The following is a 56,675-nucleotide window of genomic DNA, read 5'->3' on the forward strand; positions in this document are numbered from 1 at the left end:
CTTGAACCAGTGGTGCTGGTCCGAGGTGTGATTGACGACGAGGTCGATGATGACGCGGATGCCGCGCTGCTTGCAGCCATGGGCGAACTCGACGAAGTCGCCCAGCGTGCCGTAACGGGCGTCGACGCTGTAATAATCGGCGATGTCGTAGCCGTCGTCGCGGCCGGGCGAGGTCTGGAACGGCATCAGCCAGATCGCGGTGATGCCGAGCCCGTGCAGATAATCGAGCCGGCGGAGCAGGCCCTTGAAGTCGCCGACACCGTCGCCATTGGCGTCCATATAGGAGCCGACGGAGAGGCAATAGATCACGCCATTCTTGTACCAGAGATCGTCGATCATGCGCGCAGCCTGGGTGGTTCCGCCCGGGTGCGGCGGCTGCGTAATAAGTGTTAAGGGCGAGTGCGGTTCCGCACTCGCCGTCGGGGCGCGCGCAGCGCGAGCCCGGGACCCATAACCACAGGCAGCAGTTTTGCGAAGAGTCGGAGTTACCTGCTTTGCCCGACACGTCTCCCTGTGGTTATGGATTCCGGGCTCGCGCTGTGCGCGCCCCGGAATGACGGGTGGGGGAGACAGTGTCCGCGCTTCATGGAATCGGCTATCTTGCCCCCATGGACAACACCGCCCGCATCGCCCTCGTGCCGCCGCCCGATCGCCGCCAGTCGGAGACGGCGCTCGCCATCGCGCGCGGCACGGCGCGGCTTTTGCGCTCGCTCGGCTTCTCCTGCATCAGCGAATTGCCGCTGCCGTCGGGCCGGCGCGCCGATCTCGTGGCGCTGAACGAGCGCGGCGAGATCTGGATCGTCGAGATCAAGTCGTCGGTGGAGGATCTGCGCGCCGACCAGAAATGGCACGAATACCGCGCCCATTGCGACCGGCTGTTCTTCGCCTTCACGCAGGATCTGCCCTGCGAGATCTTTCCTGAAGACACCGGCCTGATCATCGCCGACGCCTATGGCGCGCACCTGCATTGCGAGGCGCCCGAGCACAAGCTGGCTGCCGCCACGCGCAAGCAGATGACGGTGCGATTTGGAATGGCAGCGGCGCTTCGGATCAACCGCCTGGTCGATCCTCAGGGTCACGTCGACTTTTGGGAGTAGGATGGTTCCGGTGCATTGCTGCGCAGAGCCGGGACCCAGCAGACAGTGGTTCAAGCCGAGGCATGGGCCCCGGCTCAGCAGCGCATTACTTCGCGCTGCGCTGCGTCCGGGGCACGACTACGGCTGAAACTCACCGCGGCGCGCGCTTCGCCAGAATCCGCTGCAGCGTGCGCCGGTGCATGTTCAGTCGGCGCGCCGTTTCCGAGACGTTGCGGTTGCACATCTCGTAAATGCGCTGAATGTGCTCCCAGCGGACGCGGTCGGCCGACATCGGATTGGTCGGCAGCTCGGACTTTTCCGCATTGGTCGAGAGCAGTGCGGCGACGACGTCGTCGGCATCCGCGGGCTTGGAGAGATAATCGATCGCGCCCATCTTCACCGCGGTGACGGCGGTGGCGATGTTGCCATAACCGGTCAGCACGATCGCGCGTGCGTCCGGGCGCTTCTTCTTCAACGCCGAGACCACGTCGAGGCCATTGCCGTCACCGAGCCGCAAATCCACCACCGCGAAGGCCGGGGCCGACTTGCCGATCTGCGCAAGTCCGTCGGAGACAGTGTCGCATGATGTCACGGCAAAGCCCCGTGTCTCCATGGCGCGCGACAGCCGCTCCAGGAACGGTTTGTCGTCCTCAACGATGAGCAGCGAGCGGTCGGTCTGTTCGTTCAGTTCGGCGATGGCGTTCAAGGTTGTGTCCTCTCTCCAGCGCATTGACATATGGCGTCGCAATCGCGCGGTGCCAAGGCGGCAAATCGTCGATCCGCCCCGTTGTGCGACGCAAGGTCGCGGCTATCCTATTGTTTGTTCGAGCGTCTCGATAGCCTCAAAACGCTGTCTCGGCCATGTGATCTGAACCACGGCGCCGTGTTCCGGAAAGATCCGGTTGGTAAACGAGACCTTGGCTCCGGTGCGTTCGAGCAGGGTTCGCGCGATGAACACGCCGAGGCCGAGGCCACGCCGTTCGCCGCCGCCGTCATCCTGGGTGCGCCGCCGCGACAGATAGGGCTCGCCGATCCGATTGAGGATATCGGGCGGAATGCCGGGGCCATCGTCGGAGATCACGAGCTCGATATTGTCCTTGTTCCACCAGGCGTTCACCTCGACGGTGGTGCGAGCGAAATCGACTGCGTTCTCGACGATGTTGCCGATACCGTAGAGGATTGCCGGATTGCGCGAGCCGACCGGCTCGGACGCCGCCGCCACCGCGATCCGAACCTTGATCTCGACGCCGAAATCGCGGTGTGGCGCCACCACCTCCTCGATCAGCTCCGACAGCTTCATGCGGTCGAACGGTGCTCCGGTGGAGGAGAGCTGGGTGATCTTGCTCAAGATGTCGCGGCAGCGCTGGGTCTGCTCGCGCAAGGTCTTCAGGTCGGCGGCGATGCTCGCGTCCTTCACCGTCTTCTCCAATTCGCGCGAGATCAGGAAGATGGTTGCGAGCGGCGTGCCGAGCTCGTGCGCGGCCGCGGCAGCAAGGCCATCGAGCTGGGTCAGATGCTGCTCGCGCGTCAGCACCAGCTCGGTCGCGGCCAACGCGTCGGCAAGCTTGCGCGCTTCCTCGGTCACCTGGAAGGAGTAGAGGCTGGTCACGCCGATCGCGAGCGCGATCGAGAGCCAGACGCCGACGAGATAGATCGGCGGCAGCACCAAGGGATCTTCGGAATCCCACGGCAGTGGAAAATGGAAGAAGAACAGCGCCGACGCGCAGGCAACCGCGAGCAGGCCGAGGCCGAAGGTGAAGCGGGCCGGCAGCGCGGTCGCCGAGATCAGCACGGGCGCGAGGAACAGGAACGAGAACGGGTTCTGCAGTCCGCCGGTGAAGAACAGCAGACCTGCCAGCTCCACGATGTTCAGCGCGAGGAGGCCAGCCGCCTGCATCGGCTCCAGCCGCCGCATCGGATTGGCCGCGGTCTGGAGCGCCAGATTGAGCGTCGCCGACAGCGCAATGATGCTGACACAGGGGACGATCTCGACGTTGAACTCCAGCCCCTGGGCCACGATGAAGATCGCGGCGAGCTGGCCCAGCACCGCCAGCCAACGCAGCCGCAGGATGGTGTCGAGGCGGATATGCCGCTGCGCGTGGCGGAAGTCGGAATCGGCAATTTCGGTCATATCGGCCAATGTGGCGGTGCCTTCCAAGGTCACAAACGCGCGGCTCACGGAACCTGCCGGGAATTACAAGCCTTGCGCTCTTCGCTGCAATAGCAGAAGAACGGCCAGCATGACCGAGAATGACAAGGCTTCAAGTCGGCCGACTGTCGCGGATCGCATTTCGCCCGCGGCAATCGCGGTCGATCACCTCGTCAAGGTCTACAAGCAGACCCGCGCCGTCGACGACATCTCCTTTTCGCTTGCGCGCGGCAGCATTACCGGGCTCCTCGGCGGCAACGGCGCCGGCAAGACCACGACCATCGCGATGATCATGGGTCTGGTACTGCCGACCTCCGGCCGCGTCCAGGTGCTCGGTCACAGGATGCCCGAGGACAGCGCGGCCGTGCTGGGGCGGATGAATTTCGAGAGCCCTTACGTCGACATGCCGATGCGGCTCACGGTGCGGCAGAATCTCACCGTGTTCGGCAAGCTCTATGCAGTGAAGAATCTCGCCGACCGCATCGCTGAGCTCGCCGAGGATCTCGACCTCGGCGATTTCATCGACCGCGCCAACGGCAAGCTCTCCGCCGGGCAGAAGACCCGCGTTGCGCTGGCGAAAGCGCTGATCAACCAGCCCGAGCTGCTGCTCCTGGACGAGCCGACCGCCTCGCTCGATCCTGATACCGCCGACTGGGTGCGCGCGCATCTGGAGCGGTACCGCCGGAACAAAAACGCCACCATCCTCCTGGCCTCGCACAACATGCTCGAGGTCGAGCGGCTCTGCGACCGCGTCATCATCATGAAACGCGGTCGCATCGAGGACGACGACGCACCGGAGGCGATCATGGCCCGCTACAACCGCACCACGCTGGAGGAGGTGTTTCTGGACGTCGCGCGCGGCCGGGTGAACGGCGCAAAGGAGGCGGCGAGGTGAGCTGCAATCGTAGATGGGGTAACGGGTCTCATCCGAGCTGCGCGGTGCACCCATGACCGAACTCTCCCTCCACCGCGGCATATCCGTCCATCGCATCGGCGCGATGATCCTGCGCTATTGGTACCTCCTCATGTCGTCCTGGCCGCGGCTGCTCGAGCTGTTGTACTGGCCGGCACTGCAGGTCATCACCTGGGGCTTCCTCCAGCTCTACATCGCCGAGAACGCCAATTTCTTCGCGCGCGCCGGCGGCACGCTGATCGGCGCCGTCATCCTCTGGGACATCCTGTTCCGCGGCCAGCTCGGCTTCTCCATCTCGTTCCTGGAGGAGATGTGGGCGCGCAACATCGGCAACCTCATGATGAGTCCGCTGAAGCCGATCGAGTTTCTGCTGTCGCTGATGGTCATGAGCCTGATCCGGCTCGCGATCGGGATCATCCCCATGACCCTGCTCGCGCTGGTCCTGTTTCACTTCAACGTCTATGCCCTCGGCCTGCCGCTGATCGCGTTCTTCTGCAATCTGATCTTCACGAGCTGGTCGGTCGGCATCTTCGTCTCGGGCCTGGTGCTGCGCAACGGCCTCGGCGCCGAGAGCATCGTCTGGACCCTGATGTTCGCCATCCTGCCGCTGGCCTGCGTCTATTATCCCGTCAGCGTGCTCCCTGCCTGGCTGCAATACGTCGCCTGGGCGTTGCCGCCGACCTACGCCTTCGAGGGAATGCGCGCGCTGCTGATCGAGCACGCCTTTAGGACCGATCTGATGCTGGAGGCGTTGGCCATCAATGCGGTGCTGCTGGTTGCTTCTTTTGGGGCATTCCTTGCCCTATTGCGCAGCGCCAGAAGGCACGGCTCGCTGCTCTCGAGCGGCGAATAACGTCACTTTCCCGTGGATTCAGGCTGATTTACTCGTTTCGGCTACGTAGATGTACGGAACCATGCATTGACGCAATATTGCGCATCCGGCAGTATGTTGCGATGCGAAGAGGAATATAACGATGCCCATTGGTGAGTTCGGCGGCGCGCCGCCCCTGGCTGCAGAAGGCAGTCCGGTCCTGACGACGCCGATGTACTGGATGTACGAGATGGCTCAAGCCTCTCTCAATCCGGCACGAGCGGTCACCGACGCAACCAAGTTGCTGTTTCAGAATCCCCTCAATCCCTGGGCTCGCACCGAGGTCGGCAAGTCGGTCGCCGCGGCCTGCGAATTGTTCGAGCGCACCACGCGCCGCTATGGCAAGCCGGAATGGGGTATCGACGACACCGAGGTCAACGGCATCCGCGTTCCCGTCGAAATCCGCTCGGTCTGGGAAAAGCCGTTCTGCAAGCTGCTCTACTTCGACCGCAAGTTCGCTCGCCCGCTGCGCAGCCCTCAGCCGCGCGTACTGATCGTGGCCCCGATGTCCGGCCATTACGCGACGCTTCTGCGCGGCACGGTCGAGGCCTTCCTGCCGGCGCATGAGGTCTACATCACCGACTGGGCCGATGCCCGCATGGTGCCGCTGAGCGAAGGCCGCTTCGATCTCGACGACTACATCGACTATGTCATCGAGATGCTGCACATTCTCGGCGGCAACACCCATGTGATGGCGGTGTGCCAGCCCTCCGTGCCGGTCGTCGCGGCCGTCTCGATCATGGAAGCACGGCGCGATCCGTTCGTGCCGACCTCGATGACGCTGATGGGCGGACCCATCGATACCCGCCGCAATCCGACCGCGGTGAACAACCTCGCCCAGGAGCGCGGTATCGAGTGGTTCCGCAACCACGTCATCACCAAGGTGCCGTTCCCGCATCCGGGCATGATGCGCGACGTCTATCCGGGATTCCTGCAGCTCAACGGCTTCATCAGCATGAATCTCGACCGGCACATGGATGCCCACAAGCAGCTGTTCGCGAATCTGGTGAAGGGCGACGGCGACCTCGTCGACAAGCATCGCGACTTCTATGACGAATATCTCGCGGTGATGGATCTCTCGGCCGAGTATTACCTGCAGACGGTCGACACCGTCTTCGTGAAGCACTCGCTGCCGAAGGGCGAGATGACCCATCGCGGAACCCGCGTCGATCCTTCCAAGATCAAGCGCGTCGCGTTGATGACGGTCGAAGGCGAGAACGACGACATCTCCGGTCTCGGTCAGACCGAAGCTACGCACACATTGTGTAGCGCGATTCCCGATCATCGCCGCGTTCATTACGTCCAGAAGGGCGTCGGACATTACGGCGTGTTCAACGGATCGCGTTTCAAGTCGGAGATCGTGCCGCGGATTCACGATTTCATGGTTTCGGCTTCGAATCCGAGCTCGTTGCAGGCTCTTGCGGCCGAATAACCTCCAGATTTCGGCTTTCCCGTCGAAATCTCAGCCCCTGGCGGAGCTTCCAGCGGGGGCAAGTTCCTTCCAGATTCGCGGTATTTAGGTAGCCTCGTAGGAGTGAGTCTCTACTCACCCCTTGGGGGTGTCGCATGCATCCAGCGGGGGCGAAAATTGATGGTTCCAACCCCAGTCTGTAGGGCCTCCCGGACGCCTGACCGCTGTATATTGGGCAAATGATTTGTTTTTGCGCCGAGCGCTTTCCCTGGCGGCGGTTATGGCAGAATCCGGGCGCTCTCCTGCCCCCCGGACTGTCAGACATGGCCACTCGCGCACTCCTCTATCGTCGGCCCCACGAACCGAAGACCCTCGTCATCACCCACGGATCGCAATTTTTTGCCATCCGATTGCGCCGGCACCGCCGCGCGCGCCGCTACACGCTCAGAATTCATCCGAGCGATCGCGAAGCCATCCTCACCATGCCGCCGCGCGGCACGCTCGCCGAAGCCAAGGATTTCGCGCAGCGTCACGGCGCGTGGATCGCCGCGCGCCTTGGCCGCTTGCCGAAGGCCGCACCCTTCCAGCCAGGCACGGTGATACCGCTGCGCGGCACGCCCCATCGCATCGTTCATCGCGCCGGCCAGCGCGGCACGGTGTGGACCGAGATGCGCGACAGCGGTGAGCGCATTCTCTGCGTCGCCGGCGGCCTTGAACACGTCGACCGCCGCGTCAGCGACTTCCTCAAGCGCGAGGCGCGCCGCGACTTGCAGCGCTCGGCGGAAGCCTACGCCGCCGAGCTCGGTGTCAGGGTCAAGCGGCTCTCGATCCGCGACCAGTCCAGCCGCTGGGGTTCCTGCACCTCTGCCGGCTCTCTGTCGTTCTCCTGGCGCCTGATCCTCGCGCCACCCTTCGTGCTCGACTATCTCGCCGCCCATGAGGTCGCACATCTCGTCGAGATGAACCACTCGGCGCGGTTCTGGCGCGTATGCGGCAAGGTCTGCCCGTCGATGGAGCGCGCCAAGAGGTGGCTCGACACGTACGGCAACGATCTGCACCGGTATGGGATCGAGGACTAAAGCATGATCCGGAAAAGTGCGAAGCGGTTTTCCGGAAAGATCATGCTGTTGGCATCTTGGGAGGTGTCATCGCCCGCGCAGGCCGGCGATCCAGTATCCCAGAGGCCGCAGTGATTCAAATCGAGAGGCCGCGGCGTACTGCATTCCCCGCCTTCGCGGGGAATGACAGCGGAGGGTGAGGCAACATCCAGGTCGTCTTGCTCGATTCTCGCCACACTTTGCGGCGATTGCGCCGCGTGTCCAATTAACCCCGTCGCGTCAAACGCTTCGCACGATCCGCCCGGCGTCACGCCTGATGCCGCGTTCTACTGTGCATGGGGTTGTTTTCGCAGTTTTTGTTCTGAGCTCGCCGGGACCTCAGGCAAAACCTATCGATTGCCGCCGAACAGCCGGTCCATCAGCCAGCCGTCGAGCCCGGCCGCAGCTTCCGGCCGCACATTGGCGCGCGTGGGAGGCGGCGGGCGATAGCCGCCAGCGTTCGCGAGTGGCGGTCCCGCCGGCGTGGGCGGCGACACCTGCGAGGCCGCCTGCGCGAGATTCGACAGGCCCCAGCCGCCGGGTGAGCTCGGCAAGCTCGCGACCGGCACGCCTTCGTGCGCCGCCTTCATGAAACGCGTCCAGACTTCGACCGGCAGGCCGCCGCCCGTCGCCTTCTTCGTCGGCGAGTTGTCGTCATTGCCGAGCCAGACGCCGGTGACGAGGCTCGCGGTGTAGCCGATGAACCAGGCGTCGCGGTAATCCTGGCTGGTGCCGGTCTTGCCGGCCGCCGGCCAACCCGGGATCTCCGCCTTCTTGGCGGTGCCCGATATCAGCGTCTCCCGCATCATCGTGTTCATCATGCCGACATAGCGGGGGTCGATGACCTGGTTGCGCTCGTCCGCCTGGCGCATGTAGAGCAGCCTGCCGCTGAGCGTCTTGATCCTTGTGACGACGTGCGGCGTCACCGCGAGGCCGCCATTGGCGAACGGCGCGTAGGCGCCGACCAGCTCGACCACCGAGACCTCGGAGGTGCCGAGCGCGATCGACGCATTGGGCTCGAGCTTGGAGGAGATGCCGAGCCGGTGCGCGGTGCGCACCACGTTCTTTGGCCCGACCTCGAGGCCGAGACGGATGGCGACCGTATTGAGCGACATCGCCAGCGCCTGCGTCAGCGTCACCGCGCCGAAATATTCGTGAGTGTAGTTCTCGGGTTTCCAGCCCTTGACCTCGATCGGAGCGTCCTGGCGCACGGTATCAGGCGTCAGCCCCTGTTCGAGTGCGGTGAGATACACGAACGGCTTGAACGAGGAGCCTGGCTGGCGTTTGGCGGTGACCGCGCGGTTGTACTGGCTCTCGGAATAGTTCCGCCCGCCGACCATGGCGCGGACGGCGCCGTCGGGCGTCATCGCCACCAGCGCGCCCTGGCTGACATTGAACTTCACGCTCTTGGCGGCGAGCTCGTCGATGATGGCGGCTTCCGCCACGCTCTGCAGCTTCGGATCGATCGTGGTCTCGACCTTGATGCTCTCGTCGATCTGGCCGACCAGATCGTCCAGCACTTCGCCGATCCAGTCGGCGACGTAGTTGATCGTGCCGGCGCCGACCGGCTTCACATTGTAGGAGGGATGGCCGATCGAGGCCTGCGCCTGCGCCTCGGTGATGAACTTCGCATCCGCCATCGCCGTGAGCACGACTTGCGCGCGCGCTTCGGCGCCTTCGGGGTTGCGGTTCGGCGCAAGGCGCGAGGGCGATTTGACGAGGCCGGCGAGCATCGCGGCCTCGGCGATGGTGACGCTCCTCGCCGACTTGCCGAAATATTTCTGCGCGGCAGCTTCGACGCCGTAGGCGCCGGAGCCGAAATAGACGCGGTCGAGATAGAGCTCCAGGATCTCGTCCTTGGAGTGCTTGCGCTCCAGCCAGATCGCGAGCTCGGCCTCCTGCAGCTTGCGCTGCATGGTGCGCTCCTGGGTCAGGAACAGGTTTTTGGCGAGCTGCTGCGTCAGCGTCGAACCACCCTGCGAGACGCCGCGATGGAGCACGTTGGTCACGAGGGCACGCATGATGCCGACGGGGTCGATGCCGAAATGCGAATAGAAGCGGCGGTCCTCGATGGCGATGAACGCCTTGGGCAAATACGGCGGCAAGTCCTTCAGTGCGACATTGGCGCCGGCCATCTCGCCACGCTGCGCCAGCATGCTGCCGTCGATCCCGACGATCTGGATCGTCGGCGGGCGCTTGGGAATTTCCAGCGACTGGATCGGCGGCAGATGAGCGCCGACATAGATCACGACGCCGATTATGGCGATGACGGCCCATAGGCTCAGCACTGCGCCCCAATAGACCAGGCGGCCGAGGCTGAAGCCGCCGCGTGACCTTGGGCGCCGCTTGGCGCCGCTGCGGCTGGCTGGCGGCTTGCGCTCGCGCGGCGGCTCGTCGCCGGAATCCTCGCTCTTGCGGTTGGCGGATGATTTTGCGGATTTCTTCGGCTTGTCGTCCCCGCCGGGAATGCGGTCCGCCGGGGTGAGGCGCAGATCGGCGAGCGCCGCGGGCAAGCCGAACAGCGGCTCCTTCCGCGCACCCTTCTTCTTTCCCCACGCCATACGCAATACGCCCGGTCAGCCCGCCCCGCCGAGACGCTAGCGGCCGCTGTTTAAGGCCGGGTTACCCCGGCGTTAACGCGCAATTAGGAGATGCGGCATTCGCCCGCCGCGGTTCCGGTTCCGGGGCCGCAGGGCTAGGATCGCACGCGTCAACAAAGAGGGAAACTCGCATGGGCCACATCGATCCGACCAAGGAGATCTTCGCGCAATTCCGGGAGAACGACCGCCCCGGCCCGATCCACATGCTCAATTTGGTGCGCTTGCGGAAGGAGGCGGCCTATCCTGACGGCCGCAAGGCCAGCGGCGCGGAAGCCTACGCGGCCTATGGCCGTGAGAGCGGCCCGGTGTTCGAACGTCTCGGCGGCCGCATCGTCTGGCAGGGCAAGTTCGAGCTGATGCTCATCGGCCCGCAGGAGGAACGCTGGGACCATTGCTTCATCGCCGAATATCCCAGCGTCGCCGCCTTTGTCGAGATGATCCGCGATCCCGTCTATCGCGAGGCGGTCAAGCACCGCCAGGCCGCGGTGGAGGATTCACGGCTGATCCGGCACGCGGTGCTGCCCGTGGGGAAGAATTTTGGGGAGATACCGACGTAGACGTCAGCAAGCCGCATCTCACCCCGTCATCCCGAGGCGCGAGCGGTTGGGCGAAGCCCTTCAAAAAAAATCGGCGGCCAGAAGGTCGCCGATTGCCGTTCAGAGTTTTGAACACCTACTAACCCGCCGGGCCCGCATCCTCCAGAATCGGGCCGAACAGCTCCCAGCGCTCGCCGTTGAACCTCATCATCTGAAGCTGCTTGTTGACGCGGTAGTCAGTCGGTGAAGTGTTGGCCTTGATGCCGGGCAGGGCGGTGTCGCCGGCCACGTCCTTCAGCGAGGCGGCCTGCTTCATGACGTTCTCGCGCGTCAGGTTGTCGCCGCACTGCTGCAGCACATGGGCGAGCAGCTGGGCGGTGCCGTAGCCATAGACGTTGAAGTTCGAATCCTTGTCGCCGTCCGGATAGTACTTCGCCATGAAGTCGAAATATTTCTTCATGCCGGGATCGTCCTTCCAGGTCGGGTCGAGCGGATCCTTGCCGTAGTTGACGCTGATCACGCCCTTGGCAGCGTCGAGCCCCGCCGGCTTCATCACCGCACCAACCGAGGTGGCGTTGATGTCGACGATCTGCACCGGGTGCCAGCCGAGCTCGGCGATCTTCTTGATCGCCTGCGCCGCTTGCTTCGGCGTGGTCGCGCTGAAGAACAGGTCGGCGCCGGCATCCTTGATCTTGAGGATCTGCGAATCGACGGTCGGGTCGGAGACTTCGTAGGAGGCTTCGGTCACGATCATCGTGGCGGCCTTGTCGCCGAGGCCGGCCTTGAGGCCGTTCAGATAGTCCTTGCCGAGGTCGTCATTCTGATAGAGCACGCCGATCTTGGCGTTCGGATGCTCCTTCAGAATGTACTGGCCGTAGATGCGCCCCTCGACGAAGTAGTTCGGATTGTAGCCCATGGTCCACGGGAAGTTCTTGGGATCGGTGAACTTCGAGGCACCGGTGGCCGCGAACAGCTGCGGGACCTTCTTAGCGTTGAGATATTTCTGCACGGCGGCGTTCGAGGGCGTGCCGATGATCTGGAAGGTCAAGAGAACCTCGTCGCTCTCGACGAGCTTGCGCACCTGCTCGACCGCTTTCGGCGGCGAATAGGCGTCGTCATACTGGATCAGGTTGATCTTGCGGCCGTTGATGCCGCCCTGATCGTTGATCATCTTGAAATACGCGGCCTGGGCTTTGCCGATCGTCGCATAGGCCGATGCCGGTCCCGAGAACGGCACGGTCTGGCCGACCTTGATCTCGGTGTCGCTGGCACCCGGATCATATTTTTTCTGGGCATTGGCCGCAGAGATCGACAGCGCCAGGGTCAGCGCCGTTGCCGTGGCCAAATGCAGCATTCCATTCCTCATTGGCAATTTCCTCGGTTTGTTATTGCAGATGGTCTGGCGGGCGCACTGCGCCTTCGATGCCATCGCTGAGCGCGAGTGTGGCGGAGGAGCTGTTGCGACGCAAGGCGGGGTGCGCTCGTCCTTTGTAGGGTGAGTTGAACGGGCGGATGCGCGGAGCGCATCTGCTCGGGCTAACTCACCCTACGAGATCGGTTCTCGGCCTAACCCGACGGGCCCGTGTCCTCGATGATCGGCCCGAACAGCTCCCAGCGTTCGCCGTTGAACTTCATCATCTGCATCTGCTTGTTGACGCGATAGTCGTTCGCCCCGGTGGTGATCTTGATGCCCGGCAGCGCCAGGCTCGGTACGAAGCCCTTGATGTTGGCGGCCTGCTTCATGACGTTCTCGCGCGTCAAATCGTCGCCGCATTGCTTCAAGACCTGCACCAATAGCTCCGCGACCGAATAGGCGTAGGTGTTGACGGTGTTGAGCTTGTCACCCTCCGGGAAATACTTGTCCATGAAGGCGAAGAAAGCCCTGACGCCCGGATCGTCCTTCCACTGGGGATCGCCGGGATCCTTGCCGTAGTTCGTCGAGATGATGCCCTTGGAAATGTCGAGGCCGGCCGGCTTCAGCGTCGCCGACACCGGGCTCGCGTTGATGTCGAGGATGTGCACGGGTGTCCAGCCGAGATCGGCGAGTTTCTTGATCGCCTGCGCCGCGAATTTCGGCGTCGAGGCATCATAGAACAGGTCGACGCCCATCGACCTCAGCTTGACCACCTGCGAGTCGACGGTCGGGTCGGTGACCTCGTAGGAGACCTCGCCGACGATCATGCTGGCGGCCTTGTCGCCGAGGCCGCTCTTGAGACCGGCCAGATAGTCGCGGCCCATGTCGTCGTTCTGGTAGAGCACGCCGATCTTGGCGTTGGGATGATTGGCGAGAATGTATTTTGCGTAGATGCGTCCCTCGGATACGTAGTTCGGATTATAAGCGATGGTCCATGGATAATTCTGCGGATCGTTGAAGCGCGCCGCGCCGGTCGAGGCCAGGAGCTGCGGCACCTTCTTGCCATTGAGATATTTCTGCACGGCCGCGTTCGCGGCAGTGCCGATCAGCTGGAACGTGAACAGCACCTCGTCGCCTTCGACCAGCTTGCGCACCTGCTCCACCGTCTTCGGCGGCGAATAGGCGTCGTCATACTGGATCAAATTGATCTTGCGGCCGTTGATGCCGCCCTGATCATTGATCATCTTGAAGTAAGCGGCCTGGGTCTTGCCGATATTGGCATAGACGGAATAGGGGCCGGAGAACGGCACGGTCTGGCCGATCTTGATCTCGGTGTCGCTTGCGCCGGTGTCGTATTTCTTCTGGGCGAGGGCGTGGCTGGTCGAGAGCGCGAAGGCGAGCGCCGCTGTGGCAGCTATGAAGGCTCTGCGATTGTTCATGTTGGGTTGTTCCTCCTGACGGAATTTTCGGCCGACGGTCTTTCTCCGTTGATCGCAACGGTCGCCATCGCTGCCGAAGATTGTGGAGGAAGGTTCGCCGCCGCGCAAGGATCGCGCCGCTGCGCCGTAGCGTCTCAGGCGAGAAACAGTGCAATCAGCGCGATCGCCGCCGGCAGCGCCTGAACGATCAGTATCCGCGTGCTGACGGTCGCCGCGCCATAGGCGCCGGCCACGATCACGCAGAGCAGGAAGAAAACCTTGATCTGGAACGCGAAGACCGGGTTGCCATGGAGCAGACCCCAGACCAGGCCGGCAGTGAGGAAGCCGTTATAGAGACCCTGATTGGCGGCCAGCACCTTCGTGATCGCGGCCTTGTCAGGCGTATTGCGAAACACTTTCAGGCCCAGCGGCTTGTCCCAGAGAAACATATCCAGGACCAGGAAGAAGACGTGCAGCGCCGCGACCAGCGCCACCAGGACATTGGCGATCAGGATCAAGGTGAGCTTCCCCAAAGCATCAGCTTTCGGGTGGACGTCAGCACGGCCGGCATGGCAAGTGCGATGGAAGTGTTTCGACGCAATGGTGTGGCAATGGCCGCTCGACCAACCAAGACATCTGCAAGCTTCGGTCTCGACCGCTTGACGACGCCGATCGGGATAGCGCTGCTCGTCACCGATGCTGCTGGTGTCTTGCGCGCGCTCGACTGGGAGGATTACGAGCACCGTATGCGCGGGCTGTTGCGCCTGCATTACGGCGCGGTGGATCTGAGTGATCATGCTGCGCCTGCGGGTATGCGGACGGCGTTGTCTGGATATTTCGAAGGCGAACTCGGTCAGCTCTCGAAGATCGCGTGGCGCACCGCCGGCACGCCATTCCAGCAAAAGGTCTGGACCGCGCTCGCGCAAATCCCCGCTGGCACAACGCTGAGCTACGGTGCACTCGCCGCAAAGATCGGCACGCCCAAAGCGATTCGTGCCGTCGGCCATGCCAACGGCTCCAATCCGATCAGCGTGGTGCTGCCCTGCCATCGCCTGATCGGTGCAGATGGCTCGCTGGTGAAGTATGGCGGCGGGCTGGCGCGCAAGCGCTGGCTGCTGCGGCATGAGGGGGTGGAGGCTTAGGACCCTGTCGTTCCGGAGCGCCCACCGGGGCGAATCCGGAACCTCGAGATTCTCAGGTACGCAATTGCGCACCATAGTTCGATGCTCGGCATCGCCCCGGAATGACGAGCGCTTCACGCCGCCGGCTGCACCGCCTTGTCGCCGGCCATCACATGGGTCAGCGCGCTCTTGATCGCAGCCTGCCGCGTCGGCGCGTTGATCTGCGCGCCCAGGAGGTCCGTGACGTAGAACACGTCGCGGGCGCGCTCGCCGAAGGTCGCGACATGCGCTGAGGCGATGTTGAGATTGAGCTTGGAGATCGCGGTGGTCAGCTCGTAGAGCAGGCCGGGCCGGTCGAGGCCGGAGACCTCGATCACGGTGTAGCGATCGGACCATTGGTTGTTGATCGTCACTTCCGGCTCGATCACGAAGGGCCTTGCCTTGCTGCGCACGGTGCGCCGCGCCACGGCTTCGGGCAGGCGCAGCTTGCCTTCCAGCACGTCCTCGATCATCTCGCCGATGCGCGTGGCGCGCCGTCCCTCGTCCTCGTCGCGGTCGTATTCCCTGGAGATCGAGATCGTGTCGAGCGCGCGGCCGTCAGTCGTGGTGTAGATCTGGGCGTCCACGATGTTGGCGCCGGCTGAGGCACAGGCGCCTGCGATGATCGACAGCAGCCAGGGATGGTCGGCTGCGAAGATCGTCAGTTCGGTGACGCCGCGCACCTCGTCGAAGCCGACGTTGATCGCGAGCTTGTGGCCGGCCTGCTCGCTGGAGCGGACGAACCGGGCATGGCGTATCTTGCGCGGCAGTTCGACCTTGAGCCAGTAGGCCGGATAGTGCCGGCTGATATAGGCATCGAGCTCGTCGGCGGGCCATTCGGCGAAGGCCATGCGGAACTCGGCGTAGGCGGCAGCGAGACGCTTTCCGCGATCGACCTCCGAGAAGCCGCCGGTGAGCACCGGCTCGGTTTCATAATAAAGCGAGCGCAGCAGCTGCGCCTTCCAGCCGTTCCAGACGCCGGGACCGACGCCGCGGATGTCGGCCGTGGTCAGGATGGTCAGCAGCTTCATCTGTTCGACCGACTGCACCACGGCGGCGAAATTCTCGATCGTCTTGCGGTCGGAGAGGTCGCGCGACTGCGCGACCGTGGACATCGTCAAATGCTCTTCGATCAGCCATGCCACGAGCTCGGTATCGGCTTGGCTGAAGCCGAGCCGCGGGCAGAGCCGCCGCGCCACCTTGGCGCCGGCGATGGAGTGATCCTCCGGCCGGCCCTTGGCGACGTCGTGCAGCAGCGTTGCGATGTAGATCACGGGCCGGTGCTCGGGCCGGGTCTTGCGCATGAGGTCGCTGGCGAGCGCGAACTCCTCGATGCCGCCGCGCTCGATGTCCTGCAGGAAGCCGATGCAGCGGATCAGGTGCTCGTCGACGGTGTAGTGATGATACATGTTGAACTGCATCATCGAGACGATCTTGCCGAAGGCGCGGATGAAATGCCCGAGCACGCCGGTCTCGTTCATCCGCCGCAGCACGATCTCCGCATTCTCGGAGGTCAGGATCTCCATGAACAGCCGGTTGGCCTCGGGATTTTCGCGCAAGCCCGCGTTGATCAGGCCGAGCGAGCGCGTCACGTCGCGCATCGCATCCGGGTGGAAGGCGAGGTTGTTCTTCTGCGCGAGGCGGAAGATGCGGATCAGATTGACCGGATCGTGCTTGAAGACGTCGGGTGCGGCGACGTTGATGCGGTTGTTGTCGACGATGAAGTCGTCGCTGTCAGGGACACGCCGCTTCACCGCGGTCGGTCGCAACCGCGCCATCATCCGGCTCAGCACGGGGGCGGGCTTGGCCTGCTGGTCCTCGAGCTTGGCGCAAAGGATGGCGGTGAGATTGCCGACTTCCTTGGCGACCAGGAAGTAGTGCTTCATGAATCGCTCGACGTCCTGCATGCCGGGATGCGAGGTGTAGCCGAGCCGCACCGCGATCTCTCGCTGGAGGTCGAAGGAGAGGCGCTCTTCGGCGCGGTTGCAGTAGAAATGCAGATTGCAGCGGACCGACCAGAGGAAATCGGCGCAGCGGCGGAAGCTGCGATATTCCTGCGCGTCGAACACGCCGCGCCCGACCAGCTCGTGGGTATCGCGCACGCGATAGACGTATTTGGCGATCCAGAACAGCGTGTGCAGGTCGCGCAAGGCCCCCTTGCCGTCCTTGACGTTGGGCTCGACCAGGTAGCGCGACTGGCCGCCGCGGCGGTGCCGCTCCTCGCGCTCGGCAAGCTTTGCGGTGACGAATTCCGACGCGGTGCCCTGCACCACTTCCTTGTCGAAGCGCTCGACCAGCTCGTCATAGAGCGGCTTGTCGCCGGTGAGGAAGCGCGTCTCCAGGATCGCAGTGCGGATCGTCATGTCGCCGCGCGCCTGCCGGATCGATTCGTCGACCGAACGGGTGGCGTGACCGACCTTCAACCCCATGTCCCAGAGGCAATAGAGAATGGCTTCGGCGACCTGCTCGCCCCAGGCGGTCTGCTTGTAGGGCAGGATGAAGAGCAGATCGATGTCCGATTCCGGCGCCATCAGGCCGCGGCCATAGCCGCCGGTCGCCACCACCGCCATGCGCTCGGCGCCGCTCGGGATCGGCGAGCGGTAGAGATGACGGGTCGCAGCCGAATACAGGATGCGGATGATCTCGTCCTGCACGTGGCACAGCCGTTCGGCGCAGCGGCGACCGTGACGGTCCTTCAAGAGGATCGCCTGGGCTGCGGCGCGCGCCGCAATCAGCTCGGCCTTGAGCAATTGCGCCATCGCCGTGCGGAACGCGTCCTCGCGGCCCTCATGTTTTTCGGCGAGCGCATCGACCGCGGCGGTGATCCGCGCGGTGTCGAAGCGGTCATCCGTCTCTGGCTTCTTTTCAATCGCGACGCTGTCCATGTCTCACCCGATATAAGAGGCGAGAGGCGCTGTCACCCGCCATTCTCTGGCATAGGCGTTCCATGCTGGAAAGCCGCGGGTTTGCGCAAACCTGTTCTCGGGCCGCGCGCTTGCAGGGGCGGATTTTCTCGTTGACCTCTAGCTATAACTCATTGAAAAACAATGAAGTTTTTCAGGAGGGCCGAGCATGGCTGGGATTGCACGACGTATTCTTCTGACGGGAGCTGTGGCGCTCGCATTGACCCCCGCGGCCAAGGCGGCAGACCCGATCAAGGAGATCCGCATCGACTGGGCGACCTACAATCCGGTGTCGCTGGTCCTGAAGCAGAAGGGGCTCCTGGAGAAAGAGTTCGCCAAGGACGGTATCACGGTCACCTGGGTGCAGTCGGCCGGCTCCAACAAGGCGCTTGAGTTCCTCAACGCCGGCTCGATCGACTTCGGCTCGACCGCCGGCTCGGCGGCGCTGGTCGCCCGCATCAACGGCAACCCGATCAACTCGATCTATGTCTACTCGCGTCCTGAGTGGACCGCGTTGGTGACCGGCAAGGACTCCAAGATCGCCGGCGTCGCCGACCTCAAGGGCAAGCGCGTCGCCGTGACCCGCGGCACCGATCCGCACATCTTCCTGGTGCGCGCGCTGTTAGGAGCGGGCCTCACTGAGAAGGACATTACCCCGGTGCTGCTCCAGCATGCCGACGGCAAGACCGCGCTGATCCGTGGCGACGTCGATGCCTGGGCCGGGCTCGATCCCATGATGGCGCAGGCGGAGGTCGAGGAAGGCGCAAAACTGTTCTATCGCAAGGCCGACGCCAACACCTGGGGCATCCTCAATGTGCGCGAGCAGTTCTTGAAGGACTATCCCGACATTGCACGCCGCGTCCTCGCGGTCTACGAGGAGGCGCGCAAATATTCGCTGGCGAATTACGACGAGCTGAAGAAGATCTTCATCGCGGTCACGAAACTGCCCGAGGCTGTCGTCGACAAGCAGCTCAAGGAGCGCACCGAGCTGACCCACAGCCGCATCGGCGCGCCGCAACGCGAATCGATTCTCGCCGCCGGCCTCGCTCTCCAGCAAGCCGGTGTCGTCGATGCCAAGCTCGACGTGAAGGCGACGCTGGACGCCCTGATCGACGACCAGGTCCTGCTGCCGACGAATTGATGTCGTAACCCTCCCCCTTGTGGGCCCCTTGTGGGGGAGGGTGGCTTCGCAAAGCGAAGCCGGGTGAGGGGTATCTATCCTCACGATCAGTGTTGCGAGTGGAGAGAACCCCTCATCCGGCGCGTCGCGCCACCTTCCCCACAAGGGGCCACAGAAGGAAGAGAGCAGCAGTAGCCGCGGCAATAGTAGTGTTGCATTCCCCGACCAGACGCGGTTCCTACCGGCCATGATCTCCGACGCGCCAGTTCTGCAACAAACTTCTGATAGAGCCGCGAGTGCTGCCGCGCCGTCGCTTCTGTCGCGTTGTGCGCGGCCGATGCTGGGCGTGCTGCTGCCGCTGACGCTCGCGCTCGGCTGGGAGCTCGTGGTCTGGTCCGGCTGGTCGAACGGGCGCCTGGTGCCGCCGCCCTCTCGCATCTTCACCACCATCACCGAGCTTGCCCGCTCCGGCGAGCTGGTTCACCACATCGCCGCGACGCTGTGGCGCGTCTCGCTCGGCTTCGCCTTCGGCGTGGTCGCGGGCACGCTGCTGGGCGCCATCTCCGGCTATTGGTCGCTGGCGCGGCGGCTGCTCGATCCGACCGTGCAGGCGCTGCGCGCGATCCCGTCGCTGGCCTGGGTGCCGCTGTTCATCCTCTGGCTCGGTATCTTCGAGACCTCGAAGGTCGCGCTGATCGCGATCGGCGTGTTCTTCCCGGTCTATCTCGGCGTGATGGGCGCCATCCTCTCGGTCGATCGCAAGATCGTCGAGGTCGGACGCGTCTTTCGCCTCTCCGGGTTCGCCATGATCCGCCGCATCCTGTTGCCCGCGGTGCTGCCAGCCTATGTCGTCTCGCTGCGCATCGGTCTTGGCCTCGGCTGGATGTTCGTGGTCGCGGCCGAATTGATCGGCGCCTCCGAAGGCCTCGGCTATCTCCTGCTCGACGGCCAGCAGCTCGGCAAGCCCGCGCAGATCCTGGTCGCGATCGTGATCTTCGCCATTCTCGGCAAGCTCACCGACTGGCTGATCGAGCTAGCCGCCGCGCCGTTCCTGCGCTGGCAGGACGCCTTCGGGCGGGCAAAGGGAGCTTGAGACGATGCTCGTGCTCGACCGGGTCAGCAAGACCTATCCCAACGGTGTTGAGGCGCTGGCGCGCTTCTCGGCCGAGATCAGGCTAGGCGAGATCATCGCCATCATCGGCGGCTCCGGCTGCGGCAAGTCGACATTGCTGCGCGCCATCGCCGGTCTCGATCGTGCCAGCTCGGGCGGGGTGACGCTCGATGACGAAGCGATCAGTTCACCCCATGCCAAGATCGGCATCATCTTCCAGGAGCCGCGTCTGCTGCCTTGGCTCAGCGTCGGCGACAATATCGGCTTCGGCCTTGCCGATCTGCCTGCGATCGAGCGGCGCGAGAAGGTGGCGCGCGCCCTCGAGCGCGTCGGGCTCACCGAGAAGGCGCAGGCCTGGCCGCGCGAGCTCTCCGGCGGTCAGGCGCAGCGGGTTGCGATCGCGCGGGCCCTGGTGCCGCAGCCGGAGGTGCTGCTGCTCGACGAGCCGTTCTCCGCACTCGATGCCTTCACCCGCAGGGATCTCCAGGATCATTTGCTCGACCTCTGGGCGGATACGCGGCCGACGCTCATCCTCGTCACCCATGACGTAGACGAGGCCGTGGTGCTGGCCGATCGCGTGCTGGTGATGCGGCCGCGGCCGGGCCGGCTGTTCGATCAGATCGAGATCAGTCTCGGCCGGCCACGCGATCGCAATTCTCCGCTGTTCGAGAATTTCAAGCGCAGCGTCCTGACATCACTCGACCGTTCGCTGGACCGCAACGTGCCCGACCGGGACGCAACCCAGGGTCCCGGTCAGGCCATGTGGTGGTGACAATCTCGCCCCGAGCCGGTACATCGAAAGGCGATTTTCCGGGAGAGAACAACAATGGACGCCGCCGAACTGCGCCAGATGCAGGCTCCGCTCAAGGAGCGCTACAAGGCCGATCCGAAGGCCGCGCTGATCACGTTGAAGGCCAAGGGTTCCACCGATGGCGAAGGCATCGCCTGCAAGGTCGAGACCGGCCGCGCCATCGCGATGGCTGGCCTGCACCCCGCCACCGGCGGCTCCGGCCTCGAGCTCTGCTCCGGCGACATGCTGCTGGAGGCGCTGGTTGCCTGCGCCGGCGTCACGCTGAAGTCGGTCGCGACGGCGATCGAGGTGCCGCTCAAAACAGGTAACGTCTATGCCGAGGGCGATCTCGATTTCCGCGGCACGCTCGGCGTCGACAAGGAGACCCCGGTCGGCTTCGCCGAGATCCGCCTCCGCTTCGAGGTCGACACATCAGCGCCGCAGGACAAGCTCGATCTCCTGCTCAAGCTCACCGAGCGCTATTGCGTGGTCTACCAGACCATCAAGAACGGCCCGAAGGTCTCGGCCTCGATGCAGCGGATGTGACCGCCCACCTCTCCCATAGGGAGAGGTCGCGCCCACCGGGTCGCGCCGAAGGCGCGCCCGATGGCAGGCTCCGGCGCGGGTGAGGGGCTGCGCTCCCTCGTGGGACCTGAAGCCCTCACCCGATTTGCTGCGCAAATCGACCTCTCCCTCCGGGAGAGGTGAACCGAGCCCGCGGAAAATTCCTCAACAATAATATCCCGCGCCAAATGTCCCTCGACCTCCATTTCATCCTCTTCCTGCTCCTGCGCATGGCGATTGCGGCGGCGTTCGTCGTGACGGCGTCGATTATCACGGAGCGCTCGGGACCGGTGATCGGTGCGCTGATCGCGACCCTGCCGGTCTCGGCGGGTCCCTCCTACGTCTTTCTTGCGATCGACCATGACGCCGCCTTCATCGCGCAGGGTGCACTGGCGAGCCTGCCGGTCAATGCGGCGACGATCTTCATGTGCCTCACCTATGTCGTGTTATCACAGCGGCACAATCTCGTGGTGAGTTGTGGAAGCGCCATCGCAGTGTGGATCGTGCTTGCCTCGATGATTCGCCAGTTCGACTGGTCGCTCACTGCGGGCCTCGCCGCCAATCTGATCGCATTCGGCCTCTGCATTCCGCTGCTCGCAGGCTATCGCCATGCGAAGATGCCGCTGGTGACGCGCCGCTGGTACGATATCCCGATGCGGGCTGCGCTGGTCGCGATCCTGGTCGCGATCGTGGTCTCGACCTCCGGCTGGGTCGGTCCTCGCATCAGCGGCATCATCGCGCTCTATCCGGTAGTGTTCTCCAGCATCATGCTGATCCTGCATCCGCGCATCGGCGGTCCGCCGACCGCCGCCGTGCTTGCCAACTCCGCCTGGGGTCTGCTCGGCTTCGGCATGGCGGTTGCGGTGCTGCATCTCGGCGCGGCCAATTTCGGCTCCGCGATCGGCCTCAGCCTGGGGCTTGCCACCTGCATCGTGTGGAATTTGACGCTGTGGTGGAATGGGCGAAGGAAGCGGATGGCGGCGACGACTTCGTAGGTTGGGCAAAGGCGCGCTCTTGGCGCGTCGTGCCCACCATCTCTTGCGTGGGCACGCTTCGCTTTTGCCCATCCTACGGCACCGTCACTGCTTCGGCAGTTTCGCCTTCAGGGCATAAAGCGCGTCGAGCGCCTCGCGCGGGGACATCTCGTCGGGGTGCAGCGCCTTCACGGCTTCCATCAGCAGCTCGGCCTCGCTCGGCGGCGCGGCTTCCACGGCGGCGCGTGAGGGCACCGCGAACAGCGGCAGGTCGTCCACGAGCGCTCGCGCGGTCTGGCCGCGGTCCTGCGCCTCGAGCTTGGACAGAACGGATTTGGCGCGCGTGATCACCGCGGGCGGCAGGCCGGCGAGTTTCGCCACCTGGATGCCGTAGGAGCGATCGGCCGAGCCCGGCAGCACCTCGTGCAGGAACACCACATTGCCCTGCCACTCCTTCACGCGCACCGTCGCATTGAACATGCGCGGCAGCTTGGCCGAGAGCGCGGTGAGCTCGTGATAGTGCGTTGCGAACAACGTGCGGCAGCGGTTGCTTTCATGCAGATGCTCGATCGCGGCCCAGGCGATCGAAAGGCCGTCGAAGGTCGCGGTGCCGCGGCCGATCTCGTCCAGGATGACGAGTGAGCGCTCGCCGGCCTGATTGAGGATCGCCGCGGTCTCGACCATCTCCACCATGAAGGTGGAGCGGCCACGGGCAAGATCGTCGGCGGCGCCGACGCGCGAGAACAGGCGGTCGACGATGCCGATCCGCGCACGCGTGGCCGGCACGAAGCTGCCGATCTGAGCCATCAAGGCGATCAGCGCGTTCTGGCGCAGGAAAGTCGATTTACCCGCCATGTTGGGACCGGTGAGCAGCCAGAGCTGGCCGGATTGTTGTGCGGGCGCCGGCGACAGGTCGCAGGCATTGGCGATGAACGGCTCGCCGTTGCGCTTCAGGGCCTGCTCGACCACGGGATGGCGGCCGGCCTCGATCGCGAAGGCGAGGGAGCCGTCGACTTCGGGCCGGACGTAGTTCTCGTCGACCGCCAGCTTGGCCAGCGACGTCGCGACGTCGAGCAGCGCAAAACCTTGCGCCGCCGCGCGCAGATCGTCGCTGATCGCGAGGGCCTTCGCGCAGAGCCTTTCGAAGATCTCGAGCTCGAGGTTGAGCGCGCGATCGCCGGCATTGGCGATCTTGGCTTCGATCTCGCCGAGCTCGGAGGTGGTGAAGCGCACCTGTCCTGCCAGCGTCTGGCGGTGGATGAAGGTCGCGTTCAGCGGCGCTGACATCAGCTTGTCGCCGTGCTGTGCGGTGACCTCGACGAAATAGCCGAGCACGTTGTTGTGACGGATCTTGAGACCCTTCACGCCGGTATCGTCGGCGTAGCGGGCCTGCATCGAGGCGACGACGAGGCGCGAGGCGTCGCGCAGATTTCGCGCCTCGTCGAGCGCGGGCTCATAGCCCTGGCGCACGAAGCCGCCGTCGCGCTTGATCAGCGGCAACTGCTCATCGAGCGCTGCCGCGAACTCGGCTGCCAGCGTGCGCGATGGTCGCTTCAGCGCCGCCATCACCGCTGCGACCTCCTGCGGTGGCTGATCGAGTTCGGCGAGCCGCGCCAGCGCCTGGTCGGCGGCCAAGATGCCGTCGCGGATGCCGGCGAGGTCGCGCGGTCCGCCGCGGCCGACCGAGAGTCGGGCAAGCGCGCGCGACATGTCGGGCGCGCCCCGCAAAATGCTGCGGATGTCCTCGCGCGCCGCAGAATCGGCAACGAAGACGCTGACCGCGTCGAGCCGGCGAGCGATCGCCGGTGCATCCGTCAGCGGTGCCGCGAGCCGCTGCGCGAGCAGGCGCGAACCCGCAGAGGTGACAGTGCAGTCGATGGCGTCGAGCAGTGACCCGCGGCGTTCGCCGGCGAGCGTCCGCGTCAGCTCGAGATTGGCGCGGGTGGCCGGATCGATCGCCATGGTCGCGCCCGAGGCCTCGCGCGCGGGCGGCGACAGCGGCGGATGCTTGCCGACCTGGGTGCGGTCGACATAGGTGACGGCGGCGGCCGCGGCGGTGGCCTCCAAGCGGGTGAGCTGCGCCAGCCCATCCATGGTCGCGACCGCAAAGTAGTCGCAGAGCCGCTTTTCGGCAGTGGCGCCGTCGAAGACGTCGCGGGTCAGCGGCGTCACCGCCGGCAGCTCGCGCAAGGTCTGGCCGAGCTCGATGTCATTATAGAGTGCGTCAGTGACGATCGCCTCGTTGGGGTTGATGCGCGCCAGCGTCGCCGCGAGCTCTCCGCCTGAAACCTCGGTCACCATGAATTCGGCGGTCGAGATGTCGATCCACGCGAGGCCGAAGCGGTCGCCACCGGCGGACGAACGCGCGCGCGCGATCGCGAGCAGGTAATTGTTGGCGCGCGCATCCAGCAGCGTGTCCTCGGTCAGCGTGCCCGGCGTGACCAGCCGCACCACGCCGCGGCGCACCACGCTCTTGTTGCCGCGCGCTTTTGCTGCGGCGGGATCCTCGGTCTGCTCGCACACCGCGACGCGGTGGCCGGCGCCGATGAGACGATGCAAATAATCCTCGGAGCGCTCCACCGGGACGCCACACATCGGGATGTCAGCGCCCTGGTGCTTGCCGCGCTTGGTCAGCACGATGCCGAGCGTCTTGGAGGCGATCTCGGCGTCCTCGAAGAACAGCTCGTAAAAGTCGCCCATCCGGTAGAACAGCAGGAGGCCCTGATGCGCCGCCTTGATCTCGAGATACTGTTCCATCATCGGCGTCACGCGCGCGGCGGCTTCCACCTGGGGCGCTGGCGTGGGTTCGGGTTCTGGGGCGGAGATGGGCTGTTGCAACGTCATGGGCGGGGCAACCTACAAAATTTCGCCTCCTGCTCCTATCGCTTTGGCCGGGCAGGGGAGGTTTTCCACGTTGTCCGCACCGCGGCATGCGTTGCGGGCCGCAGCCCCCTGCAAATCGCACGCGAAACCGTCAATTGACCTGCCGCGGGCGCCCTCCTAAAACTCCGTCGACATTGAAGAATTTGGCCGGACCGCGGCAGCCAGGGAGAACAACGATGCGTGACGTCTTTATCTGCGATGCGGTGCGGACCCCGATCGGCCGCTTCGGCGGCTCGCTCGCCAAGGTGCGCGCCGATGATCTCGCCGCAGCCCCGATCAAGACGCTGATGGCCAAGCATCCGAATCTCGATTGGGCGCAGGTGGATGAAGTCTTCTTCGGCTGCGCCAATCAGGCCGGCGAGGACAACCGCAACGTCGCGCGTATGGCGCTGCTGCTGGCAGGTCTGCCGGACTCGGTTCCCGGTCAGACCCTGAACCGGCTCTGCGCCTCCGGCCTCGATGCCGTCGGTGCCGCGGGCCGCGCCATTCGCGCCGGCGAGATCGAACTTGCGATTGCCGGCGGCGTCGAGTCGATGACCCGCGCGCCTTTCGTGATGGGCAAGGCGCAGGAGGCCTTCTCGCGCTCGGCCGAGATCTTCGATACCACGATCGGCTGGCGCTTCATCAATCCGCTGCTCAAGGCGCAGTACGGCGTCGACGCGATGCCGGAGACCGGCGAGAACGTCGCCGAGGAATTCCAGGTTTCGCGCGCCGACCAGGATGCCTTCGCCATCCGCTCGCAGCAGCGTGCCGGCGCCGCGATTGCGGCGGGTTATTTCGCGGAAGAGATCACGCCCATCACGATTCCTGGCGGCAAAGCCGGTCCGATCACGGTCGACAAGGACGAACATCCTCGCCCTGAGACCACGCTCGAGGGTCTCGCCAAGTTGAAGCCGATCGTTCGCAATCCCGGCACAGTCACCGCCGGCAACGCCTCCGGCGTCAATGACGGCGCCGCTGCGATGATCCTGGCTTCGGAAGCTGCGGTGAAGAAGCACGGCCTCACGCCGCGGGCGCGCATCCTCGGCCTGGCCTCTGCCGGCGTGCCGCCGCGCATCATGGGCATTGGTCCCGTGCCGGCGACCCGGAAGTTGATGGAGCGTCTCGGCAAGAAGATCAGCGATTTCGACCTGATCGAGCTAAACGAAGCTTTCGCCTCGCAGGGCATCGCGTGCCTGCGCCAGCTTGGCGTCAAGGAGGATGCCGATTTCGTCAATCCGCATGGCGGCGCCATCGCGCTCGGCCATCCGCTCGGCATGAGCGGCGCCCGGCTCGCGCTCACCGCCGTGCACGGCATGGAGAAGCGCGGCGGCAAGCTCGCGCTCGCAACCATGTGCGTCGGCGTCGGCCAGGGTGTGGCCGTTGCGATCGAAAAGCTGAACTGACGGTCCACGCAGTGGACCGTCATCCCGGGGCGGTGCACTTGCACCGAACCCGGGATCTCGAGATTCCGGGTTCGATGCTCCGCATCGCCCCGGAATGACGGCGTTTTTTGTCGCTTCAAGGACCGTCCCATGATCATCGAGCGCGAGCAGGACGTCACGGCCGCAGCCTTGGCGGTGATGGAGCGGACATCCGATCCGCGGCTGCGCCAGATCATGGTCTCCCTGGTCAAGCATTTGCACGCCTTCGTACGCGACGTTCGCCTGACCGAGAAGGAATTCCGCGATGCCACGGCGATCGTGGCCGAGCTCGGCAAGCTGACCACCGACACGCACAACGAAGTCGTGCTGATGGCGGGGTCGCTCGGCGTCTCCTCGCTGGTGTGCCTGCTCAACAATGGCGATCAGGGCAATGCGGAGACCGATCAATCATTGCTCGGGCCGTTCTGGCGGTTGAATTCGCCCCGGGTCGAGAATGGCGGATCGATCGTGCGCTCGGAGACACCGGGGGCCACGCTGTTCGTCAGCGGGCGCGTCGTCGACAGGGACGGCGAGCCCGTCGCCGGGGCCGAGGTCGATGTCTGGCATGCTTCGCCGGTCGGCCTTTACGAGAACCAAGACCCCGAGCAGGCCGACATGAACCTGCGCGGCAAGTTCACGACTGATTCCGACGGGCGCTTCGCCTTCCGCTCGGTGATGATGGTCGGCTATCCCATCCCGACTGATGGCGTGGTCGGCCGTCTGCTCGAGGCGCAGGGCCGCCACCCCTATCGTCCCGCCCATCTGCACGCCCTGATTTTCAAGCCAGGATTCAAGGTGCTGATCTCGCAGGTCTACGACCCTGCCGATCCCCATATCGACAGCGACGTGCAATTCGGCGTGACACAGGCGCTGATCGGCAAATTCGTGCGCCACGCGACGCCGCATCCGACTGCGAAGGACGTCTCCGTGCCCTGGTATTCGCTCGACCATACCTACCGGCTCGAGGCCGGGGAGGCCGTACTTCCGCGCGCGCCGATCAGGTAAGAGCCGCCGGCTGCAGGCGCGGGGACGCCGCCAAACCGGCTTCCCCAAATTAGTTATATCCTATAATGATTGGCGGAAGCGTTGACCGGCCAGACGTAAAATGGCCGGGGAGGAGTTCGCCCATGACATTCGTCTATCCCACGGACAGCAACAAGGCGCATCCGCTGCCGCTGTCGCCCGACTACAAGAGCTCGATCAAGCGGGCGCCGAACAAGCCCTTGATCCCGATGCGCCACACGTTGTCGGAGCTGACCGGCCCGGTCTACGGCCACGAGACCGTGCGCGAGGGCGACAACGATCTTACCACCCAACACAGTGGCGAGCCGATCGGCGAGCGCATCATCGTGCATGGCCACGTGCGAGATGAGGACGGCCGCGGCGTGCCGAACTCGTTGATCGAGATCTGGCAAGCCAATTCCTGCGGCCGCTATATTCATGTTCGCGATCAGCATCCGGCGCCGCTCGATCCGAATTTCACCGGCGCGGGCCGCACCGTGAGCGATGCTTCCGGCTATTATCGCTTCGTCACCATCAAGCCCGGCGCCTATCCCTGGGGCAATCACCACAATGCGTGGCGGCCCGCGCATATCCATCTCTCGGTGTTCGGCTATTCCTTCGTCACGCGCCTCGTGACGCAGATGTATTTCCCGAACGATCCCTTGTTCCCGTTCGACCCGATCTTCAATTCGGTGCCGGACGAGAAGGCGCGGGCGCGGATGGTCTCGTCTTTCGATCTCGAGAACACGAAGCCCGAATGGGCGCTGTGCTACCGCTTTGACATCGTGCTGCGCGGCAAGAACGCCACCCCCATGGAGAACCACTAAGTGCAACAGTCTGTGAAACCCGACGGGATCACCCCATCGCAGACGGTCGGTCCGTTCTTCAAATACGGCCTGACGCCGAACGGCGAGTACGCCTGGAACGACGCGTTCACCAACTCGACGCTGACCCCGGACGTCTCAGGCGACCGCATCCGCATCGAGGGTCGGGTATTCGATGGCGATGGCGTTGCCGTGCCGGATGCCATGCTGGAAATCTGGCAGGCGGACGCGCAAGGCCGCTTCTCCGACCCGCAGGACAAGCGTGCGCTGCCGAACGCGAGCTTCCGCGGCTTTGCCCGCTGCGGCACCGACAAGGATGGCAACTATTCCTTCGAGACCATCAAGCCCGGCGCGGTGCCGGACCCCGACGGCAAACCGCAGGCGCCGCACATTCTGCTTGCGGTGTTCGGTCGCGGCATGCTGCGGCATCTCTACACCCGCATCTATTTCAGCGACGAGGCCGGCAACGCCGCCGATCCCGTGCTGGCGCTGGTTCCGGCCGACCGTCGCGCGACGCTGACCGCGGTCCGTGAGCCCGGCAAGCCGGTCTACCGGCTCGACCTGCACCTTCAGGGCGACGACGAAACGGTGTTCTTCGACGTGTAAAGAATGCGTGCCGGCTGTATCCGCAGCCGGCATGCTCTCCTCATCCAGCGCAATTGAGCTGCTTGCTGCCTTTGCATCAGAAAAACGCCCTTCTTCGTGCTGTGTGTCACTCTCACTGACTCAAATCCGGTCGTCTCGCCACATAGCTCTCCGGATTTCCTGGCACGCAATTTCCGCGTGCAGCAATCCCGTGTTTACCGCAGTCGTTTAGGGTCTGCTTGTACTCGACCTGCGTCACCGGATTGTTCCATGAAAATTCGTCCTTCGCTTTCTTCGGCGATCATTGCATTCGGCGAACCAGACCAGCTGGCGGCCCACGGTGAACGCCTGGCCCAGCTCCGCAAGGATTACGACGAGCGCAAGGCGTTCTGGGTCTCCTCCAGCCTCTCGGCCGATCTCAAGACCGCGCTGGTGTCGAAGTCCGATGCGGAGGTGCAGAAATTCTGGAAGGCGACCGAACAGCTGCGGTCGGTCGTCGTGCGGACCGTGCGCGACTCGGCCGCGGCAGCCTGAGCCCGGCGGCAAATCGGCCGCTGGTGCCCGGGAGCGTGATCGTGCAGTATGGCGCGGGACAAGGGCATCGTGGTTCATGACATCTCCACAATTGCCGGCGGTCGTTGAGCCCGCCCGACTGACGGCCGCGCTGCGCAGGGCCGGCGTGCTGGACGCCGGCGCGGTCCGCGAAGTGAAGGTGTTGCATCAGCACGACACCGTCGTGTCGCATATCATCCGTCTCGGCTTGCGCTATGTCGGCGAATCCGCCGGCGCCCCGCAGTCGCTGATTCTGAAGACCGCAAATGCAGCATTCGCCGAGAAGCTTGCCAATGGCGGCCGGCGGGAGGTGGAATACTACACGCAACTGACGCCAAGCATGCCGCCGGGACTGGTGCCCCGCTGCTTCGACGGACATTTCGACGAAGACAGTCTCACTTGGCATCTTCTGCTCGAGGACCTCACCGACAGCCACGCCATCGCAATGGCTTGGCCGGTGCCGCCATCGCGCGAGCAGACGTTCGCCATCGTCACCACGCTCGCGCGCTGGCATGCAGCCTGGTGGGACCATCCGAGCCTCGGCGGTGCTGTGGGTACCTGGGCGAGCACGGAGGACAGCGCGCAGCGCATGGAGACGTTTGCGGGCCATTATGACCGTTTTGCCGATCTTCTTGGTGATCGCCTCAGCGAGGAGCGGCGGATCCTCTACCGTCGCCTGATCGATCAGTCGGACCGGCTGTCCCAGCGTTACCATTCACGCCGACACGTCAGCATCACGCATGGCGACGCCCACACCTGGAATTTCCTGCTGCCGCGCGCGGGCGTCGCCGATACCGTGCGCATCTTCGATTTCGATCTTTGGAGCATCAACGTTCCGACCCACGACCTCGCCCATATGATGGCCGTGCATTGGTATCCGGAACGCCGGCAGGCGCTCGAACGCCCGCTGCTCAATCTCTACCACGACACGTTGATGGAAAGCGGCATCAGCGGCTACACGCGCGGCGCGCTCGATCGCGACTACCGCTGGGCGGTGCTCTGGCAAATCACGAAGCCAATCTGGCAGTGGAGCATCAACATCCCGCCGGTGATCTGGTGGAACAATCTGGAGCGGGTGATGATGGCGGTGGAGGATTTGGGGTGTGAGGAGTTGTTGGGGTAGGCGGCGCCACAAGCTCGATGTCGTCGCCCGGCTTGACGGGGCGACCCAGTATTCCAGAGACGTTCCTGTGATACGGAGAAGCCGCGGCGTACTGGATGCCCCGATCAAGCCGGGGCATGACACCTGTTGCTACTCCATTACCGCGTGTTCCGGTCCCGCCGCCTGCTTGCGCAGCGTGGCCTTGGTGGAGCCGATCAGTAGAGCGAGCGGGATGGTGCAGAGGATGAAGACCATCACGAGCTGGTAGTCGTGCGAGAAGGCGATGATCTGCGCCTGCACGCTGACCATCCGGTCCGCCAGGGCGCGGCCGGCGTCGGTGGACAGATTGATCAGGCCACTGACGCTGGGCATCTGCAGCGCGTGGTTGAACGGGTTGACGTGCTCGGAGAGGATCGCATAGGTCCGCCGCGTCCCCTGCGTCAGCTCGGCGATGACGACGGAAATGCCGACCGAACTTGCGACGTTGCGCATCAGGGTCAGCATGGCGGTGCCGTCGGTGCGCAGTTCGTTCGACAAGGTCAGGAACGCTACGGTCGAGAGCGGCACGAAGACGAGGCCGAAGCCAAAACCCTGGATGACGCTGACCGTGACGATCTCCGGCACCTGGGTCAGATCGGTCCAGCCGGTCATCTGGTACAGCGAGCCCGCGGTCAGCGTCAGGCCGGTGATGATCAATGTGCGCGCTTCGAAATAGCGCATCATCCGGCCGACCAGCATCATGGCGAAGAAGGTGCCGAAACCGCGGCTCGCCAGCAGCAGGCCGGCGGTGATGATGGGATAGCCGATCACGTTCTGCATGTAGGGCGAGGCCAGCGCCATGGTCGAGAACAGCACGAGGCCCATCACGATCATGAACACGCAGCCGGTGACGAAGTTGCGATCCCGAAACAGCGCAAAGCGGATGAACGGCGTCGAGGTCGTGAAGGAGTGGGCGAGGAAGAAATAGAAGGCGACGGCCGCGACGATGAATTCCGCGACGATCTCGTTCGATTCGAGCCACCCCAGCTGCTCGCCGCGGTCCAGCGCGAGCTGCAGCGCGCCGATCGCGATCGCCAATGCGGCGAAGCCGAACCAGTCGAATTTGAGGCTGAGATCTTTCCGGGTCTCGTCCATGAAGACGATCAGACCAAGCACGGTGATGGCGCCGAACGGCAGGTTGACGAAGAACACCCAGTGCCAGGAATAGGTCTCGGTGAGCCAGGCGCCGAGGGAGGGGCCCATGATCGGGCCCATCATCACGCCCATGCCCCAGATCGACATCGCCTTGGCACGTTCCTGGAGCGTGTAATAATCGAGCATGACCGACTGCGACAGCGGCACCAGGGCGGCGCCGAACACGCCTTGCAGCAGGCGGAACAGCACCATCTGGTTGATGTCTTGCGCCAGACCGCACAGCACCGATGCCATGGTGAAGCCGGCCGAGCAGATGATGAAGATGCGCTTGCGGCCGAAGCGGTTGGCGATCCAGCCCACCGGCGCCGTCATGATCGCCGCGGCGACGATGTAGGAGGTCAGCACCCAATTGATCTGATCCTGCGAGGCCGAGAGGGTGCCCTGCATGTAGGGCAGCGCGACGTTGGCGATGGTGGTGTCCAGCGCCTGCATGATGGTCGCGGTCATGGCGCAGATCGTCACCATGTTCCGGCGCAGGCCGGGGACCATCAGGTTGGCGTTGGGGCCGGACATCGTGGCGGATCCTTAGTCTTTGTCCTGGCCCGCTGTCGCCGACAGGCCGAGCAGGCCGGCGAGCGAGCGCCGATGGCCGGTGTCGATGGTGGCGTAGACGCTCATGCCGGCTTTCAGTTTCCGCACATATTTGTCGGTCTCGTCGAAATAGATGCGGATCGGGACGCGCTGCACCACCTTGACGAAATTGCCGGTGGCATTTTGCGGCGGCAGGATCGCGAATTGCGCGCCGGTGCCGGGCGAGAGCGAGCCGATCTTGCCCTTGAAGACGTGGTTCGGGAACGCATCGACCTCGAGCGTGACGGGCTGGCCTTCGGTGACATAGGTAAGGTCACTCTCCTTCGGATTGGCGTCGACCCAGGGATGGGCGACGTCGATGATGGAGAACACCGGCGTGCCGGCGGCGACGAAACGGCCGAGCTGGATCTGTTCCACCTGCGTCGCCACGCCATCCATCGCCGCGCGCAGCACGGTGTGTTCGAGATTGCGCTGGGCATCTTCGAGCTTGGCCTTGGCCTGGACGTAAGGCGGGAATTGCTCCAGGGGCAGCTTGGGATCGCCGAGCAATTGCGTCTTGGCGTTGGAGAGCTGCTGCTTGATGAACTGCGCCTGCGCGCCCGCGGTGACCAGCGCGTTGGATGCATTGTCGAGGTCGAGCTGCGAGCCGTAATTGTTCTTCACCAGCGCCTGCTTGCGCTCGACGTCGCGCTGCTTCAGGTCGACGCCCTGCTGGGCGAGGTCGAGCATGTCGCCGTAGATCTTGATGTTGGCGACGAGGTTGTCATAGGTCGTGCGGGCCTGGGCGAGCTGCGCCTTGGCCTCGTCCACCGCGAGGCGGAACGGCACGGGATCGATCTCGAACAGCTCGTCGCCCTGCTTGACGGCCTGACCTTCCTTCACGACGACTTTCAGGATCTTGCCGGAAATATCGGGGGTTACCAGCACCTTCTGGGCGCCGACATAGGCATCGTCAGTCCCGACATAGCGGCCGCCATGCAGATAGAAAGTGAGGCCGCCGATGGCGGCGACGAGAGGCAGCACGACCAGAAGCAGGAAACGGCGATAGCGGCGCAGGCCCGCCACCAAGCGGCGGCGCGGATCGGTGCCGGCCTTCTTGGTCGGCTTGCCGCTGTCAGCCTTCTGCTCGGGCTGGAATTTGAGGACCTGATCAGCCATAGCGCTGCTCCTTACGCGCTTGTTCCGCCCCAGAGGCCTGGATCGCGTTTCGCACGTTTTCCTTGATCGTTTCGAGTTGGACGAGAAGGCGGTGAGCGTCCGCCGGGTTGATGCCGTCAAGCGCGTTCGCGGTCAGCTCCGATTTCAGGCCGCTCATCCTGCCGAGCAGCTGCCGCCCGGCCTTCTTCAGGTAGAGACGTTTGACGCGGCGGTCCGAGGCGTCGCTGCGGCGCTCGATCCAGTCGCTGTCGCAGAGCTTGTCGATCAGGCGTGTCAGCGTGATCGGCTGCACCTCGAGCAGCTCGGCGAGTTCCGATTGCTTCATGCCCTCGCTGCGCTCGACCTTGGCCAGCACCGCCCATTGCGCGCGGGTGATGCCGAAGCGCGAGGCCTCCTTGTCGGCATAGACGCGCAGCAGGCGGTAAAGCTCGGCGAGCGTAAACAGGAAGTTCTGGTCCACGGACCCGCGGCTCATAAGCTTGGCCTCCAATAAGCTTGTATATAATAAGCAAGCTTATGATTATTTCATGGCGGATTAGCGAGACGCTGTCCCGCGGGATAAGCATGGCTGACAGCCGATGGTCGGTCGCGCTTTGGGTTCCACCGCCGAAATGCTAGAAGGTAGGCCAGATGACCCTCGCGAAGCCGGCCTTTCCCGCGCCCGACCACGATCACGGCCGCTGCACGGCGGACGCGTTGGCGCATGCCGAGGAGGTTTGCGCGCAGCGTGCGCAGAAATTCACGCCAATCCGCCGCCAAGTGCTGAGGGCGCTGCTCTCCAGCCACCGTCCGCTCGGCGCCTATGAGGTGATCGACGAACTCGCCAAGTCGATGCCGCGGCCGGCGCCGATCACGGTCTATCGTGCACTCGATTTCCTGATGGCCAACGGCCTCGTGCACCGCATCGAGAGTCGCAATGCCTATCTGGCCTGTGCCGCCCATGATCATGACGCGACCTCGGCGGTGGCGTTCCTGATCTGTGAGCGCTGCGGCTTGGTCGGCGAGATCCCCTCGGCGTCCTTCGCCAAGGACCTCAACGCGGCCGCGCGCAGCTCGGGTTTCGTACCAAAGCTGTCTGTGGTGGAGATCACGGGCGTCTGCACGCATTGTCAGAAAGTCTCTTAGAAAGATGGAATCAGGTCGAGCCAAAGCGGCGGTGCCCACCTCTCCCAAAGGGAGAGGTCGCGCCGAAGGCGCGGGTGAGGGGCTTCGCTCTCTCATGGGGCCGGCGCCCCCTCACCCGATTTGCTTCGCAAATCGACCTCTCCCCGACGGGGAGAGGTAAAGAGCCCGCGGCCTATCGAATTTAGCAACAACGGCGCAAAGCCGGATCTCAGGAAGAAATGTCCGCACCTCAAGCCATACCGCCTGCCGGCCGTCCTCTCAGTGCCGGCGCCATCGCCCTGATGCTCATGCTGTGCCTGACCTGGGGGTTCAACCAGATCGCGGTGAAGCTGGTGCTGCCCGACATTCCGCCGATGCTCCAGGCCACCATCCGCTCGATGGGCGCGCTGCCGGTGCTGTTCATCATCGGCACGCTGCGCGGCGTGAAATTCTTCGAGCGTGACGGGACGTGGAGGGCCGGCCTGATCGCCGGGCTGATGTTCGGCATCGAATTCGTGCTGATCTTCCAGGGACTGCGTCTCACCTCTGCTTCGCGTGCAGTGGTGTTCCTCTATACGGCGCCGTTCTTCGTCGCGCTCGGCTCGTACCAGGTGCTCGGAGAGCGGCTCGGCGGCTCGCAATGGCTGGGCTTGGCCATCAGCTTTGCCGGCGTGGCGCTGGCGATCGGCGTGCCGCAGCCCAATGTCGATTCGCATGTTCTGCTCGGCGATCTCATGGTCGTCGGCGGCGCCGCGCTGTGGGCGGCGACGACGCTGGTTGCCAAGGGCACGCGGTTGCGCTTCGCCGCGCCCGAGAAGGCGCTGGGCTATCAGGTCGCCACCTCGATCCCGATTCTGGGGATGGCGGCCTGGCTGTTCGGCGAATCCATCACGCACATACCGGCGCCGTTGTCGCTCGGCCTGATGGCTTTCCAGGCAATCTGGGTGGTGGGAACCACGTTCACGCTTTGGTTCGCGCTGGTGAAGGCCTATTCGGCCAGCAAATTGTCCGCTTTTACCTTCATCACCCCTTTGTTTGGCGTGGTGGGTAGCTATTTCATCATGCACGACACCCTGAGCCTGACATTCGGGGCCGCCGCGGTCCTTGTAATTGCAGGGCTTTTTCTGGTTAACCGTCCGAGCCAAACGGCTGCGGCGCCGCGTGATGCATTGCTGAACGTCACCAAAACCTGATATTTGGACCTCATGAACAAGCTCGAAAACTCTCTCGATTCCGACATCGCGGGCCCCGCGCCCCGGCACAAGACCACCCAGGTGAAGGTGGGTAACGTCGCCGTGGGCGGCGGCGCGCCGATCGTCGTGCAGTCGATGACCAACACCGACACCGCCGATGTCGACAGCACCATCGCCCAGGTCGCAGCGCTCGCGCGCGCCGGCTCCGAAATGGTCCGCATCACCGTGGACCGCGAGGAAGCCGCGGCCGCCGTTCCGCACATCCGTGACGGCCTCGCCAAGCGCGGCATCACGACGCCGCTGATCGGCGACTTCCATTATATCGGCCACAAGCTGCTTGCGGCCTATCCGGCCTGCGCCGAGGCGCTGGCCAAATACCGCATCAATCCCGGCAACGTCGGCTTCAAGGACAAGCGCGACACCCAGTTCGCCGACATCATCGAGATCGCGAACAAGAACAACAAGCCGGTGCGGATCGGCGCCAATTGGGGCTCGCTCGACCAGGAGCTTTTGACCAAGCTGATGGACGAGAACGCAGCATCACCCAATCCGCGCGACGTGCGCGCGGTGACGCGCGAGGCCATGGTGCAATCTGCGCTGCTCTCGGCCGCGCGCGCCGAAGAGCTCGGCATGCCCAAGGACCGCATCATCCTCTCCGCAAAAGTCTCGGCGGTGCAGGATCTGATCGCGGTGTATCAGGATCTCGCGGCGCGTTCCGACTACGCCATCCATCTCGGCCTCACCGAGGCCGGCATGGGCTCGAAGGGCATCGTGGCGTCCTCGGCTGCGCTCGGCATCCTGCTTCAGCAAGGCATCGGCGACACCATCCGCATCTCGCTGACGCCGGAGCCCGGCGGCGACCGTACCCGCGAGGTGCAGGTCGCCCAGGAGCTGTTGCAGACCATGGGCTTCCGCACCTTCGTGCCGCTGGTTGCAGCCTGCCCCGGCTGCGGCCGCACCACCTCGACCACGTTCCAGGAGCTGGCGCGCTCGATCCAGGATTTCATCCGCGACGAGATGCCGACCTGGAAGACGAAATATCCTGGCGTGGAAGAGCTCAACGTCGCGGTGATGGGCTGCATCGTCAACGGCCCCGGCGAATCCAAGCATGCCAATATCGGCATCTCGCTGCCCGGCACCGGCGAAGCCCCGGCCGCGCCCGTCTTCGTCGACGGCAAGAAGTTCCGCACGCTGCGCGGGCCGACCATCTCCGCCGACTTCAAGGCGCTGGTGATCGACTATATCGACCAGCGCTACGGCCAGGGCGCCAAGGTGCCGGTGACGGCGGCGGAGTAGGTGTCTTTCGATATCGAAGCGTAGGGCGGGTTAGCGTAGCGTAACCCGCCTTATTTTTTGCGCGCGCGAAGTGGCGGGTTACGCTTCGCTAACCCGCCCTACATTGTTACGATGCCTCCCAATCAACAACGATCGGGAGACACGCCATGAGCTCACTCGCCGGCAAGCAGGGCCCGCGCTATCGCCACACCGCAGAAGACGGCGCCCCATACGAGACGATCCAGGTCGAAAAGCTCACCCCCATCATCGGCGCGGAAATCTCCGGCGTCGATATCGGCAAGCTCGTCGATGCTGACACCCGCTCCAACCGGCAGATGGACGAGATCCACCGTGCGCTCGCCGAAAACCTCGTGATCTTCTTCCGCGACCAGCACATCACGCCGCAGCAGCACCTTGCCTTCGGCCGCAAGTTCGGCGAGTTGCATTTCCATCCCGCCGCGCCGCACGAGGACGAAGATCCGGCGCTGATGAAGATCTACGCCGACAAGGACTCGCCGCGCGCCAATGGCGAGGGCTGGCACTCCGACGTGTCCTGCGATCTCGAGCCGCCGATGGGCTCGATCCTCTACATCAAGCAGTGCCCTACGCGCGGCGGCGACACGCTGTTTGCCAACATGTATGCAGCCTATGAGGCGCTGTCGGACCGCATGAAAGCCTATCTCGACGGGCTCACCGCGCTGCACGATGGCGAGCCGATCTATCGCGGGCTCTATGCGAATTACGGCGTCGCCGACCGTCCCTCCTATCCGCATGCCGAGCATCCCGTGGTGCGCACGCATCCCGTCACCGGCAGGAAAGCGCTCTATGTCAACCGCGGCTTCACCCGGCACATCAACGGCATCCCGCGCGACGAGAGCGATGCGATGCTCGCCTATCTCTACCAGCACGCCGAAAATCCGCTGTTCCAGTGCCGCTTCCGCTGGACCGAGAATGCCATCGCCTTCTGGGACAACCGTTGCACCCAGCACCGCGCGATGTGGGACTACTGGCCGCACACGCGATCAGGGACGCGCGTGACGGTGAAGGGGGAGCGGCCGGTCTAGACTCCAGCTCCACAAATTATGCCCGTCAGCGCTCACAAGCAGGGCCTTGTGCGCTGAAGGTCTGGCATGCCCTCGCGCACGATCCGATAAACTTGCCGTTCTGTGAACCAGCTTACATTGCCTCGGCAGGCTGATCGCCTAGGCTCGCGCGTAGAAATGGAGAATTGCGCATCGGATCACAACCTTAAGTATTCGGGAGCATCACATGGCCAAGGCGGGCAAGCAAAAGTCGACGACGGCCGGCAAACGCAGGTCGGCGAATTCCGACCGCACCCGGCGGGCAAAGGCCGCCCGACCCGAGCAGATCTCGGTCTTCATCAGCTATGTCAGTGAAGACCGGGAGCTGGCCGCGAGCTTCGAGGCTGAGCTACTGCAATTGTTTGCCGTCGCTGCGTCACTTCCTCCGGTCAAGGTGTTCCGCGACGTCGGGAGCATCGGAAAGGGGTCGGACTATCGTACCGTGATTACCAACGCATTGGATGAGGCTGACATTCTCCTGGTGATCCTGACGGACAGGCTCAAACCGAGCTTCGCGTTTCCGGGCTTCGAGGTCGGCTATTTCGCGAGGTCGCTCGAGGAGCGTCCGAAGATCCACGGCAACATCCCCAGAAGAATTCTTCCGATTTCAATTGGTGCGGCGAACCAAACCACGCTCGACTATCTCCAGGCGATCAAGATCGACGAGAATCACATATTCACGGTGCCGGGCATGAGCGCGGCCGAGCCATCGCCAAATCCCGTTTTCGCGCTGCTGGCGGATATCTCGGCGACGGCGGATGCCGTGCTCGGGAGGCACGGTGGCGCAAGTGGCGGTGTCAGCAAGCAGGATGAGCTCTGGCGGCAGAAGCTCGTCTCGTCTGCCGCAAGGCTGTACAGCTGCATTCAGGTGTATCTGGAATCGCGCGTCTCCTCGGAAACCTATCCGGAGCGGAAGATCATCCTCCACAGTGACGCGCCTCCGATGATCGGGCCGGACGGAGTGGATCTGTCGAAGTTCAAGATCGAGATGGTCGGAAATTCCTTCCAGGTCTTTGGGTTCCCGGAGGAAAAGAATCGCTTTTTCGGCTGGAATGCGTTCATCAACAGAATGCCGGCCGAGATGAGCGGAACATGGGCCGAAGGCATCAGGACGCTGGCTACCAACGCGCTCCAGGGCGGCGACGAGAACTATCTTGTCGTCGCGACGTCCAAGGGGGACGATGCATATCGGCTCTTCGTGTCCCGGGTCGTGACCTATGTGAGCAAGAAGACCGAAATCCACATCTACATCGTCAAGATGATCGTCCGGCACTATGGCGATCCTCTGACGTCTCGCCTTCTGAGTGCCATCAACATCGGCCTCGAGTTCAGATTCCTCTTCCTGGAGAGGAGCAGCCAATACAGGCCGGCCAGGTTCGATTTCCCGCTGGCGCCGGATACGTCCAAGGAGATGGATGCCTGGAAGTCAGCCGTGACCCAGTTGCTCAGCCACATGAACATGATCCTGCGGGAAGCTCAGGATCAGCACCTCATGGACGCGGATGTTCTCGACAAGATCTGGGGTGTTGGCGGCGGCCCACGCGTGCGCCAGATGATGGCCGCATGGGAGAGCGCGCGAACGAAGCTCTTCGTGGCAGCCCAGCAATTGCTGGCGTCCAACGCATCGGACTTCCCGGACACACAGGAGCCGTTCAGGATCGCGCTGCGCGAACTTCAGGCCACCACGGAGTCCATGAACCGGGAGTACACGTTGCGCGCTCTCCAGGCCATTGCGGAAGAAGTCGAACAGCTTCCTCCGCAGACGCAATCTCCGCCGCGTGCCGCCTAGGGACGGGCGAGCCGCACGAGCTGACTCGTCTTGCGACGGAGGCGGTGCCACAGCGTTGACGCGTGGTCAGGTCTGCGCCAATCTTCCCGAAAACGAAATCGGGAGGATCCACCATGTTCCGCGCCGAGGACAACGAATTCCTCGCCGAGTCCGGCCCCGGAACGGCAATGGGCGAACTGTTGCGCCGCTTCTGGATTCCCGTGCTGCTGTCCGGCGAGCTCCCGGAGCCCGACGGCGAGCCGAAGAAGATCGTGCTCGGTCGCCCCAGGATCGCAGCAGCGGAGTAGCGCTTGGGGCGGTTGCGGAGCATCATCGTCGGGTTGGTCGCATTGACCTTGCTGTCGCCGCTTGCGACTGTTGGCAGCGGCGAGGCCGTTGCCGCGCGAAAGACTGCGAGACCCAAGCCCAAGCAGCTGTCACCGGCCAAATGTGAGATGCCTAAATTTCGGATCGTCGTGGATGTCGGGCACACCCCGGACTCCTACGGCGCACTGAGCGCGCGCAATGATCCGGAGTTCGGCTTCAACTTCCGCCTCGCCAGACTGATCACAGCGAAGCTCAAGTCTGAAGGCTTTGCCGAAACCCGCCTGCTCGTCACGGACGGCAAGGCACGGCCGAGCCTGTTCAAGCGCATCAGTGCCGCGAACGAAGTCCACACCGATCTGTTCCTGTCGGTCCATCATGATTCGGTGCCGGACAAGCTGCTCGAAACCTGGGAGTTCGACGGCGCAAAGAGCTATTTCAGCGATCGTTTTTCGGGTCATTCGCTGTTCGTGTCGCAGCAGAATCCGCACTTCGCCAGCAGCCTGATGCTGGCCCGGATGATCGGCAAGCAGCTGAAGGAGCAAGGCCTGCACTATGCCGGCCAATACACCCTGCCGGTGATGGGCCGCTATCGCCACCAGCTGCTCGACAAGGATGTCGGCGTCTATCGCTATGACGGGCTCGTCGTGCTGTCGCGGACGCGGAGCGCCGCCGTGCTGCTCGAGGCCGGCTCGATCATCAATCGGGATGAGGAAATGGAGATGAACTCGCCGGAGCGGCAGGAGGTCGTCGCGGGAGCCGTCGCGGCTGCAATGAGGGAGTTTTGCGAGAGGCGGTAGTTGGCTCGGCCGGTCCAGCAGCCGCAATGAGAAGGAAGCTACAGCGGCCCGCCTCGATATTCGCGGTTCGCCAGACTCGCCTCCTCCAGATCCAGATCGCGTTCGATCCGCCGCCGCGTCTCGTCGGTGATCTGGCCGTCGCGCAGGAGGTTGTGGATGAATTTCCTTTCGGCGGCGATCAGGTCGCGGGTCAGCGCGGTGCCGGCGGCTGAAACGTCGTGGTGGTTGGGATCGAGCGAGTCCGGGAGCTGGCTGACGCGGATTTCGTGTCGTGCGCGCAGCAGCCGCATCACTTCTTCGGACACTTCCTTTTGCGCGGTCAGCGCGTCGAGTGATTCCAGAGCGGCCTCGAGCGCCTGGCGGCGGGCGGCGATCTCGGCTTCGTGCGCAGCGGCATGCTCGTGGCGGCCGGCTTCGGCGACACCGAGCCAGCGCACGACCGGCGGCAGCGTCAGGCCGACGCCGATCAGCGTAACGAAGATGACACCGAAGGCGACGAACAGGATCAGGTCGCGAGACGGAAAGGCCTCGCCGCCCGGCAGTGTGAACGGCAGCGCCAGCGCGGCAGCCAGCGACACGGCGCCACGCACGCCGGTGAAGGCGAGCACGAACGGCCATTGCCATGGCGGCGACGGGTCGCGCGTACGCAGCGATTTGGAGAGCATCCGCGGCAGATAGGTCGCGGGATAAAGCCAGGCGAAGCGCGCGATCACGACGATGACCAGGACCACCGCAGTCGCGATGAGAATGTCATCGAGCGGGAAGGCTTTTGATTTCTCGTACAGCGTGCGCATCTGGAAGCCGGTGAGCAGGAACAGCATTCCCTCGATCAGGTAGATCACGAGATCCCAGAAGAAGATGCCCTGCAGGCGCGTCGCCGACGAGATCAGCAACGGCCCGTTCCAGCTCACATAGAGGCCGCAGGCGATGGTCGCGATCACGCCGGAGCCGCCGACGTGCTCGGGCAGCCAGTAGGAGACGTAGGGTGTGATCAGCGACAGCGTCAGCTCGACCTGCGGATCCCCGGACCATTTGCGGAATCGCAAGGAGAGCCAGCCGATGCCGATACCGAAGGCGATCTCGCTCGCGACGATCAGGAGGAACTCGCCGGCCGCGAGCGGCAGTGAGAAATTCCCGACCATGATCGCCGCGAGCGCGAAGCGGTAGAGGATCAGCGCAGTGGCATCATTGGCCAGTCCTTCACCCTCCAGGATGACCAGGAGCCGGCGTGGCATGTTGAGCCGGCGCGCGATCGCGAGCGGCGCCACCACGTCGGGTGGCGCAACGATGGCTCCGAGCAGGAACCCGATGGCCCAGGGCAGGCCGATCACATAATGCGTGGCGGCCGCCACCATCGCGGTGGTGAAGATCACCGCGCCGACCGCGAGCAGCACGATCGGACGCAGATTGTTCTTGAACTCGCGCCAGCTCATGGCGACGCTCGCCGAGTAGATCAGCGGCGGCAGCACCATGAGGAGCACGAGCTCTGGTGGCAATTCCACCGTGGGCATGCCCGGCACGAAGGCGAGGCCGACGCCGGACAGCATCAGCAGAATGGCAGGCGCGATGTTGAAGCGGCGCGCGGCAAGTGCGGTGCCTGCCAGCACGGCGAGCAAGATGAGAAAAGTCTGAAACTTCGCTTCCATGATGGTCTGTCTTGACCCGGAAGCGGCCGTACCGTCAATGCGCGGCTGACGCCAGCCGGTCGGTCAGCATCCTGCCGATTTGCGCAAACACGCCGGCGATCTTCGCCGGGGTCGGCGTGCCGCCCTGGACGTAGGCCGTGATCAGGACCGGCGTGTCGGGCTTCGGCCAGGCCACGGCGATGTCGCCAGCTGCGTCCTTGCCATTGTAGCCGGTCTTGTCGCCGATCTTCCAGCCTGCGGGCAGGCCGCCGCGCAGCCGGTTCGCGCCGGTCTTGCAGTTCACCATCCATTCGGTGAGCTGAACGCGGGATTGCGCCGACAAGGCTTCGCCCAGCACCAGCCGGCGCAGATTGTTCGCCATCGCCGCCGGCGTCGTGGTGTCCTGGGGATTGCCGGGCGGAGAGCGGTTGAGCTCGGGCTCGTCGTGGTCGAGCCGCGAGGTGGTGTCGCCGAGCGACCGCCAGAATCCAGTCAGCGCGGCGGGGCCGCCGATCCGCGCCAGCAGCAGATTGGCGCAGGTGTTGTCGCTGAGCTCGACGATGGCCTTGCACATCTCGCCGACCGACATCTTGCCGGCTGCGAGGTTTTCCCTAGCCACCGGTGCGTATTCCAGCAGATCCGCCTGACCGTAAGGGATCATGGCCGCGAGTTGCTCCTCGCCGCGATCGACCCGCCCCAGCACGCAGGCCGCCAGCGAAGCCTTGAATGTCGAGCACATCACGAACCGCTCGTCGGCGCGCCAGGCAAGCTTTTTGCCGTTCACCAGATTTTGCGCATAGAGCCCAACCCGCCCGCCGCTTTCACGTTCATAGGTTTCGAGCTCTGGCGGCGCCTCCGCGGCAAGCGCGGGAGAAGCGGCCATGCAGCAGAGTGAGACGAGCAGGGAACGGCGGTCGAGAGGCATGGGAGGCTTTCAGGCAGTGGAGCTGGGGCGGGGTGGGATTCAACGCACGGTTCATCGAACCGTCATTGCAATGACGGAGAATCGAGAACGAGTGCGCCAGATTTCAGGCAGCGAAGCGCCGAGAGACCCCTCACTCCCTCAGGTCGTACCGATACGATTTCGATACGATCTGCCAGCCGTCGGCGAGCTTCATCGCCACCAGATAGTCGGTGAAGTAGCGCGGCGGCAGCTGGCAGCGCACCTTGATGAAGGCGGTCTTTTCGTCCGAACGGTCGATGGTGACGATAAAGTCCTCGCGCGGCTTGCCTTCGGCTTTGGCCGAGGCGCGCTTGCGCACGCGGTCGAGCCAGTCGGGCACTGTCAGAACCTGGAGCTCGCCCTTCTCGACCCAGCGCAGATCGGCGGAGGGATGGAAGATGACGCCGAGCTTTTCGGCGTCTCCCTCATAGAGTCCGTCAAAGTAGGATTGCACGACGGATTCGACGCTCGACCGGTCCTGGCTCATGGGTCATTCCTCTGCATGATGGCTTGGGGCGAACTTAGTCGTAGACATCAAAATGCGCTATGGGTGTCTCTCGCCAATTGCGCAAGGACGCTGGAATGATCGGATCAGAGAATTCGAATGCTCGTATCCTCGCCGGCGAATGCTATTGCCGCGCCGTGCGCTTCGAGGTGGCGGACGCGTTCTCCTATGCGATGAACTGCCACTGCTCGAACTGCCGTCGCACCACCGGCGCCGCGTTCAAGCCGTTCGCCGGCATCGCGCACGACAAGCTCCGCATCGTCCGCGGCTGGGACCGGCGGATGATTTTCGGCGACGATACCACCCATGACGCCCATTGTGCCCGCTGCGGCTCACTGCTCTATTCCCGGGTACGGGAAGGACAATGGGTCCATGTCGCCATGGGAACCCTGGTCGATGCCCCCTCGATCCGGCCGAGCGCCCATATTTTTGTGGGATCGAAGGCGCCCTGGCACGAGATTACGGACAATCTGCCGCAATATCGGGAGCACATCGGGGTTGTCTGACGGAACCGGTCCGCGCGACCATTCGGCGGCGAACCGCGACAGCGCTGGCGCGACAAACATATTGGGCTCATCCGGGCTGTCGTCGGCGTCCCCTTCGTGACCTCCATCACAAGCGCGGGCGATGGATGTTGCTAAAGCGGCCCCAAAGGGCCCGAACGGCCCGGAACCATCGGAAGTCGTGTCATGCGCAGTTTGCTCAGACTTTGTCCGCTTTTCGTCGTCCTCGGCCTCCTGTTCGGCGCCGGGCCCGCTTTCGCCGGAAAACGCGTCGCGCTGGTGCTCGCCAACTCGGCCTATCAGCACGCGCCCTCGCTCGCCAATCCCGTCAATGATGGGGCGGTGATGGCGAAGACGCTGAAGGAGGCCGGCTTCGACGTCGTCGAATCCTGGCACGATCTGTCGGCGCTGGACACGCGGCGCGTGCTGCGCGACTTCGCCGACGCGACCCGCGATGCCGATATCGCCGTGGTCTATTACGCTGGCCACGGCATCGAGGTCGAGGGCTCGAACTATCTGATCCCGGTGGATGCCAAGCTCGAGCGCGACACCGACGTCTACGACGAAGCGCTCTCGCTCGACCGTGTCCTGGTCGCGGTCGAGCCTGCAAAGCAGCTTCGTCTGGTGATCCTGGATGCCTGCCGCGACAATCCGTTCGGCAAGCAGATGAAGCGCACGATTGCCTCGCGCGGCATCGGCCGTGGCCTCGCCCGGATCGAGCCGACCAACTCCAACACGCTGATTGCCTATTCGGCCAAGGCCGGTTTCACGGCGCAGGACGGCAACGGTGCCAACAGCCCGTTCACGATCGCACTGTCGAAGCATCTGACGACGCCGGGCCTCGACGTCCGCCGCGCCTTCGGCTTCGTGCGTGACGACGTGCTCAAATCGACCGGCAACAAGCAGGAGCCGTTCGTCTACGGTTCGCTCGGTGGCGAGGACGTGCCGCTGGTACCGGTCAAGGTGACAGCCGTAGCGCCGGCATCGCCTGTGGCGAATCCCCAGGCTGATGTCCGCCGCGACTACGAGCTCGCGCTCCAGGTCGGCAACAGGGCGGCCTTGGAAGCCTTCGTCGCCCAGCACCCTGACGGCTTCTATGCGAACCTCGCCAAGCTCCAGATCGACAAGATCCAGGCCGAGCAGGCCCATGCGGCGGCGATCGAATTGGCGAAGCAGGCCGAGGTCGAACGCGATCGTCTCGCTGTGCTCGGCGCGCAGAAGGAGGCGTTGGCCAAGGCTGCGGCCGACGCCAAGGCCGCCGAACAAGTGCAGCTTGCAGCGCAGAGGGCCAAGGAACAGGCGCAACAGCAGGCCGCCGCCGCCGAGCAGCAGCGCGTCGATCTCGCCGCCGCCGTGCCGAGCACCCCGCCTACCGGCACGGCGAGCCCGGTCGGCACCAACGTCGCCTCGCTGACCCCGGCGACCGCGCCGGCCGATCTCAACCGCTTGGTGCAGACCGAGCTCGGTCGCGTCGGGTGTTTCTCCGGGCAGGTCGACGGCAATTGGAATGCGTCCTCGCAGCGATCGCTGTCACAGTTCAACCGCTATACCGGCACCAGGCTCGACGTGAAGGTGGCAAGCACCGACGCGCTCGATGCAGTCAAGTCAAGACCGTCGCGCGTCTGTCCGCTGGTCTGCGAGCACGGCTTCAAGGCCGATGGCGACAAATGCACGAAAATCGTCTGCCGCGAAGGCTATGTGGTCAACGACGACAATGAGTGCGAGAAGCAGCGTGCAGCCAAGCCGGCCAAGCCTGCGACGGCCAAGCGCGACGACGGCGATGGACGTCCTGCACGACAGCGTCGTCAGGCCGGAGGTGCGGCTGCTGGAGCTGGGGGCGGTTATGGTGCTGCTGCTGGCATCGCTGCTGCCGCTGGTGCAGGCCGCGCCGCCGGTGGCGGGCAGGTCTTCTGCAATAGCGCGGGCTGTCGCCCGGTCAGCCGCGGTTGCCATCTGGAATATCGCGGCGGCGGTGGCCCCGGCAACGATGCGAATGCAGAAGTGTGCCGTTGAAGGCCGTGCTGATCGAGATCGTCGTTCCGGATGGAGACGACATCAGCTCGCAATCGCGCTCGCCGCGATGTTCACCGTCAGGGCCAACAGCGCCGTATTGTAGATGAACGACACGATCCCGTGCGCTGTGGCCGTGCGGCGGATCGTCTTGTCGGTGATGCCGACGTCGGAGACCTGCGCGGTCATGCCGATCACGAAGGAGAAATAGACGAAATCCCAGTAGTCGGCGTGGTCCTCCTTGTCGCCGCTCGGAAACTGAAGGCCACCTGCCGTACCGTGCCGATAATAATCATGCGCGTAATGCAGTGCGAAGATCGTGTGCACGGCCGCCCACGACAGCGCGATGGTGGTGATCGCGATCGTCAGCTCGAGAACGCCGCGATGCGGCGTGCCGAGCTCGGAGACGATCGCCGCGATGCTGGCGAAAGCGCCGGTCGCCGTCACCAGCAGGATCACGAAGCGGCCGTCATCCTGCATCGCGGCGGCGCGGCGGATGTGCTGATGGTCATTGCACAGCATCATCGCATAGACCAGCACGAGATAGACAGTGATCAGCGCATCCCAGCCGAATAGGAGCCGTGTCACCAGCCGGTATGACCCCGGCAGCAGCAGGCAGACCAGAATGCCGACCGCGAGCGCGGTGAAGGTCCGCGGCCGCGCATAGATGAGCCGCATCGGCCGCGACATCTTGCGGAAGCGGACGAGGACGGGATCTTCCTTGTCAGTGGCCATGACGGTGACGGCTCTCTCACGGTTGCCGCGACGGCAGTCTGCTCCCTCGCCCGATGTTCAAGCTGCGCTTGAAGATCGACCTCTCCCCGCAAGCGGCCGCAAGCGGGGAGAGGTGGAGATCGCGCGCAACGTCAATTCTTCCGTTCGGCGACGAAGCGCGCCGCGGCCTGCAACACGGCGGCGCGGTCGCCGAAGATCGACACGGCGCTGTCGGCGCGCGCGAGCAGATCGCGCACGCGCTGCTTGGCACCTTCGATGCCGAGCTGGGTGACGAAGGTGGTCTTGCCGAGCGCCGCGTCCTGGCCCGAGGGCTTGCCGAGTGCGGCCGCATCGCCTTCCACGTCGAGCAGATCGTCGGCGATCTGGAAGGCTTCCCCGAGCGCGCGGCCGTAATCGTCGAGCGCCTGATATTCTTTCTGCGAGGCTTGGCCGAGGATCGCGCCGGCGATGCAGCCGTAGCGCAGGAGCGCACCGGTCTTCATCTGCTGAACGCGGGCCACATCGATCGGCTCGTTGCCGCCAAAGCGGCCTTCGCCAGCGAGATCGAGGATCTGGCCGCCGACCATGCCGCCGATGCCGGCGCAGCGCGCCAGCGCGCGCGCCAGCAACAGCCGCACATTGGCATCGCGATGGACCTCGTCGCGCGTGATGATGTCGAAGGCGAGCGTCAGGAGGCCGTCGCCGGCGAGGATCGCGGTGGCGTCATCGGTCTTCTTGTGCAGGGTGGGGCGGCCGCGACGGAGGTCCGAATTGTCCATCGCCGGCAGATCGTCATGGATCAGCGAATAGCAGTGGATGCATTCGAGCGCCGCGCCGGCGAGCAGGGCCGCCTCGCGCGGCACGCCGAACACGGCCGCGCTCTCGACCACCAGGAACGGCCGCAGGCGCTTGCCGCCATTGAGGCTCGAGTAGCGCATTGCGTCCATCAGTCGCTTGGGCCGGGCGATCTCGTCGTGCAGGATGTCGTCCGACAGCAGGCGAGCGAGCAAGGCCTCGGTGTCATCAGCGGTCTTGTCCAGACGCTTGGCGAAATCGGACGGGGACGTGCCGGTCATCAAGAAGGGCTCCAGAACTAAAATTCGGCCGGACAATCCTTTATGCGCCTGCCCCAGTCAATCGTTTGGAAGGCCTAAAAAGTGCTGGAAAAGGCCCAGATTATCACAGACTTAATGGTCCAGCCCGTGGCCGCGGTTCGGTTTGCACCGGAAAGGTCGATTTGCGCATCGTCAAAATCCTGCTGGTAGCGATCGCGGTCGTGGTTCTCGCGCCTTATGTGATCGCGCCGTTTTACCGCGCCGGCCACCCTGTTTCGACGCTGATGGCCTGGCGCAGTCTGCGGGGCGCGCCGATGCAGCGGCAGTGGATCGATCTGGCTGATATGTCGCCGTATCTGCCGCGCGCGGTGGTGGCGGCCGAGGACGCCCATTTCTGCAAGCATCACGGCATCGATTGGGGCGCGCTGCGCGAGGCGATCGACGACGCGAGGGAGGACGGCACCGCCTTCCGGGGCGCCTCCACCATCACCCAACAGGTGGCGAAAAACCTGTTCCTGTGGCAGGGGCGCGATTTCATCCGCAAGGGGCTCGAATTCCCGCTGGCCCTGTGGATCGATCTCGTCCTGCCCAAGCCGCGGATTCTCGAGATTTACCTCAACATCGCCGAGCTCGGCCCGCAGGGGCAGTTTGGGGTGGAGGCGGCCAGCGCCTATGCCTTCGGCAAATCGGCCGAAGACCTCTCCCCCCGGGAGGCCGCACTTCTGGCGTCGATCCTGCCGAATCCGGTCAAACGCAGCGCCCGGATTCCCGGTCCAGGCGTGCGGCGACTGGCGGCCACCTATATGGCGCGAGGGCAGGCGAGCTCGCTGGCGACCTGTTGGCGCGAAAATCGCTGATTTTGGGACCGTTCCGGGCGTATTTTCCAGCCCAAGAGCCTAGCTTTACGGCCAGCCTTCCTCTATAAGCGCGGCCTTGATCGGCATTCAGCTCGCCTCGTATTGCGGGTGCTGAGCCGTCCCTTCGCGGACGATGCCCTGATGACACCAATCCCTAGAGGATATTGAAATGGCCGTTCCGAGAAGAAAAACCTCGCCGTCGCGCCGTGGCATGCGCCGCTCGGCAGACGCCATCAAGAAGCCGACCTATGTGGAAGACAAGGACTCCGGTGAGCTCCGTCGTCCGCACCATCTCGACCTCAAGACCGGCATGTACAAGGGCCGGCAGGTCCTGAAGAAGAAAGAGTCCTGAAGCCAGGACCTTTCCTCAGGCGAGAGATTGGACCCGCCTGGTTTCGGCCAACCCATGGGATACGGTGACGGCGGCGGAGCAAATGCTTCGCCGCTGCATTGTTCTGTCCGGATATCTTGATCGAGAAGGCATCTCGCCGATGGTCGGTTTCCCGCTGCTCCTGATTCCGCTCGCGGTCTACAACATCATCGCCTTCCTGATGCCCAGCGTGTCCTTCTCGGATGTGCTGTTCAAGGTGCCGATGATCACGGGCGAGAGCTGGCCGGTCACGCTTGCCGATCTCCTGCTCGCGCTCGGCGTGGTGCTGCTGCTGCTCGAGGTGGTCAAGGGCGCGCGACCGGGCTCGAAATTCCTGATGGATCATTTGCTGTCGCTGATCATCTTCGGCGCGGCCGCAGCCGAATTCGTGATGTGGCCGAAATTCGGCAACTCCACCTTTTTCCTGCTGGTGCTGCTGGCGATGGCCGACTTCCTCGGCGGCATTGCCCAGCGCACGCGCCGCCGCGTCACCTATGTCGCCGAGACCACGGTGCCGGCACCACGCAAGGCCAAGCGCAAGGCCGAAGCACCGGCGGATGATGCGGAGGCCGCCTCCAAGTTCGAGCCGGTGATTGCGCCGCAGCCCGCGCCGCCGGCCCCCTCGGCGCAATCCGTCGCCGAATCCGTGCTGATGGATCATCCTGCGCCAAAGCCGGTGCAGGGCGCCCCCTCGCCGGAAATTCCCTCGCCGCATCTTCAGCCGGGCAACGGCACGCCGTCCTCGCCGGATACACCGCCGCGCTGATCAAGCCACCTGCCGCGTCCGCGCGGCGACGCTTCCCAGTGGCTGCTTGCTGCCATAGGCCGTCCGCGCATCCTCGGAAGAGGCGCGGCGGAGCCGGCTGGTCTGGGGCAGATATTCGGCATTGGCGATGAGCTGAGTAACGAAGCTTGGATCGGGACGCGGCAGCGGCGCCTTGTGAACCCACTGCAACGTCGGCATCAGCGGCACCAGGGCCGTGCCTGTGCCGTTGTCCGCCGTGTCCAATCGATCCGTACTCAACATCGCAATCACCGTCGATCCGGCAAGCTTGTCGCGTTTCGGGACGCGGGTGCCGGTGCGAGTCCTGTACTCGCAAGGCCTATGCCGGCCGGGCCGGTTTGGTTCCCGGCGCTTCGGAAACGTGGTTTCCAAATTGTTTATCAACTTTGCTTAGGGTCGGGGACGAATCTGGTTCTATTCTGGGCCGGTTCAGGACTTCTCCACTGTCCCAAAACGAGGCGATTTTGACTCCTGCATTGCCGCAAGCCTCCGACATCCTGGCCGTGCTCGGTCAGGCGGTGTTCGCCTGGGACATCACAAGCGATGCCATCGTCTGGGGTGAGCAGGTCGCCACCATCTTTCCCGGCATCCCCGCCGAGCGGCTCGCGACCGGCGCCGAATTCGCCAAGCTGATCGAGCCCGCGCAAACGCTGCGGACCGCAGCTCTGGCGCAAACCTCCGCCGTGCATGGGGCCGATGGCACGCCCTATCGCGTCGAGTATGGCGTGCGCATGAGCGCCGGCGATCCCGTCATCTGGATCGAGGAGACCGGCCGCTGGTTCGCTGGTCCCGACGGCCGTCCCGTGCGCGCGATCGGCTCCGTCCGCATCAACAATGAACGTCACGCCCGCGACGAGGAGCTGACGAGGCTGGCGCGTCTCGATCCGCTGACCGGCGAGCTCAACCGCTCGCATCTGATCGCGGCGCTCGCCGAGACGATTGAGGAGACCACCCGCTTCCGCTCGACCGCGGCTTTCATGCTGGTCGGCATCGATCATCTCGCCCGCGTCAACGATGCCTTCGGCTTCGACGTTGCCGATGCCGTGATCCTCGACATTGCCAAGCGCATTCGCTCGCGCCTGCGCGGCGGCGACGTGCTCGGGCGCTTCTCCGGCAACAAGTTCGGCCTGATACTGAAGAACTGCACCGTCGACGACATGAACGTCGCCGCGGAGCGCTTCCTCGCCGGCATCCGCGACGAGGTGGTGCCGACGAAATCCGGCCCGGTCTCGGTCACCGCCTCGATCGGCGCGGTCAGCCTGCCGCGCTATGCCCGCAATACCGACGAGGCCGTCAACCGCGCCCATGAAACGCTGGATGCCGCCAAGCGCCGTCGCGCCGGATCGTTCGCGGCGTGGCGTCCGGATCCGGCGCGCGACGCACAGCGCCGCGTCAACATCCGCGTCACCGACGAGATCGTCACCGCCCTCAACGAACGCCGCATCAGGCTCGCCTATGAGCCCGTGGTCTCGGCCGCCTCGCGCGAACGCGCATTCCATGAATGCCTGGTACGGATGGACCAGGGCGATGGCCAGGTGCTGCTTGCGCCGGACATCGTGCCGGTCGCCGAGCGGCTCGGCCTGATCCGCCTTGTCGATCACCGCGTGCTCGAGCTCGTGGTCGCCGAGCTTGCGGCCGCGCCCGACGTTTGTCTCAGCCTCAACATCTCGCCGGATACCACCATGGATCCGGATTGGTGGGCGGGGATCGAATCGCTGATGCAGGCGCATCCCGGTGTTGCCGAGCGGCTGATCGTCGAGATCACCGAGACGGTCGCAATCCAGGACATCGACGACGTTCGCGCTTTCGTCAGCCGCCTCAAGCATTTTGGCAGCCGCATCGCCATCGACGATTTCGGCGCCGGCTACACCTCGTTCCGCAATTTGCGCAAGCTCGGCGTGGATATCGTGAAGATCGACGGCGCCTTCGTGCAGAACATCACCCATTCCTCCGACGACCGCGCCTTCGTGCAGACCCTGATCGACCTCGCCCGGCGCCTCGACATCAAGACCGTCGCCGAATGGGTGCAGGACGAAGAGGCCGCAAGCATGCTGGGCGACTGGGGCTGCGACTACATCCAGGGCCGCCTGATCGGGCTTGCCTCGTCCGAGCGGCCGTGGGGTGTGGCGTCGGAGAACGCGCTCCCTGCGGCGGGTTGAGGTGCCGTGGGGTGGGCAAAGGCGGCGCACTTGCGCCGTGCCCACCAGCTCTCCAACAATGCGGCGCCAAGGATGGGCACGCTTCGCTTTGCCTACCTTGCGAAAACTTCAGGCCCCCTCATCCAGCGCCACCAGCTCGCGCTTCTTGCGCAGTGACGGCAGCAGCGGAGCGATCAGCAGCACCAGCGCGAGCACGAGACACGCGCCCGAGATCGGGCGCTGCACGAAGGTCCAGAGATCGCCCTGCGACAGGATCAGCGACTTGCGCAGATTGTTCTCCATCATCGGTCCCAGCACGAAGGCCAGCACCAGCGGTGCGGGCTCGTAGCCGAGCTTGCGCATGAAATAGCCGATGATCCCGAACGCGATCATCACATAGACGTCGAACACGTTGTTGCTCGAGCAGTAGACGCCCAGGATCGTGAACAGGATGATCAGGGGGAACAGGATGTTGTAGGGCAGCTTGAGCAACTGCACCCACATGCCGATCATCGGCAGATTCAGGATCAGCAGCATGACGTTGCCGATATACATGCTGGCGACGATGCCCCAGAACAGGCCGGGGTTTTGCGTGATCAACAGCGGTCCCGGCTGTAGCCCGTGAATGACGAAGGCCCCGAGCAGCAGCGCCATCACCACGTTCGGCGGGATGCCGAGCGTCATCAGCGGAATGAACGCGCCGCCCGCCGCGGCGTTGTTCGCCGACTCCGGCCCCGCAACGCCTTCGATCGCGCCATGGCCGAAACGCTCGGGCGTCTTCGACAGCCGCTTCTCAAGCGCGTAGGATGCAAATGACGCCACCACTGCGCCGCCACCCGGCAGGATGCCGAGGAAAAAGCCGAGGATCGTGCCGCGGCCGACCGGGCCTGCGCTCACCTTCCAATCCGCTTTGTTGGGCAGGAGATGGGTGATCTTGGTGTTGATGATGTCTCGCTTGATGGCCTGCTCGGTGTTGAGAAGAACTTCGGCGACGCCGAACAGGCCCATCACGACGGGCACGAGGCCGACGCCGTCGATCAGCTCCATGCGGCCGAAGGTCAGCCGCGGCTGCGCGGTGATGCTGTCGAGCCCAATCAGCCCGAGCACGACGCCGATGCACGCCATCAGCAGCGCCTTCGGCATCGAACCCTGGGTGAGAAAGGTGAGCACGACGAGGCCGAGCACCATCAGGCTGAAATACTCGGCCGGGCCGAAGGCGATGGCGATGCTGGCAAGCTTCGGGGCCACCAGCATCAGGGCGACCAGCGCGAAGGTGCCGGCGACGAACGAGCCGAAAGCGGAGATGCCGAGTGCCGGTCCCGCGCGGCCCTGTTTCGCCATCTGGTGGCCGTCGATGCAGGTGACGACGGAGGCGGCCTCGCCGGGGATGTTGACCAGGATCGAGGTGGTCGAGCCGCCATACATCGAACCGTAATAGATGCCTGCCATCATGATGATGCCGGATTCCGGCGTTCCCGACAGCGTCACGGGCAGCAGCAGCGACATCGCCGAGATCGGGCCGATGCCCGGCAGCACGCCGACCAGCGTGCCGATGAAGACGCCGATGAAGCAGTAGAGCAGGTTGACCGGCAGCAGCGCGACGCCGAATCCATGTGCCACATTGACGAGCGTATCCATAGGGTCAACCGATCCCGAACAGGCCCGAGGGCAATTGGATCAACAGCAGCCGCTTGAGCACCCACCACATGCCTGATGGCACCAGCACGGCGATTGGAATCGCCAGAGCCCAGCGCACTGGATCGATCAGCCGCAACAGCAGCAGCATCAGCGGGATCGACGACAGCAGAAATCCCAGCGGCTCCAGCGCGAAGGAGAATGCGGTGAGGCAGGCGATGAGGAGAAGCGGCTTGCTCCAGCGCACATTCTCCCAGCGCGAGGCCAGCGTCGGCCCGCCCTCGGTGATCGCCGAGACGACGATGGCGGCTGCGAACACGCACATCAGGATGCCCGTGTAGAACAGCACGTAGCCGGAGCCGGGATCGTTGATGGTGCCGAGCTTGAGCCTCAAGCCCGACCAGATCACGAAGCCGCCGAGTGCGAGCCCGATCAGCCCGCCCCAGAGTTCGGAGTTGCTGAGGCGGAGCTTGACGTTGGTTGGGTCGTTCATCGCGATCCTCTCGTGTCCCGGACGCAGCGCAGCGCAAAGCGGTGCGCTGCAGAGCCGGGGCCCATGAGTGTGGACGAAAAGCTGGGTCCCGGCTTTGCGGTGCACCGCTGAAGAAGCGCTGCACCGCGTCCGGGGGTACGCAGGTGGCTTAGCTCTACTTCTTCGCGAGCCCTAGCGTCTCGATCACCTTGCGCTCGGACTCCGTGACCTCGGCGACGAACTTCTTGTAGTCGTCGGTGTTCTTGTAGTTCGGCACCATGTCGTATTTGGCGAGCGTTGCCACGACCGCCGGATCCTCGATCGCCCTCCTGAACGCATCGTGCAGCTTGGCGACGATCTTGGGATCCATGCCTTTCGGACCTGCGATGCCGAACGGGGAATCATAGACCATGGGATAGCCCAGCTCCTTCAGCGTCGGTACATCAGGATAGTTCGGCGAGCGTGAGCCGGTCCACACCATCAGGAGCCGCAGCTTGCCGGCGTCGACCAGCGGCCGCCATCCCGTGGAATCAGCCTGAAGCATGGTGTGCTGTCCCAGCACTGCGGCGTTGGTTTCCGCGCCGCCCTTGAAAGGGACTTGCGTCAGCTTGATGCCGGACAGCGCGGCGATCTGCTCCATGCCGATATGCAGCGACGTGCCGGCGCCCGGCGTGGCGTAGGTCACGTGCCCGGGTTCGCCTTTGCAAACTCCACCACGTCCTTCCAGCTCTTGAACTGCGACTCCGCGCTGGTCGTCACACCGAAGGTGTAACCGGTGAGATGGACGATATAGGTGAAATCCTTCGCCGGATCCCACGACACCTCCTGCATCAGGGGGAGGCGGAACACCGTGATCGGGATCTGCGAGATGGTATAGCCGTCCGGCTTCGCCGCCGCCGCCATCGTCGCCGGTCCGACCGTGCCGCCGCCGCCGGCTTTGTTGTCGATCACGATCGGCTGCCCTAGCACCTTCGAGGCGCTGTCGGCGATCGCTCGCATCGAGATGTCGGTCGATCCGCCGGCCGGCCAAGGCACGATCAGCGTGATCGGCTTGGTTGGGTAGTCCTGCGCACTGACGGCAGTGGTGAGCAATGCGCCCATGACGGCGTGCAGCACGGCAAATGCGATCGTCTTCAGCCCGTATCCCGACATCGAAACGCCTCCCTCGCGGCGGCCTCTTTGGGACCGCCGTCTCTCGTTCTTGTGAGACGATTGTTTCTGAAATCGAGTGAGAAGAAAAGCGCATTGCGCGGACCGCGTGCGGCGGTCGGCCGGGTAACACCGGCAAAGCCGCTACATGCGACAATTCGTCGTTTGGCCGCGTGCCGAGGGACGGAATTTGACGCGCCTAAGCCGTCAGGCCACGCGCCGCACCATGTTCAGCGTCTCGATGGTGCGGCCCACCTCCGATGCGAGGCACGGCTTGCCGAAATAATATCCTTGAACGGCGGTGCAGCCGCATTCGCGGACGAAATCGAGTTGCTCCTCGGTCTCCACCCCCTCGGCCGTGGTCTCGACGCCGAGCACGGAGCCGAGGCTTGCGATCGTTCTGACGATGGCGACGCTCTCCGGGCTTTCGCCGAGCGTGCCAACGAAGGACCGATCGATCTTGATGCGATCGAACGGAAACTTGCGCAAGTAGCTCAGCGAGGAATAGCCGACCCCGAAATCGTCGAGACTGACGCGCACGCCGAGGGCGCGGAGCTGATGCAGGATGTCGATCGTCGCCTCGCTGTCGTCGAGCAGCGCCGTCTCCGTGACCTCGAGCTCGAGCCGCTGCGGCGGCAGGCCGGCTTCCGCAAGTGCGCTCGCGACCATCGCCACCAGCCCGCGGGAGCGGAACTGCACCGGAGACAGGTTCACCGCGACGGTGACTCCGGGCCAGGCCGCGGCGGCCGCGCAGGCCGTGCGCAGCACCCATTCGCCGATCGGAACGATCAGCCCGTTCTCCTCCGCGAGAGGGATGAACTCGGCCGGAGAGACGAAGCCGCGCGAGGGATGCTTCCAGCGCAGCAGTGCCTCGAAGCCGGTGAGCTCGGAGGAATCGAGCCGCATCTGCGGTTGGAACACCAGGTGGAATTCATGTCCTTCGAGCGCGCCGGCCAGATCCTGCTCCAGTGCGTGCCGGCTGCGCGCCTCTTCCTCCATCTCGGGCTCGAACAGCTGATAGGCTCCGCGCCCCTTGGCCTTGGCTTGGTACAGCGCGAGATCGGCGCATTTCATCAACTCGTCGGCAT

General features: G+C 64.4%; 51 protein-coding genes and 2 pseudogenes (2 of these 53 only partly in view). 31 read left to right on the plus strand and 22 right to left on the minus strand.

Annotated elements, in window-relative coordinates:
* Positions 1–339 carry the beginning of an alpha-amylase family protein gene (locus tag P6U28_RS33215; RefSeq protein WP_407120531.1) on the minus strand. 1,362 nt of this gene lie to the left of the window's left edge, so only the first 339 of its 1,701 coding nucleotides appear in the window; the start codon lies at positions 337–339; its stop codon lies off the left edge, out of view.
* A gap of 269 nt (positions 340–608) precedes the next feature.
* Between P6U28_RS33215 and P6U28_RS33220 the strand changes: the two genes are divergently transcribed.
* On the plus strand, positions 609–1,097 hold the full coding sequence (locus P6U28_RS33220) for an MmcB family DNA repair protein (RefSeq protein ID WP_122406247.1): 489 nt from the start codon (positions 609–611) through the stop codon (positions 1,095–1,097).
* Positions 1,098–1,227: 130 nt separating this feature from the next.
* On the opposite strand, the gene P6U28_RS33225 is transcribed toward P6U28_RS33220, so the two are convergent.
* Together P6U28_RS33225 and P6U28_RS33230 are read right to left on the minus strand one after the other, a co-directional pair.
* Positions 1,228–1,782 (minus strand): ActR/PrrA/RegA family redox response regulator transcription factor, encoded by a 555-nt coding sequence (locus P6U28_RS33225; RefSeq protein ID WP_162500526.1) that lies wholly within the window; start codon positions 1,780–1,782, stop codon positions 1,228–1,230.
* Between the two features lie 102 nt (positions 1,783–1,884).
* The gene (locus P6U28_RS33230; protein WP_122406999.1) at positions 1,885–3,207 is read right to left on the minus strand and encodes an ActS/PrrB/RegB family redox-sensitive histidine kinase; all 1,323 of its coding nucleotides are present in this window, start codon (positions 3,205–3,207) and stop codon (positions 1,885–1,887) included.
* A gap of 109 nt (positions 3,208–3,316) precedes the next feature.
* On the opposite strand from P6U28_RS33230, the gene P6U28_RS33235 reads away from it, so the two are divergent.
* From P6U28_RS33235 to P6U28_RS33250, 4 genes are all read left to right on the plus strand, one after another.
* On the plus strand, positions 3,317–4,120 hold the full coding sequence (locus P6U28_RS33235; protein WP_129142305.1) for an ABC transporter ATP-binding protein: 804 nt from the start codon (positions 3,317–3,319) through the stop codon (positions 4,118–4,120).
* 52 nt (positions 4,121–4,172) lie between these two features.
* On the plus strand, positions 4,173–4,991 hold the full coding sequence (locus P6U28_RS33240; protein ID WP_122406244.1) for an ABC transporter permease: 819 nt from the start codon (positions 4,173–4,175) through the stop codon (positions 4,989–4,991).
* A gap of 121 nt (positions 4,992–5,112) precedes the next feature.
* Complete coding sequence (locus P6U28_RS33245; protein WP_407120532.1) at positions 5,113–6,441, plus strand: polyhydroxyalkanoate depolymerase; 1,329 nt, start codon at positions 5,113–5,115, stop codon at positions 6,439–6,441.
* A gap of 218 nt (positions 6,442–6,659) precedes the next feature.
* Complete coding sequence (locus P6U28_RS33250; RefSeq protein WP_407120533.1) at positions 6,660–7,499, plus strand: M48 family metallopeptidase; 840 nt, start codon at positions 6,660–6,662, stop codon at positions 7,497–7,499.
* A gap of 368 nt (positions 7,500–7,867) precedes the next feature.
* Here P6U28_RS33250 and P6U28_RS33255 read toward each other — a convergent pair whose 3' ends face one another.
* Positions 7,868–10,078 carry a transglycosylase domain-containing protein gene (locus tag P6U28_RS33255; protein ID WP_407120534.1) on the minus strand — a complete coding sequence of 737 codons (2,211 nt, stop codon included), beginning with the start codon at positions 10,076–10,078 and terminating at the stop codon, positions 7,868–7,870.
* 170 nt (positions 10,079–10,248) lie between these two features.
* On the opposite strand from P6U28_RS33255, the gene P6U28_RS33260 reads away from it, so the two are divergent.
* On the plus strand, positions 10,249–10,674 hold the full coding sequence (locus tag P6U28_RS33260) for a DUF1330 domain-containing protein (RefSeq protein WP_025033272.1): 426 nt from the start codon (positions 10,249–10,251) through the stop codon (positions 10,672–10,674).
* Positions 10,675–10,792: 118 nt separating this feature from the next.
* Here P6U28_RS33260 and P6U28_RS33265 read toward each other — a convergent pair whose 3' ends face one another.
* The 3 genes from P6U28_RS33265 to P6U28_RS33275 all read right to left on the minus strand — a co-directional run bounded on the left by P6U28_RS33265 (position 10,793) and on the right by P6U28_RS33275 (position 13,919).
* Complete coding sequence (locus P6U28_RS33265) at positions 10,793–12,019, minus strand: ABC transporter substrate-binding protein (protein WP_407120535.1); 1,227 nt, start codon at positions 12,017–12,019, stop codon at positions 10,793–10,795.
* Between the two features lie 200 nt (positions 12,020–12,219).
* Complete coding sequence (locus P6U28_RS33270; RefSeq protein WP_129142299.1) at positions 12,220–13,446, minus strand: ABC transporter substrate-binding protein; 1,227 nt, start codon at positions 13,444–13,446, stop codon at positions 12,220–12,222.
* 134 nt (positions 13,447–13,580) lie between these two features.
* Entirely contained in the window at positions 13,581–13,919 is a 339-nt protein-coding gene (locus P6U28_RS33275) for a DUF1304 domain-containing protein (protein WP_407120536.1), read from the minus strand.
* Positions 13,920–14,036: 117 nt separating this feature from the next.
* Between P6U28_RS33275 and P6U28_RS33280 the strand changes: the two genes are divergently transcribed.
* Positions 14,037–14,567 (plus strand): methylated-DNA--[protein]-cysteine S-methyltransferase, encoded by a 531-nt coding sequence (locus tag P6U28_RS33280; protein ID WP_122406997.1) that lies wholly within the window; start codon positions 14,037–14,039, stop codon positions 14,565–14,567.
* Between the two features lie 113 nt (positions 14,568–14,680).
* On the opposite strand, the gene P6U28_RS33285 is transcribed toward P6U28_RS33280, so the two are convergent.
* A complete protein-coding gene (locus tag P6U28_RS33285; protein ID WP_122406237.1) occupies positions 14,681–17,470 on the minus strand; it encodes a [protein-PII] uridylyltransferase in 2,790 nt (929 codons plus the stop codon).
* A gap of 187 nt (positions 17,471–17,657) precedes the next feature.
* Between P6U28_RS33285 and P6U28_RS33290 the strand changes: the two genes are divergently transcribed.
* The 5 genes from P6U28_RS33290 (at position 17,658) to P6U28_RS33310 (ending at position 22,068) form a co-directional block, all read left to right on the plus strand.
* A complete protein-coding gene (locus tag P6U28_RS33290) occupies positions 17,658–18,629 on the plus strand; it encodes an aliphatic sulfonate ABC transporter substrate-binding protein (protein WP_407120537.1) in 972 nt (323 codons plus the stop codon).
* A gap of 226 nt (positions 18,630–18,855) precedes the next feature.
* Entirely contained in the window at positions 18,856–19,701 is an 846-nt protein-coding gene (locus tag P6U28_RS33295; protein WP_407120538.1) for an ABC transporter permease, read from the plus strand.
* A gap of 4 nt (positions 19,702–19,705) precedes the next feature.
* On the plus strand, positions 19,706–20,491 hold the full coding sequence (locus P6U28_RS33300; protein ID WP_122406234.1) for an ABC transporter ATP-binding protein: 786 nt from the start codon (positions 19,706–19,708) through the stop codon (positions 20,489–20,491).
* A gap of 54 nt (positions 20,492–20,545) precedes the next feature.
* On the plus strand, positions 20,546–21,055 hold the full coding sequence (locus P6U28_RS33305; RefSeq protein WP_407120539.1) for an OsmC family protein: 510 nt from the start codon (positions 20,546–20,548) through the stop codon (positions 21,053–21,055).
* 206 nt (positions 21,056–21,261) lie between these two features.
* Entirely contained in the window at positions 21,262–22,068 is an 807-nt protein-coding gene (locus P6U28_RS33310) for a hypothetical protein (RefSeq protein WP_407120540.1), read from the plus strand.
* A gap of 84 nt (positions 22,069–22,152) precedes the next feature.
* Here the strand turns inward: P6U28_RS33310 and mutS are convergent, their stop codons facing one another.
* Positions 22,153–24,891 (minus strand): DNA mismatch repair protein MutS, encoded by a 2,739-nt coding sequence (gene mutS, locus P6U28_RS33315; RefSeq protein ID WP_407120541.1) that lies wholly within the window; start codon positions 24,889–24,891, stop codon positions 22,153–22,155.
* Positions 24,892–25,106: 215 nt separating this feature from the next.
* Between mutS and pcaF the strand changes: the two genes are divergently transcribed.
* The 6 genes and pseudogenes from pcaF to P6U28_RS33345 all read left to right on the plus strand — a co-directional run bounded on the left by pcaF (position 25,107) and on the right by P6U28_RS33345 (position 30,419).
* Positions 25,107–26,315: a 3-oxoadipyl-CoA thiolase gene (gene pcaF, locus P6U28_RS33320; protein ID WP_407120542.1), complete on the plus strand. Its 1,209-nt coding sequence runs from the start codon at positions 25,107–25,109 to the stop codon at positions 26,313–26,315.
* Between the two features lie 129 nt (positions 26,316–26,444).
* On the plus strand, positions 26,445–27,338 hold the full coding sequence (locus P6U28_RS33325) for a dioxygenase (protein WP_407120543.1): 894 nt from the start codon (positions 26,445–26,447) through the stop codon (positions 27,336–27,338).
* 122 nt (positions 27,339–27,460) lie between these two features.
* Positions 27,461–28,162 carry a protocatechuate 3,4-dioxygenase subunit beta gene (pcaH, locus tag P6U28_RS33330; RefSeq protein ID WP_122406228.1) on the plus strand — a complete coding sequence of 234 codons (702 nt, stop codon included), beginning with the start codon at positions 27,461–27,463 and terminating at the stop codon, positions 28,160–28,162.
* Positions 28,163–28,765: a protocatechuate 3,4-dioxygenase subunit alpha gene (pcaG, locus tag P6U28_RS33335; RefSeq protein WP_407120544.1), complete on the plus strand. Its 603-nt coding sequence runs from the start codon at positions 28,163–28,165 to the stop codon at positions 28,763–28,765.
* A 276-nt stretch (positions 28,766–29,041) separates the two neighbouring features.
* Positions 29,042–29,215 (plus strand): annotated as a pseudogene (locus P6U28_RS33340) (methyl-accepting chemotaxis protein); the annotation flags it as partial.
* Between the two features lie 139 nt (positions 29,216–29,354).
* Complete coding sequence (locus tag P6U28_RS33345; RefSeq protein WP_122406226.1) at positions 29,355–30,419, plus strand: phosphotransferase; 1,065 nt, start codon at positions 29,355–29,357, stop codon at positions 30,417–30,419.
* A gap of 129 nt (positions 30,420–30,548) precedes the next feature.
* On the opposite strand, the gene P6U28_RS33350 is transcribed toward P6U28_RS33345, so the two are convergent.
* Genes P6U28_RS33350 through P6U28_RS33360 form a run of 3 tightly spaced genes read right to left on the minus strand, consistent with a single transcriptional unit; the run spans position 30,549 to position 33,756 of the window.
* Complete coding sequence (locus P6U28_RS33350; protein WP_407120545.1) at positions 30,549–32,105, minus strand: MDR family MFS transporter; 1,557 nt, start codon at positions 32,103–32,105, stop codon at positions 30,549–30,551.
* Between the two features lie 12 nt (positions 32,106–32,117).
* Positions 32,118–33,281 (minus strand): HlyD family secretion protein, encoded by a 1,164-nt coding sequence (locus P6U28_RS33355; protein WP_407120546.1) that lies wholly within the window; start codon positions 33,279–33,281, stop codon positions 32,118–32,120.
* A complete protein-coding gene (locus tag P6U28_RS33360) occupies positions 33,274–33,756 on the minus strand; it encodes a MarR family winged helix-turn-helix transcriptional regulator (protein WP_122406222.1) in 483 nt (160 codons plus the stop codon). Before P6U28_RS33360 ends, P6U28_RS33355 begins: the two co-directional genes overlap by 8 nt.
* A gap of 155 nt (positions 33,757–33,911) precedes the next feature.
* On the opposite strand from P6U28_RS33360, the gene P6U28_RS33365 reads away from it, so the two are divergent.
* From P6U28_RS33365 to P6U28_RS33395, 7 genes are all read left to right on the plus strand, one after another.
* Entirely contained in the window at positions 33,912–34,406 is a 495-nt protein-coding gene (locus P6U28_RS33365) for a Fur family transcriptional regulator (protein ID WP_122406221.1), read from the plus strand.
* Positions 34,407–34,624: 218 nt separating this feature from the next.
* On the plus strand, positions 34,625–35,578 hold the full coding sequence (locus P6U28_RS33370) for a DMT family transporter (RefSeq protein ID WP_407120547.1): 954 nt from the start codon (positions 34,625–34,627) through the stop codon (positions 35,576–35,578).
* Between the two features lie 12 nt (positions 35,579–35,590).
* Positions 35,591–36,874, plus strand: a complete 1,284-nt coding sequence (gene ispG, locus P6U28_RS33375; protein WP_122406219.1) for a flavodoxin-dependent (E)-4-hydroxy-3-methylbut-2-enyl-diphosphate synthase — start codon at positions 35,591–35,593, stop codon at positions 36,872–36,874.
* Between the two features lie 146 nt (positions 36,875–37,020).
* Positions 37,021–37,917, plus strand: coding sequence for a TauD/TfdA dioxygenase family protein (locus tag P6U28_RS33380; protein ID WP_407120548.1), 897 nt, complete (start codon positions 37,021–37,023; stop codon positions 37,915–37,917).
* A gap of 205 nt (positions 37,918–38,122) precedes the next feature.
* Entirely contained in the window at positions 38,123–39,724 is a 1,602-nt protein-coding gene (locus tag P6U28_RS33385) for a toll/interleukin-1 receptor domain-containing protein (RefSeq protein ID WP_407120549.1), read from the plus strand.
* A gap of 113 nt (positions 39,725–39,837) precedes the next feature.
* A complete protein-coding gene (locus P6U28_RS33390) occupies positions 39,838–40,011 on the plus strand; it encodes a hypothetical protein (protein ID WP_244607842.1) in 174 nt (57 codons plus the stop codon).
* A 3-nt stretch (positions 40,012–40,014) separates the two neighbouring features.
* Positions 40,015–40,827 carry an N-acetylmuramoyl-L-alanine amidase gene (locus P6U28_RS33395; protein WP_407120550.1) on the plus strand — a complete coding sequence of 271 codons (813 nt, stop codon included), beginning with the start codon at positions 40,015–40,017 and terminating at the stop codon, positions 40,825–40,827.
* A 38-nt stretch (positions 40,828–40,865) separates the two neighbouring features.
* On the opposite strand, the gene P6U28_RS33400 is transcribed toward P6U28_RS33395, so the two are convergent.
* The 3 genes from P6U28_RS33400 to P6U28_RS33410 all read right to left on the minus strand — a co-directional run bounded on the left by P6U28_RS33400 (position 40,866) and on the right by P6U28_RS33410 (position 43,882).
* Positions 40,866–42,473, minus strand: a complete 1,608-nt coding sequence (locus P6U28_RS33400; protein WP_407120551.1) for a Na+/H+ antiporter — start codon at positions 42,471–42,473, stop codon at positions 40,866–40,868.
* Positions 42,474–42,507: 34 nt separating this feature from the next.
* Positions 42,508–43,377, minus strand: coding sequence for a class A beta-lactamase (gene bla / locus P6U28_RS33405; protein ID WP_407120552.1), 870 nt, complete (start codon positions 43,375–43,377; stop codon positions 42,508–42,510).
* A gap of 130 nt (positions 43,378–43,507) precedes the next feature.
* The gene (locus P6U28_RS33410; protein ID WP_407120553.1) at positions 43,508–43,882 is read right to left on the minus strand and encodes a nuclear transport factor 2 family protein; all 375 of its coding nucleotides are present in this window, start codon (positions 43,880–43,882) and stop codon (positions 43,508–43,510) included.
* A 95-nt stretch (positions 43,883–43,977) separates the two neighbouring features.
* Here P6U28_RS33410 and P6U28_RS33415 point away from each other — a divergent pair, with 95 nt between their 5' ends.
* Positions 43,978–44,406, plus strand: a complete 429-nt coding sequence (locus tag P6U28_RS33415; RefSeq protein WP_122406213.1) for a GFA family protein — start codon at positions 43,978–43,980, stop codon at positions 44,404–44,406.
* 183 nt (positions 44,407–44,589) lie between these two features.
* Positions 44,590–46,416 carry a caspase domain-containing protein gene (locus P6U28_RS33420; RefSeq protein WP_407120554.1) on the plus strand — a complete coding sequence of 609 codons (1,827 nt, stop codon included), beginning with the start codon at positions 44,590–44,592 and terminating at the stop codon, positions 46,414–46,416.
* A gap of 42 nt (positions 46,417–46,458) precedes the next feature.
* On the opposite strand, the gene P6U28_RS33425 is transcribed toward P6U28_RS33420, so the two are convergent.
* Both P6U28_RS33425 and P6U28_RS33430 read right to left on the minus strand, forming a co-directional pair.
* Positions 46,459–47,148: a DUF1345 domain-containing protein gene (locus P6U28_RS33425; RefSeq protein ID WP_407120555.1), complete on the minus strand. Its 690-nt coding sequence runs from the start codon at positions 47,146–47,148 to the stop codon at positions 46,459–46,461.
* A 131-nt stretch (positions 47,149–47,279) separates the two neighbouring features.
* Positions 47,280–48,203 carry a polyprenyl synthetase family protein gene (locus P6U28_RS33430; protein ID WP_407120556.1) on the minus strand — a complete coding sequence of 308 codons (924 nt, stop codon included), beginning with the start codon at positions 48,201–48,203 and terminating at the stop codon, positions 47,280–47,282.
* A gap of 161 nt (positions 48,204–48,364) precedes the next feature.
* On the opposite strand from P6U28_RS33430, the gene mtgA reads away from it, so the two are divergent.
* The 3 genes from mtgA to P6U28_RS33445 all read left to right on the plus strand — a co-directional run bounded on the left by mtgA (position 48,365) and on the right by P6U28_RS33445 (position 50,175).
* Positions 48,365–49,039, plus strand: coding sequence for a monofunctional biosynthetic peptidoglycan transglycosylase (mtgA, locus tag P6U28_RS33435; RefSeq protein ID WP_122406209.1), 675 nt, complete (start codon positions 48,365–48,367; stop codon positions 49,037–49,039).
* Positions 49,040–49,208: 169 nt separating this feature from the next.
* Positions 49,209–49,391, plus strand: a complete 183-nt coding sequence (gene rpmF / locus P6U28_RS33440; RefSeq protein WP_007598106.1) for a 50S ribosomal protein L32 — start codon at positions 49,209–49,211, stop codon at positions 49,389–49,391.
* 139 nt (positions 49,392–49,530) lie between these two features.
* Entirely contained in the window at positions 49,531–50,175 is a 645-nt protein-coding gene (locus P6U28_RS33445; protein WP_162500521.1) for a hypothetical protein, read from the plus strand.
* Here P6U28_RS33445 and P6U28_RS33450 read toward each other — a convergent pair whose 3' ends face one another.
* Entirely contained in the window at positions 50,176–50,436 is a 261-nt protein-coding gene (locus P6U28_RS33450) for a hypothetical protein (RefSeq protein WP_162500520.1), read from the minus strand.
* Positions 50,437–50,657: 221 nt separating this feature from the next.
* On the opposite strand from P6U28_RS33450, the gene P6U28_RS33455 reads away from it, so the two are divergent.
* A complete protein-coding gene (locus P6U28_RS33455) occupies positions 50,658–52,352 on the plus strand; it encodes an EAL domain-containing protein (protein WP_407120557.1) in 1,695 nt (564 codons plus the stop codon).
* Between the two features lie 108 nt (positions 52,353–52,460).
* Here the strand turns inward: P6U28_RS33455 and P6U28_RS33460 are convergent, their stop codons facing one another.
* The 4 genes and pseudogenes from P6U28_RS33460 to P6U28_RS33475 all read right to left on the minus strand — a co-directional run.
* Entirely contained in the window at positions 52,461–53,969 is a 1,509-nt protein-coding gene (locus P6U28_RS33460) for a tripartite tricarboxylate transporter permease (RefSeq protein WP_407120558.1), read from the minus strand.
* A 4-nt stretch (positions 53,970–53,973) separates the two neighbouring features.
* Positions 53,974–54,459 (minus strand): tripartite tricarboxylate transporter TctB family protein, encoded by a 486-nt coding sequence (locus tag P6U28_RS33465; RefSeq protein ID WP_407120559.1) that lies wholly within the window; start codon positions 54,457–54,459, stop codon positions 53,974–53,976.
* Positions 54,460–54,613: 154 nt separating this feature from the next.
* Positions 54,614–55,590: pseudogene (locus tag P6U28_RS33470) on the minus strand (tripartite tricarboxylate transporter substrate binding protein).
* A 204-nt stretch (positions 55,591–55,794) separates the two neighbouring features.
* Positions 55,795–56,675, minus strand: the final stretch of a protein-coding gene (locus P6U28_RS33475) for a PAS-domain containing protein (protein WP_407120560.1). Its footprint extends 1,987 nt past the window's final position; 881 of the gene's 2,868 nt are visible here — the last part of the coding sequence; its start codon lies beyond the right edge, outside the window — the gene reads right to left on this strand; it ends in the stop codon at positions 55,795–55,797.

Origin of the sequence: Bradyrhizobium sp. STM 3561, assembly GCF_045571455.1 — a bacterium.
Lineage (GTDB): Bacteria > Pseudomonadota > Alphaproteobacteria > Rhizobiales > Xanthobacteraceae > Bradyrhizobium > Bradyrhizobium vignae.

What these genes read in the sequence shown, in the direction of transcription:
- P6U28_RS33350 (WP_407120545.1), bottom strand. Translation starts at nt 32,105, where the DNA reads ATGTCCGGCCCCAACGCCAACCTGATGGTCCCCGGCCTGCGCCGGAAC.
- P6U28_RS33230 (WP_122406999.1), bottom strand. Translation starts at nt 3,207, where the DNA reads ATGACCGAAATTGCCGATTCCGACTTCCGCCACGCGCAGCGGCATATC.
- P6U28_RS33295 (WP_407120538.1), top strand. Translation starts at nt 18,856, where the DNA reads ATGATCTCCGACGCGCCAGTTCTGCAACAAACTTCTGATAGAGCCGCG.
- ispG (WP_122406219.1), top strand. Translation starts at nt 35,591, where the DNA reads ATGAACAAGCTCGAAAACTCTCTCGATTCCGACATCGCGGGCCCCGCG.
- P6U28_RS33370 (WP_407120547.1), top strand. Translation starts at nt 34,625, where the DNA reads ATGTCCGCACCTCAAGCCATACCGCCTGCCGGCCGTCCTCTCAGTGCC.
- P6U28_RS33415 (WP_122406213.1), top strand. Translation starts at nt 43,978, where the DNA reads ATGATCGGATCAGAGAATTCGAATGCTCGTATCCTCGCCGGCGAATGC.
- P6U28_RS33250 (WP_407120533.1), top strand. Translation starts at nt 6,660, where the DNA reads ATGATTTGTTTTTGCGCCGAGCGCTTTCCCTGGCGGCGGTTATGGCAG.
- P6U28_RS33255 (WP_407120534.1), bottom strand. Translation starts at nt 10,078, where the DNA reads ATGGCGTGGGGAAAGAAGAAGGGTGCGCGGAAGGAGCCGCTGTTCGGC.
- P6U28_RS33465 (WP_407120559.1), bottom strand. Translation starts at nt 54,459, where the DNA reads ATGAACGACCCAACCAACGTCAAGCTCCGCCTCAGCAACTCCGAACTC.
- P6U28_RS33390 (WP_244607842.1), top strand. Translation starts at nt 39,838, where the DNA reads ATGTTCCGCGCCGAGGACAACGAATTCCTCGCCGAGTCCGGCCCCGGA.
- P6U28_RS33220 (WP_122406247.1), top strand. Translation starts at nt 609, where the DNA reads ATGGACAACACCGCCCGCATCGCCCTCGTGCCGCCGCCCGATCGCCGC.
- P6U28_RS33290 (WP_407120537.1), top strand. Translation starts at nt 17,658, where the DNA reads ATGGCTGGGATTGCACGACGTATTCTTCTGACGGGAGCTGTGGCGCTC.
- P6U28_RS33445 (WP_162500521.1), top strand. Translation starts at nt 49,531, where the DNA reads ATGGTCGGTTTCCCGCTGCTCCTGATTCCGCTCGCGGTCTACAACATC.
- pcaF (WP_407120542.1), top strand. Translation starts at nt 25,107, where the DNA reads ATGCGTGACGTCTTTATCTGCGATGCGGTGCGGACCCCGATCGGCCGC.
- P6U28_RS33380 (WP_407120548.1), top strand. Translation starts at nt 37,021, where the DNA reads ATGAGCTCACTCGCCGGCAAGCAGGGCCCGCGCTATCGCCACACCGCA.
- P6U28_RS33355 (WP_407120546.1), bottom strand. Translation starts at nt 33,281, where the DNA reads ATGGCTGATCAGGTCCTCAAATTCCAGCCCGAGCAGAAGGCTGACAGC.
- P6U28_RS33420 (WP_407120554.1), top strand. Translation starts at nt 44,590, where the DNA reads ATGCGCAGTTTGCTCAGACTTTGTCCGCTTTTCGTCGTCCTCGGCCTC.
- P6U28_RS33365 (WP_122406221.1), top strand. Translation starts at nt 33,912, where the DNA reads ATGACCCTCGCGAAGCCGGCCTTTCCCGCGCCCGACCACGATCACGGC.
- P6U28_RS33325 (WP_407120543.1), top strand. Translation starts at nt 26,445, where the DNA reads ATGATCATCGAGCGCGAGCAGGACGTCACGGCCGCAGCCTTGGCGGTG.
- rpmF (WP_007598106.1), top strand. Translation starts at nt 49,209, where the DNA reads ATGGCCGTTCCGAGAAGAAAAACCTCGCCGTCGCGCCGTGGCATGCGC.
- P6U28_RS33430 (WP_407120556.1), bottom strand. Translation starts at nt 48,203, where the DNA reads ATGACCGGCACGTCCCCGTCCGATTTCGCCAAGCGTCTGGACAAGACC.
- P6U28_RS33310 (WP_407120540.1), top strand. Translation starts at nt 21,262, where the DNA reads ATGTCCCTCGACCTCCATTTCATCCTCTTCCTGCTCCTGCGCATGGCG.
- bla (WP_407120552.1), bottom strand. Translation starts at nt 43,377, where the DNA reads ATGCCTCTCGACCGCCGTTCCCTGCTCGTCTCACTCTGCTGCATGGCC.
- P6U28_RS33385 (WP_407120549.1), top strand. Translation starts at nt 38,123, where the DNA reads ATGGCCAAGGCGGGCAAGCAAAAGTCGACGACGGCCGGCAAACGCAGG.
- pcaH (WP_122406228.1), top strand. Translation starts at nt 27,461, where the DNA reads ATGACATTCGTCTATCCCACGGACAGCAACAAGGCGCATCCGCTGCCG.
- mutS (WP_407120541.1), bottom strand. Translation starts at nt 24,891, where the DNA reads ATGACGTTGCAACAGCCCATCTCCGCCCCAGAACCCGAACCCACGCCA.
- P6U28_RS33305 (WP_407120539.1), top strand. Translation starts at nt 20,546, where the DNA reads ATGGACGCCGCCGAACTGCGCCAGATGCAGGCTCCGCTCAAGGAGCGC.
- P6U28_RS33235 (WP_129142305.1), top strand. Translation starts at nt 3,317, where the DNA reads ATGACCGAGAATGACAAGGCTTCAAGTCGGCCGACTGTCGCGGATCGC.
- P6U28_RS33270 (WP_129142299.1), bottom strand. Translation starts at nt 13,446, where the DNA reads ATGAACAATCGCAGAGCCTTCATAGCTGCCACAGCGGCGCTCGCCTTC.
- P6U28_RS33360 (WP_122406222.1), bottom strand. Translation starts at nt 33,756, where the DNA reads ATGAGCCGCGGGTCCGTGGACCAGAACTTCCTGTTTACGCTCGCCGAG.
- P6U28_RS33265 (WP_407120535.1), bottom strand. Translation starts at nt 12,019, where the DNA reads ATGAGGAATGGAATGCTGCATTTGGCCACGGCAACGGCGCTGACCCTG.
- P6U28_RS33425 (WP_407120555.1), bottom strand. Translation starts at nt 47,148, where the DNA reads ATGGCCACTGACAAGGAAGATCCCGTCCTCGTCCGCTTCCGCAAGATG.
- P6U28_RS33410 (WP_407120553.1), bottom strand. Translation starts at nt 43,882, where the DNA reads ATGAGCCAGGACCGGTCGAGCGTCGAATCCGTCGTGCAATCCTACTTT.
- P6U28_RS33460 (WP_407120558.1), bottom strand. Translation starts at nt 53,969, where the DNA reads ATGGATACGCTCGTCAATGTGGCACATGGATTCGGCGTCGCGCTGCTG.
- P6U28_RS33450 (WP_162500520.1), bottom strand. Translation starts at nt 50,436, where the DNA reads ATGTTGAGTACGGATCGATTGGACACGGCGGACAACGGCACAGGCACG.
- P6U28_RS33400 (WP_407120551.1), bottom strand. Translation starts at nt 42,473, where the DNA reads ATGGAAGCGAAGTTTCAGACTTTTCTCATCTTGCTCGCCGTGCTGGCA.
- P6U28_RS33240 (WP_122406244.1), top strand. Translation starts at nt 4,173, where the DNA reads ATGACCGAACTCTCCCTCCACCGCGGCATATCCGTCCATCGCATCGGC.
- P6U28_RS33285 (WP_122406237.1), bottom strand. Translation starts at nt 17,470, where the DNA reads ATGGACAGCGTCGCGATTGAAAAGAAGCCAGAGACGGATGACCGCTTC.
- P6U28_RS33260 (WP_025033272.1), top strand. Translation starts at nt 10,249, where the DNA reads ATGGGCCACATCGATCCGACCAAGGAGATCTTCGCGCAATTCCGGGAG.
- P6U28_RS33280 (WP_122406997.1), top strand. Translation starts at nt 14,037, where the DNA reads ATGGCCGCTCGACCAACCAAGACATCTGCAAGCTTCGGTCTCGACCGC.
- P6U28_RS33300 (WP_122406234.1), top strand. Translation starts at nt 19,706, where the DNA reads ATGCTCGTGCTCGACCGGGTCAGCAAGACCTATCCCAACGGTGTTGAG.
- P6U28_RS33345 (WP_122406226.1), top strand. Translation starts at nt 29,355, where the DNA reads ATGACATCTCCACAATTGCCGGCGGTCGTTGAGCCCGCCCGACTGACG.
- P6U28_RS33245 (WP_407120532.1), top strand. Translation starts at nt 5,113, where the DNA reads ATGCCCATTGGTGAGTTCGGCGGCGCGCCGCCCCTGGCTGCAGAAGGC.